Origin of the sequence: Flavobacterium palustre, from assembly GCF_014639535.1 — a bacterium.
GTDB lineage: Bacteria > Bacteroidota > Bacteroidia > Flavobacteriales > Flavobacteriaceae > Flavobacterium > Flavobacterium palustre.
Map to the genome: position 1 here is coordinate 115344 of NZ_BMGA01000005.1, position 57671 is coordinate 173014.

The following is a 57671-nucleotide window of genomic DNA, read 5'->3' on the forward strand; positions in this document are numbered from 1 at the left end:
CTTAGCAATTGAATCAAAAAACGGAATTCTTTCTCCTAACAAATCTAATATTACATTTGTATCTAAAAAAAGTCGTGTCATTTGTATTTTTGATCTAAATAATCAGCACGGTCTTTTTTATAATCATAATCGGCAGGAATTTCAACTCCAGAAGAAAGACTTTTTACAAAAGGAGAAATTTCCAAACCATCATGTGGCTTCTCTGAAGTCAAAGAATTAAGATAATTTTCTATCAATCTAGATAAACTTAATTTCTTTTCAGAAGCATATAACTTTGCTTTTTCAATTACATCTTGATTAAGCTTTAATGTGAGTTTAGTATCCATACCTAAAGTTTTATACGTACAAATATATTAATTTTAAACGTAACAAACATTTCTTTTAGTCATTTTTTACAATTTCGCATCACTATTCAACTTTCTCAATCAAATACTTTGTACCGTTAATTTCAAAAGTAAATCCCACGGAATTTCCCATTAATTTATTCCCTAATGGCGATTGTGGTGACAAAGCAATTACATTAATTCCGTCAATAGTAATTTTTGGCAAAGCCAAAGACAGATATAAATAAATCCCGTTCGCTTTTACCAAACTTCCTAAAGCGATTGTTTTCGCCACTATTGAAGCATCAATTTTGTCTAAAACTGCTTTTTGTTCCAAAACCTCTCGTAGTTTAGTATTGAATTTTTCCTGTTCCAGATCCATCATCGACAAAGCCGTTTCATGTTTATCGCCAGCCGAACCTTTAGCATCATTTTTAGAATCTTCGGTCAAAGCTGAAATCATATCGCGAAAAGCATCAATTCTGTCTTCAACTAATCGGCTGTAATATTGATGTATTTTTTGTTTGAAAGTCATTTGAAGTATTTAACCGCAAAGTAAGCAAAGTTTTTCGCAAGGGTTGCAATGCTATTTAAAAAGTTGAAACACTAATTCAATTCCCACATAATCTCAAACTATTTTATTGGTATTTGAAATTCTTAACCAATCGGGAAACAATTTTTATTTAACTTCGTAAAAGAATCATTACTAATCTTATCTTTTTAATCACTATGAAAAAATTAAAATTTATTTCTGCAATCGCTTTCGGTTTCTTATTACTATTAGCCACAGAAACACAGGCTCAAAAATTTCCGGGTCTGGACAAAAGTCCGTTAGATCAGGCTTTATTTCCTGCCGATAATAAAATTCCGGTAAAAACAGCCAAAATAATTTACAGCCGTCCACAGTTGAAAGGACGTTCGCTAAGCGAATTGGCTCCTGCCGGAAAAGTATGGAGAACCGGTGCTAATGAAGCTACCGAAATTACATTCTACAAGGATGTTATGCTTGGAAAAACCAAAATCAAATCGGGAACTTATTCCTTATATACTATTCCAGAACAAGACAACTACACTATTATCATCAACAAAAGTATTAATGTTTGGGGCGCTTACAACTACAAGGCTGAAAATGATGTTGCCCGATTAGTTGTTCCTGTAACTCAGGCAGAAGAATCTCTGGAAGCACTTTCAATGGTTTTTACTCCAGCCGAAAAAGGTATGGTTCTAAACATTGGATGGGACAAAATGCGTATCGCTATTCCGTTTACAGAATAAAGCTTTTTTAACCGCAAGGCCGTCAAGCCATATAAAAAAGGCGCAAGCATCACAGATTAAAATCTTTGTGAACCTTGCGCCTTCTTCGCGTCCTTTGCGGTTAAATGTTAAAAATCGAATTTGTAATTCGCCCCTACCATCACCTGAAAACCCTGTACAGGATAATTCAGCCATTTTTGATAAGAATTATTAGTCATGTTATTCAACTTAATAAATCCTGTTAGCTGGGCATTGTATTTATACCCCACATGAGAATTCAAATCAAAATAACTGCCTAATTTCACTGGCGACAAAACCACTGCTGCATCAGTATTACTTTGTAAATCTTTACGTTCTCCCACATAAAATACCTTAACTCCGGCATACCATTTTGGTGTAATATTAAAATCTATGGATGAATTAACTTCAACAGACGGCAAATTCCAAGCTTCTTGCTCATTACTATTTTTATAACTACTAAAAGTTCCTCCAATTCCAAAACTCACATTTTCGGAAAAATCAGCTTTCAAATCCCCTGAAAAGCGAAAGGTTCGCACATCGTCATAAACCACCTGAAATGAATTTCCAAAAGCATAATCTTCATTAGTTGTATTCTCAGTATAATCATTACTTCTAAACAAAGCCTTATTTCTTTCATTGGTATATGCACCACGAATATTATAACTTACACTTGAGGCTAATTTTCCTTTTAAACCGGCAAAAACATCGTATTGTCTATCGGTAGGCATAATGGCTAAAGTTGGCGACAAAAACGGATTTTCTTTCACAAAATCGGCATAAGAATTTTGCTCTAAACTTCCTTCGGCTCCGGCATAAAAAATCATCAAATCCTCAACAACCGGATAAGCAACGCTCACATTTGGGTATATTAAAAACTTATTATCATTTCCCATTTTATCGATACTGTAAAACAACGAAGCACCTAATTTTACATCCCAGCCATTTTCCTGAATATTCAAACTAGGAGAAATCCCCAAATTAGTAAAACCATATTTTAGTTTCTCTGTATTGGTATTGTCATAATTTTTTTCGAAAGTTCCCCCCACATAATCCACAGTAATATCCGTTGTAACAAATTGACCGCCCAGATCAAATTGTAACTTTGGTTTAGCGTAGAAACGGTTTTCAGCTGAGTCGAAACTATCTGCAAAATGATTGAATTTCACTGCCATTTCTTTAAAAAACCCTTCAGAAAAATCAAGTTTTCCTCCTAAAGAAATCCCGTTATAAACATGTTTTGAATCAATGCTTCCTATCAAATTATTTCTGTCGGCAGCAGACAATGTACTTCCAAAATCCATTGGCAAACCATACCAATTATACACTTGATTTTGGTATCCTAAATCAATATTCCAGGACATTTTATCATAATTAGCACCATAAGTCACATCCAATGCCGTATCATAAAACCAATCATCTAATTTTATATTATTAATCCCTCCCTGAGATGAAAAATGACGAAACATTCCTCCCACATAATCATTTTTTTCTAATTCCTGATTGACAAACAACTCTGCGTTAAGTGTTCCGTAATTTCCAATTGCCAAAGTAGCGTAATTGTTAAAAAACTTTTCTTTTGATTCCTTTTCCACACCTTCAGCCTTCCCTTTGGCAGGCGTAAAAGTCGAAGCCACCGGAAAAGAAAAAATGCTATATTTTATCGTTTCTTTTTTAGCATTACCGGCATCATCAAGAACAGGAGATTCCTGAATTTTAGAAGCATCTGATATTGTTGGTGTATATGATTTTACAATATTTACCTCTTCTGAACCAATGGCGTTGTCTTTCTTTTGGGCAAAAGAAAATTGAAACAGCATTAGAAAAAGTAACAGGCTTATTTTTTTTGAGAAATTAAACTTCATATTTCTTGTTTTTTATTTTGGTGAAAAGAAAAGAGAAAAAAGAATATAGAAAAGAGACTAAACGGTAAATTCAAGCTATGTTCTTTCTGTCCTTACTTCTATTCTCTTGTCTATATTCTTATTTCTATTCTCTAACTTCTAACTTTTATTTAACTGACGAATTGGTTTTAGCTTCTTCTGATTTAATAGCACTTAATTCAGTTTGTGCTTCAGCAACTACATCCGGGAAATCAGAGAAATTCTGAATTACGTTATCTAAAATGTAAGTTGCCTGAAAACTATCTTTTAAACCATAAAAGTTCTTAGCCATTAACACTAATCCTTTTGCTCCATAATAACGGTAAGAAGCGTAGGTTTTTGCTAATTTTTGAACAACAGCATTCGATGCTTCAAACTTATTTTCTTTGTTTTTAAAATAAGCATCATAATACAATGCTTCTGCTGCCAGTTCGCCTTTAGCAATCAAAAGAACTTTGGCGTAAGCCGCCTTAGCTTTAGATTCATCAGCAGTTTTCATTGCTGAACGGGCAATAATTATTTGCGCATCACTTTTTACACTATCATCGGTTTTTGGATTATTCAAAACTTTTTCGGCATACACCACCGCATTAGCATAATCCTTATTTTCATAATAACATTTCATCAAATTAGATTGTGCAAAAACTTTATTTTGAAACAAATCAGCTTCATTTTCTAAACGACTCAATACCGGAATAGCTTTGTCTTTCGCCCCACTTTCTAATAAAATTTGTCCTAATCTTGACAAAGACTGCTCGCTAAATTCGTTTCTTGGTTCGTTTACAACATATTGATAATTTGGAATTGCCTTGTCTTTTTGACCTTCGGCATAGTAGGCCTGCGCCAAATAAAAATTAGCTTTCAAAGCGTGAATCCCATTTGGAAAACTCGAAATATACGCTCTGAAACCGGAAATAGCCTGAGCATTGTTATTTTGCTCAAATTGTTTCACCGCCGATTCATAAGTATCATTATCCAAATCAGCATCAGTTACAGCTACAAAATCTAATGTACGAACCCAGGCAGCATACTCGCCTACTTTTCCGCTGTCCACATAAATCAATCTTGCTGTAGCAACGGCCTCCAGAGCTTCAGGAGTTTTAGGATATTCGGCAGCTACTTTTTTAAATTTCATCAAAGCATCCGAATTGCGGTCGGAGTTATAATATACTAATCCCTGACGCAAAATAGCTCTGGAAATATATGCACTGTTTTTATATTCGCTTATTAATCGGTCGTAAGCTTTTAAAGCCGAATCCTGTTTGTTAGTTGCCACATAGGTATTCGCTAATTCGAACATCGCATCATCACGATAAGCTGATTTTGGATAAGCCTGTATAAACGCATTTAATTCGTCTATTTTCTTGTCGTTTTTCCCAACAAAACCATACGAAATTGCTTTTTGATAATAGGCATAATCCGCATCCACACTTTTCAACTCAATCACCTTGTTGTAAGCATCCATTGCCGGCCAATATTTAGTTGTTACAAAACGACAATCGGCTAAACGCAAATAAGCATCCGTAATTCTGGTTTTATCATCTTTTACCTTATCAATAAATCTTTGAAAAGCATCTCCGGCAGCATCGTATTCTTTTAATTTAAAATAGGCATACGCTATATTGTAATTGCTGTTTTTATATTCGGGTGTTGCAATTGCAGCTGACATTCCTGCAAACTGTTTAAAACCTAACAACGACTTATTGTAATCTTCCAAAACATACTCTGTTTCTGCTTTCCAGAAAGTAGCTCTGGCTGTAAATTCGGCATCCACAGTATTAGCTAACGATTTCTGAAACATTTGCAAAGCCAAAGTATAATTTCTATCGGTATAAGATTCTAAACCGCTGTAGAAAGTTACTTTTTGGTAAGCCGATTTATTTTCCGGTGATTTATTTTTCTCCAATAAAACCAACGCTTCTTTGTAATTTTTAGAAGAAATATAAGAATCAATCAACAATTTTTCCACCACAGGACGGCTGGAATTATTTGGATATTTATTAATAAAACCCAGCAAAACAGCAGGTACACTTTGGTATGAATTTCCTAATTCATAACTTAATTTGGCATAATTCAAATGAGCATCTTCCTGAATTGCAGCATCAAAAGCCATTTCGGAAGCATTCTTAAAAGCATTCAAAGCCTGTTGTTTTTTATCTAGTTTTAAATAACTTTCTCCTAAATGATAATAGGCATTTTGAGCCACACCATCATTTCCTCCAATGATTTTATTGAATTGAGCAATGGCGTTTTCAAAATCATTTTTCTTGTAATAAGCATAACCCAACTGGTAATAATCGGTGTTATTCCACTTCCCTCTTTTGCCTTTGTAAGCCACCAAATACGGAATGGCTTCGTTGTATTTTTTTAAATTAAAATAGCTTTCGCCAATAATCTTATTCAATTCTGATTTTTCGGCTTCATTTGATTTGTCCATCGCTTTTTGACCTAAGGCAATTGCTTTTTCAAAATTCCCTGATTTGAAACTCATATCAGCCTGATAGTAGGAAAGTTTCTCAGCATATTTTTCATCCGTTGCTACCTGATCAAAATATTTATTGGCTTCCTGATAATTATTACCTTCATAAGCCATAAAACCCAGATAATATTTAGCCTGAGAACCATAAACTTCTGATTTTAAAACCTTATTAAAGTAGGTTGCAGCCTCTTTTTTATTGTTAGAGCTGAACAAACTGTAGCCTTTTTGGAAATTAAATCGGTCTTTATCCTTAGCACTCAACTGGCTTTCATCTACTTTTTCAAACTTGTTTAAAGCTTCTGAATATTTTTTTTGATTAAAATAAAAATGAGCTGATTCTACATAAGCCTGATTAGTTTTAGAGCTTGTTGGGTATTTTTCCAAAAAGGATTCCATCAACACATCAGCATTAGCATGACCCAATCGAACCGCACAACTCGCATCATAAAAAGTACAATCTGATTGAATTTCCTCGTTTTTTACTTCGGATTTAACTTTTTCAAAAAGAAACTGAGCCGAAGCATACTGATTGTCTTTGTACAAAGCAACAGCTTTATTATAATCCTTAAAATCATTAGTATAAACAGAGGTTTTTTGTGCTAAAAGCGTAGTGGTTTTAACAAAAACCAACAAAAAAAAGAGCCAGAAAAGTTTACGCATTTTTATCTTATTTTAGTACCCAAATATATTATATTCTACATTTGATAACGACTACTTAATTGGTTTTATTATGAACAAATATTTTAACAGGACTTAAAAAACTGGTATTTGATTATTGCTATTTCATAATTGATAATTACTTTTACACCATAAACAAATGCTAATTATGTCTCAAGCCGTACTATCCTTAAAAAATGCAACTATCTATCAAGAAGATAAAGTAATCTTATCGAATGTTAACCTGGAAGTAAACCGAGGAGAGTTTATATACATTATTGGAAAAACCGGTTCAGGAAAAAGTAGTTTAATGAAAACTCTTTATGCCGATTTACCATTAATTGAAGGTAATGGACACATTGTTGACTTTGATTTAGAAACCATGAAAGAAGATGATATTCCGTTTTTAAGACGTAAAATTGGAATTGTTTTTCAGGATTTCAAATTATTACCGGATCGTTCTATTCAGGATAATATGCTTTTTGTTCTTAAAGCAACTGGATGGACCGACCAAAACGAAATGAATCGAAAAATTGACGAAGTACTCGACAAAGTAGGCATGAAAAACTATGCTCAAAAAATGCCTCATCAAATTTCGGGTGGCGAGCAACAGCGTGTAGCCATTGCCAGAGCCTTATTGAACGACCCTGAACTAATCCTTGCCGACGAACCTACAGGAAACCTGGATCCACAAACCAGCGTAGAAGTTCTGGATGTTTTGAAAAAAATTAATGCCAACGGAAAAACCATCCTGATGGCAACTCACGACTATGCTTTATTAATGAAATTCCCTTCAAAAACATTAAAATGTGAGGATGCTAAAATTTTTGAAGTAGTCCAAAGAACCGTTTAATTTTTCCCAATACTAAAATTTAGAATCTCTTGAAACAAATTACATCCATTCAAAATCCATTCATAAAATCTTTAGTATTATTACAGGAAAAAGCAAAAAACAGAAGACAAACCGGAACATTTTTAATTGAAGGAGTACGCGAAATTTCATTAGCTGTAAAAGGTCATTATGAAATTGAAACGGTATTATTCTATCCTGAAATTTGCAGCGAAACCGAAGCTAGAAAATTAGCCAAATCAGCTGAATTAATCGAAATAAACAAAGAAGTATTTCAAAAACTAAGTTACAGGGATACTACCGAAGGAATTTTGGCTGTAGCCAAATCCAAATCTTTACAACTTGCTGATTTAAAATTATCCGCAACACCTTTAATTTTAGTAGCCGAAGCTCCCGAAAAACCCGGAAACATTGGTGCTCTTTTAAGAACCGCCGATGCAGCTAATCTTGATGCCGTAATTATCGCAAATCCAAAAAGTGATTTATATAATCCTAATATTGTTCGCTCCAGTGTGGGCTGCTTGTTTACGAACCAAATTGCAACAGCAAGCACCACAGAAATTATTTCTTTTCTAAAAGAAAAAAACATCAATTTCTACTGTGCTACCCTGCAAAACTCAACGAGCTACCACACTCAGGATTACACAAAACCAACCGCCTTGGTCGTTGGAACCGAAGCCACCGGACTCACTCAGGAATGGCGTGATGCTGCCACACAAAACATTATCATCCCCATGCAGGGAGAAATTGACAGCATGAACGTTTCGGTAGCCGCAGCCATATTAATATTCGAAGCCAAAAGACAAAGAGGATTTTAAATCGTAGAATGCAGATTTTAGATTTTAGATTGCAGATGTTTTCAAATCTAAAATCAAAAGTCAGAAATCTAAAATCAACAATCCCAACTCTTGCATATATGCAAACTTATCGCTATTTTTAGAAAATGAACCCTGCAATTATGACAGAAATAGATATTGAAAAAGAGAATAAAGCAATTGCTCAAGAATACAAAGAATTACTTCGCATTAGTTACCAAACATTAACTACTGACGACAAAAAGCTCATTCGTAAAGCATTTGACGTTGCTGTAGAAGCCCATAAAGACCAAAGACGAAAATCAGGGGAAGCTTATATCTTCCACCCTATTGCTGTAGCTAAAATTGTTGCTTCCGAAATAGGTCTTGGAGCTACTTCTATTGCAGCCGCATTATTGCACGATGTTGTTGAAGATACTCCAACAACAGTCAAAGATATTGAACGCATGTTCAACCCTAAAGTAGCGCAACTTGTTGAAGGTTTGACCAAAATATCCATCGTACAAAAAGACATGAATGTCTCTATGCAGGCCGAGAACTTCCGAAAGATGTTATTGACCTTGTATGATGACGTGCGCGTAATCCTGATAAAAATAGCCGACAGATTGCACAACATGCAAACTATGGAGTCCATGGACGATCACAAACAAGTCAAAATTGCCTCTGAAACCCTATACATCTATGCGCCGCTTGCCCATAGATTAGGATTATACAACATCAAAACAAAACTGGAAGATTTAGGTTTAAAATACACCGAACCTGCCATATACAATGACATTGTCAGCAAAATAAAAGAAACTAAAGAACAACAGGATGCTTACATCAAAGACATCTCAGACGTACTTAAAGCTTCTTTAGACGCTGAAGGCATCGATTACATCATAAAAGGACGCCCAAAATCCATCTACTCTATTCGTAGAAAGATGAAGGCTCAAAACGTAAGCTTTGACGAAGTCTATGATAAATTTGCCCTTCGAATTGTCTATAAATCAGATGCTCACGATGAAAAATTCATTGCCTGGAAAATTTACTCTATCGTTACAGATCATTACAGACCCAGCCCAAGCCGTTTAAGAGACTGGATTTCGTCACCTAAATCAACCGGTTATGAAGCCCTGCACATTACCGTAATGGGACCTAAAGGACGTTGGGTTGAAGTACAGGTGCGTAGTGAACGTATGGATGAAATTGCCGAAAAAGGTTATGCCGCCCATTACAAATACAAAAACGGAGCTACCGAAGAAGGTGGTTTGGACGTTTGGCTTAACTTACTTCGGGAAGCATTAGAAAACCCTGAAACCAATGCCATTGACTTTGTGGAAGATTTCAAAATGAATTTGTATTCAAAAGAAATCTACATTTTTACTCCTAAAGGCGATATTAAATCACTACCTAAAGGAGCCACATCACTTGATTTTGCCTTTAGCATCCACTCCGAGATTGGAATCAAAACCCGCGGAACCAGAGTCAACGGAAAATTAGTTCCTTTGAATTACGAATTAAAAAGTGGTGACCAGGTAGAGATTATTACTTCTCCAAATCAAAAACCTACCGCGAACTGGTTGGATTACGTAACCACTTCCAGAGCAAAAAACAAAATTAGAAACGTTCTTAACGAAAACACTAAGAAAATTGCCGAAGAAGGAAAAGAAGTGCTTACCCGTAAATTAAAACACCTTAAAGTTACTATGAACGAAGGGGTGATTAATGAATTAGTTAACTTTTTTCACCTTAAAACCAGTTTGGATTTATTTTACCGAGTGGGAATTGGCACCATTGACAACCAGCAATTAAAAGACTTTGCTGCGCAAAAAAGCAATACTTTAATCAATTTCTTCAAAAGCAAAATCAAGCGCACCGGCGGAAATACAGCCGATACCGATATCCACAGACCCGTACTCAACAGCAATTATGACATGTTGGTTTTTGGTAAAGAACAAGATAAATTAGACTACAAACTTTCTACTTGTTGTAACCCAATTCCGGGCGATCAGGTTTTTGGATTTGTTACTATCAACGAAGGAATAAAAGTGCATAAAAAAGACTGTCCTAACGCCATTTCTTTACAATCGAATTATGCTTATCGAATTATGCCAGCTAAATGGATTGATTCTTCTCAGCAGGAATTCAAGGCTATTTTGAATATCACAGGAATGGATACCATCGGTTTGACCAATGAATTAACAAAAGTAATTTCGAATAACATGAATGTGAATATTCAAAGTATTTCGTTGAGTGGAGACGCCGGACTTTTCAAAGGACAACTAACAGTAATTGTACAGAATATCACCATTTTGAAAAAACTAATTGATAATATCAAAAAGATTGACGGAATTGACCGCGTAACCCGTGTTTACAAAAATTAGTTTCTTTCATAACACATTCTGTTCTAAATACTTTTTCGGATAGCCCTAAAATTTTGTTTTCAAAAAAGAGCCTTAAGTCAGGGGTTAGTTTTATTAAAAAAAACAAAATTATTATCTTATAAGTACTTAAACTTGAAAACTATTAAAATAAAAATTTATCTTTGCCGAATATGACACTCATTTCCACAAATAACGACAAAAATCAAGAGATTGTAAAAAACGTTTTTACAATGTATCTTGAAAAAAACGGGCATAGAAAAACGCCTGAACGTTACTCTATACTTCAGGAAATCTATGAAAGCGAAGAGCATTTTGATATAGAAAACCTATATATCAAAATGAAAAACAAAAACTACCGTGTCAGCAGAGCTACGCTGTACAATACGATAGAATTACTCTTAGACTGTGCATTGGTGCGCAAACATCAGTTTGGGCAAAATCAGGCACATTATGAAAAATCCTATTTTGACAAACAACATGATCACCTTATTATGACTGATACTGGTGATGTAGTAGAATTTTGCGACCCAAGGATACAAACCATCAAAAAAACTATCGAGGAAATTTTTGATGTGGACATCACCAATCATTCCTTGTATTTTTATGGTACAAAGAGAAGTCCAAAAACAGAAGAAAATAAAGAAGAAACCAATAACGATAACATTTAGTTTAAAAAAAGTGGCTTTTTTTACTGTCACTACGAATTAACGATAAAATAAATAAATTAAAAATGACCGTAGATTTATTACTAGGATTACAATGGGGAGATGAAGGAAAGGGAAAAATTGTTGACGTTCTTACCTCAAATTACGATATTATTGCTCGTTTTCAAGGAGGCCCAAATGCAGGACACACATTAGAATTTGACGGAATTAAACACGTACTTAGAACCATTCCTTCCGGAATTTTCCATAAATCAGCGGTAAATGTTATTGGAAATGGTGTTGTAATTGATCCGGTTGTATTTCAAAAAGAAATCGAAGGATTGGAAAAATTCAACATCGATATCAAAAAGAAATTAATCATTTCAAGAAAAGCACACTTAATTTTACCTACACACCGTTTATTAGACGCTGCTTCTGAAGCTTCTAAAGGGAAAGCTAAAATTGGTTCTACTCTTAAAGGTATTGGTCCAACTTACATGGACAAAACAGGTAGAAACGGATTACGTGTAGGAGATATTGAATTAGAAGACTTCAAAGAAAGATACCGTTCTTTGGCTGACAAACACGAAGCAATGATTGCATTCTACGGAGTAGAATTACAATACAATTTAGAAGAATTAGAAACTGAATTTTTTGAAGCCATCGAAGAAATTAAAAAATTAGATTTCATCGACAGTGAAGAATACATGCACCAGGCTCAAAAAGCAGGAAAATCAATCTTATGCGAAGGAGCTCAGGGATCTTTATTAGATGTTGATTTTGGAACCTATCCATTTGTAACTTCATCTAACACTACTGCTGCCGGAGCTTGCACCGGTTTAGGAATTGCTCCTAACAAAATCAAAGAAGTGTACGGAATTTTCAAAGCTTACACAACACGTGTAGGTAGCGGTCCATTCCCAACAGAACTTTTTGACGAAGTAGGTGCTACTATGGCCAAAGTAGGAAACGAATTTGGTTCAGTTACAGGAAGAGCCAGACGTTGTGGATGGTTAGACTTAGTTGCTTTAAAATATGCTGTTCAGGTAAACGGAGTTACCCAATTGATGATGATGAAAGGCGACGTACTTTCTGGTTTCGATACTTTGAAAGTTTGTACTGAATACAACTATAAAGGACAAAACATTGCTCACTTCCCATACAATGTTGAGGAAGAAAATGTTGCTCCGGTATATAAAGAATTCAAAGGATGGAAACAGGATTTAACTGGAATGACAACTTATGATGAGCTTCCGGTTGAATTAAAAGAGTACATCGAATTCATTGAAAAAGAATTAGAAGTGCCTATTAAAATTGTTTCTGTAGGTCCGGATAGAAAACAAACAATCACAAAATAAAACAATTAACGCTCTGATTTTTCAGGGCGTTTTTTTTTATACATCAAAAACAAAAAACAAACCGTAAATTCTCAAATTATTTTTTGCTTCTGCATTTTTAATTTGCGAATTTGCAGTAAAAGAAAAACACATGAGCAATCCGGAAATAAAAATTAAAGAAACCAAATTACTTTCAGATAACTGGTACATCCTGAACAAAGTAACATTTGATTATCAAAAGGAAGATAAAAGCTGGATTACCCAACAAAGAGAAGTCTATGACCGCGGAAACGGAGCTGCTATTTTGCTTTACAACACCACATCTAAAAATATCATTCTAACGCGTCAGTTTCGTTTACCAACTTACCTAAACGGAAATAAAAACGGAATGATGGTAGAAGTTTGTGCCGGATTATTAGATCAGGACGAACCCGAACAATGCATCATCAGAGAAACCGAAGAAGAAACGGGCTACAGAATTTCTAAGGTCAAAAAAATCATGGAAACCTATATGTCACCGGGAGCCATAACTGAAATCCTTTATTTATTTATTGGCAAATATGATGCTTCTATGAAAGTAAGCGAAGGCGGCGGACTCGATCATGAACAGGAAAACATCCAGGTTTTAGAAATGCCTTTTGAACAGGCTTACAACATGATTGAAACCGGAGAATTAAAAGATGCCAAAACGATTATGTTGTTACAGTATGCCAAGATTAATTTAGGATTATAATTTAACAACTTCACAACACACAATACCAAATATTGTACATATATTTGTACACTAAAAAATACAGTTATGGTAATTACTAATATATCCGATTTTAGAAAAGATATTAAATCTTACTTTGATGCAGTAGCAAAGAATTTTGAAACTCTTATAATCAACAGAGGGAAAGATTCAGGGATTGTAGTGATATCTCTTGAAGAATATAATTCGTTAATGGCAACAAACTATGAATTATCATCCCGTTTAAATGAAAAACGTCTTGATGCTGCTATCGAAAAATTAAAAACAAATCGATCATTTTCTAAAGATTTAATCGAAGAATAAAATGAGATATGTCTTTGTAGATGAATCTTGGGAAGATTATTTGTATTGGCAAAAAATCGATAAGAAAAAAGTAAAAAAAATCAATGATTTACTCAAGGATATTGCCCGCACTCCATTTGAAGGAATAGGAAAACCCGAGCCACTTAAACATAAATATGCCGGTTTTTGGTCTCGCAGAATTGATGACGAACATCGGTTAATTTACAGATATCTGGAAGATGAAATACAAATTGTAAAATGCAGACATCATTATGATTAAGCTTTGCATATTTATCAATTATCTGAAAAAACAAAAAAAGTACAACAGGAAGAAAATCTTATTGTACTTTTTTTATTGGTGAAACCTAAAAAAATTATTTATTAGGCTGTGGTGTCATTCTTAAGTAATATTTAATGCGATTAAATCCTTTTGGGAATTTAGCAGGAATATCTTCGTCTGGTATTGATGGAGAAATAACCACATCCTGACCGTCTTTCCAGTTAGCCGGCGTTGCCACACTATAATTAGCTGTTAATTGCAAACTATCGATGACACGTAACAATTCATCAAAATTTCTTCCTGTTGAAGCCGGATAGGTCAATATCAATTTTACTTTTTTATCAGCACCAATGATAAATACGGAACGAACTGTGAAAGTATCATTGGCATTTGGATGAATCATATCATACAAATTAGCGACTTCTTTGTTCTCATCTGCGATAATTGGGTATTGCAAAGTAACATTTTGAGTTTCTTCGATATCTTTAATCCAGTTTAAGTGCGATTCTAATCCATCAACACTTAACGCAATAACCTTAGTATTTCTTTTTTGAAACTCAGGAAAATAATTAGCTACCGTTCCTAATTCGGTTGTACAAACCGGTGTAAAATCAGATGGATGTGAAAATAAAACACCCCAGGAATCACCTAGCCACTCGTGAAATTGTACTGTACCTTGTGTCGTTTCTGCTGTAAAATCCGGAGCGATATCTCCTAATCGTATTGTTGCCATAATTTCTAATTTTATATAAGTCCTATAAAATTAGTCAAAAAAAAGTAATCCCGAACGAATTCTTAGTACAAATAGACCAACTTAAAACAATAGATTTTCTAAAACACAGAAATTAAATCATTTGGAGTAAAAAATACCAAAAAGCCAGCGTAATAAAAGAAATAGGAATTCCAAAACCAATCATCATACTGCTCAGTCTTGGTTTTAATCCATGAGAAGAAGCTAAAATACTTGCCATAATCATAGGTGCCATAGCAGCTTCTATTAAAGCCACCTGAATCATCAGCGAATTTTGTTTCAGAATGACGACATACAGTACAAACAGAATGGCGGGGGTAATTAATAATTTGTAAGCCAAGCCCAACCAAAGAAATTTCCAATGCTGGCTTTTGCTGTCAAAATGCAGCTGTAAACCAACAGAAATCATGGCTAACGGTGTAAGCAGACTCCCCACTTTTTGTAAAGCCAACTGAAAATAATCATGAAATTCCAAATCCAATACATTAGCAAAAACGGCTATCAAAAAACAAATAAAAGGCGGAAACAGCATTACTTTTTTAATTATTTTACCGCCACTGGTCGCTTCTTTAGAATAAAGTGTAGCCACAACAACAGCAAGAGTTGAAAGCACAACAAAAGTCCCTGGCTGATCGACTAAAATGGCCATTTTTAAACCTTCGGAACCATATAATGCGTTCACTATGGGATAGCCCAAAAAGGACGTGTTTCCCAGACCTGCAGTGATAATTAAACAACCTACTAATTTTCTGGACCAACCATATTTTTTTCCTAAAAAACGAAAGAAAAAAAAGGAAAGTGTAAATCCTATCCAGGTAACTCCTATCAGGTACAACAGTTCATTATCCCAATTTACTTTAGGAATATAATACAATGCCAATGAAGGAAGACAGATATAAACTACAATCTTGTTTAACAGCTTGTAAGCATCAGAAGGAAACCATTTAATGCGTTGCAACGCAACTCCCAGCAATAAATAGACAAAAATCAGAATAATGTTAATCATAATACTGCAAAGATATTCACTAATACCGATTATATATTCAATATTGCCTAATAAAATTAGCCTATTTTATACTATACCGGCATTATAGCTAATTTTCTTTGGTATAATATTACAATATAAATGCAGCAGTTAAAAATTCACCGCAAATTACAGCGGTTAAAAAAGCAGACAACACCTTACTAAACCTGTAATTTGCAGTGATTTTTTGTTTATTTCAAATACTTTTTATCAGTCAGGGATTTCATAAAATCAACCAATTGTTTTTTCTCTAAATCGGTTAAATTAAGTTTATCTTCAGGCAAGGTCTGATTTTCAAGAGAAAACCCTAATCCTTTTCCGCCACCTTCGTTGTAGAAATCAACCACTTCTTCTAAAGTTTTAAAAACACCATTGTGCATATAAGGTGCTGTTAAAGTTATATTTCTAATGGTTGGCGTTTTGAAAGAATATTGGTGAATCAGGGCTTTTGTCAAATTGTACTTCCCTAAATCGGTATCTAATTTTCCATTAGCATCAGGAACTCCTAAAACCTCACTTTCTGATTTCATGAAATTTGGCGGTACTGTTCCATTGGTTAACGGAATAAAATGACAAGTAGCACATTTAGCTTTTCCGGCAAAAAGGTTAAATCCTGCTTTTTCATCAGCTGTAAAAGCAACTTCGTTTCGCATATACGCATCAAATTTAGAATCGAATTTGCTTAATGTTCGAATATAAGATGCCAAAGCATTTTTAATTTCAAAAGCAGTAATTCCTTTTTTAGGAAAGGCTTTTTCAAACTTTTGAATGTATTTCTCATCTTTTTTAATTTTCTGAGCCGCTTCTTCTAATGATCCGTGCATTTCATCCGCATTAGTAATCACAGCTACAGCCTGATCTTCTATATAATTCACTCTCGAATCGAAAAAGAAAACACGCTGGAAAGCAATATTGGTCAATGTTGGCGTATTTCTTTTCACAAAAGATTTACCGTCAAAAGAAAGTGCTTTTTCCATACCATCAGTAAAAGCCTTATCGGCATGATGGCAAGAAGCGCAGGAACGACTGTTATTTCCTGACAAAACAGGATCGTTGAAAAGTAATTTCCCTAAAGTGGCTTTTTCTTGGGTTGTTTCATAATCCGGAAAAGCCGAAAAAGCTTCTTCATCAAAAACTGCTGCGTCAAATAAGGTTTGAGCATTCGTTTTCAATCCTCGCATTTCATTGAAAAAAGGAATCTTCAAATCTTTTTGACTTTGATATAATTTTCGACTTAATGGATTGGCATAATTTTGAATAAAAGCAGCACGGTCAAAAGCATTAAAATTAGGATTGGCTTTTAAATAACTAATTGCCTGATTGATGATTTTCAAACCGGCATCCGATTCATTATCGGTATAGAGTTGATAATATTTTTGAATGCCTTCCAATGAAGCTACCACTTCTGGAATTGATTTTTGTGCTATTGGCGAATCAAAACCTGTAATTCCCATACTTATTATTCTAAAAACTTCCAATCGTAAAGCATCAAAAACATGAGCATCGGTCAATTCATTGGTTGCTGCAATTCGGTTCAAACGCTTTAAATTAGCCGAAAGAATCCCCATTTCTTTCAATAATTCCGATTTGGATTTCACATCATAAACAGGAAATAAAAACTCTTCAATTACCTGAAATCCCTGCGGTGGTAAAGTCATTTTATCATCTTCCTCAAACTCTGAAAGAGCAGGACCGTTGATTGCCTTAGAAACTTCCGGAAAATAATATTCGCTAAAAACTTCTATTTTTTTATAATTCGAATGCGCTGCCAAAAACTGTTGCTGCAGTTGCTTAGAATCCGAATTGGATTGTATCAAAGCTTCTAAATCATTTACTGATTGAATTAAAGTAGTTATATCGGCTTGAAATAATTGTTTTACTTGTGTAGTTTTAGGAGTTTCACTGCAGGAAACCACAAACAGTAACAGTAAAAAAAGGAAACATTTTTTCATAATAAACAGAAAAAGAATTGGAAAACAAAAGCCACGATTTCAAATTGAGAAACCGTGGACTTCTGAAAATATTTTTTTAAAAATTTTATTATCTGGCTAATCCTTTTATTAATACCACCTGACTCGCTTGTTTTTCATTCGGACGACCTGTTCCTCCATCTACACCTTTGTATTTATCACCATTCCAGGTGTGAGGCTGAACACATAATAAGAAAGTATCATCAATCCCTAATTCTTCCGATACATCAATTAAAGCTCCGTATTCCCAGCTACCAAATCTTGAACTTCCTCCTACATTGTATTTAGCAGCATCCGTTTCGGTACGACGGTGATCTAATTCAACAACTACTTTCATTGTTTTTTTAGCAATATCGTATTGATAAATGTAAGCATCATGCGTTTCGTCTCCGTAACCATTTGAGTCTTCCTGAACATAAACATAGTTTTTAGTCACACAAATGTTATCCGGATTTTGGAAAGTTTTAGCAATTCCGCTACGATCATCTCCATCTAAAATCACTTTTAAATTTCCTGATAACGGATTGTTTTGGTCTAAATCCAATTGGTAAACTCTACCATATTTTGTTCTTGAAGCATCAGCATTAGCTCCGGTTCTGTCTTGTCCGGTTACATTAAAATAGATTTCTCTATCAGCAGCTTTTTCTCCTTTTCTATAATCTAAATCCTCTACTCTACCAAACTTAAGTCCTTTTAAAGTATTTACAGTAGCATTAATTTGAGCACCTGTTAAAGTAGTATGATTGTCAATTTTCACAAATGAAACCGGATACGTTTTACCCACAACCATATCAGTTTCTCTTTGATTGTCGTTGTTTCTTTTCATCATGTACAAAGAACCGTTAGCCAAATCCCCAACAGTATTAGAAACATACATAAACACCTGTCCGCCATTAGTTCCTGAATCGTCATCACCAAGAATAACAACTGTCTTACCCGGAAATGCCGAAGCTTTTAATGGCAAAGCATTCTCTGCACTTAAACGACCTAAACCAGGTAATTCTTTTGAAACACTATTAGACTCCACATCTCCATAAGGATCCAAACCATGTGTACGGGATTCTTCTCCTGATTCTCCCGAAGTTAAATACAAAGGACCAAAACCATGAATTTCAGGAGTAGCCATTGATGCACTACACAATCTCCAAACTCCACCATTAGAATTCAATAAATATTCTCCGGCTACCGGTTTGAACGTTTTGTCTAATGTAACTCTTGAAACAGCAAAATTGTCTTCATGATTTACTAAAAAAGTAAAAGTTCCATCGGCATTTTTCAATAATCCACTTCCGTCCGCCGAACCTCCGAAAACAAAATTTGGAGTTTGAGACAACACATCATCAGACGTGATTAAAGAAAATAATTCCAAATTTTCAAAACCTTCCTTTTTCTTTACTAATACCGGTGTTTCAGACTGATCGGCTAAAACCACCTCTGACCCTGATTTGTCGTTCTCGCACGAGAAAAAAGCTGTACTTAAAAGTAGCCCTAAAATAATTTTTTTCATCTTGGTTTGTTTTTTTAATTTTTTTCGAAACAAAGAAAGTCCAGTAATTTTAAAACAGGATGAACTAAACATTACCAAACTTTAAAGAATTATTCTGTTTTTTGAATCAAAAAACCCGAAATACCCAATCTTAGTTTACCAAAACATTTTCCATAGATTACTCTAATATTAGCTACAACTATTCTTTTAAAAAGTAAAGCGATACTGCGGTTTCCTACTGTACTGAATATCAGTAACCAACTGCTTTTTGAAGTAAAAAAGCAACAACCACCACAACATTTGAATACAATTGCCGTTTTTTAGCACTAGAAAGTCTTTTTTTAATTCGAATCATATTAAAAAATAAATCATAAAAACCCTCAAATCATGAAAACAACAAAGAAAATTACCGCTGCCTTACTATTTGCACTGGCATTATTTAATTTTAATGAAACTAAGGCACAAGAAACTACAAATTATGACCAAGGTTTTAGACTTGGATTTGGTTTAAATGCCGGTTATGCTAACGAAGACCCATACAAACTTGCTCTGGGAGCCGATGCCAGATTGCAATATGACCTGACCAAAAGATATTCCATCACCTTAACAACAGGTTTCAACAACATCTTTGTTAGTGAAAATGATGGTGATGACTTGGGTTTTATTCCAGTAAAAGCGGGTCTGAAAGCCTTTGTATGGAATGACCAATTTTATTTAACAGGGGAAGCAGGTGCGGCTTTTGCAGTAACTAATAATTACAACGACACCTCTTTATTATTATCTCCGGGAATTGGATATGCTAACAAATACATTGACATTTCTGCGCGTTACGAACACTATTCTGATTTTCCAACTATCAATAATGATGGTACTCCGGGCAAAGGTTTTGGTCAATTTGCACTTAGACTGGCTTATGGCTTTAAACTGTAATTTGTAATAGCAATAAAAAAACTGACAGGTTTTTGAAACCTGTCAGTTTAAAAAGCGAACCATTAAAAGTCTTTATTCTTTAGTCAATTGCTCTTTATACATCGCAAAATTAGCTTTTACTTTTTCTTCTAAATCCGGAACCTGAATATCAGTCAGTTTTTGCATTTCTTCCCAAATAATTTTAGCCACAATATAGCGTGCCATTTCTTTATCATCGGCAGGAACAATATACCAAGGCGCCTTTTCAACAGCGGTTTTATTGATAGCTTCTTCGTAATATTGCATATACGTATCCCAATATTCGCGCTCTTTTAAGTCTCCTGGCGAAAATTTCCAGTGGTGTTCCATATTTTCTAATCGACGCAACAAACGTTTACGTTGCTCTTCCTTACTTAGATGAAAATAAAATTTTAAAACAATCGTTCCGTTTTGGGTAATATGTTTCTCAAAATTTCGAATTTGTTCGAAACGATTTTCCCAAAATTCAGCTGTAATATCTTCTAACTTTTCAATTCCGGGCAAATTCTCATTCAAAATATATTCGGGATGTACTCGGGTAACCAATACATTTTCATAATGTGTTCTGTTAAAAACGGCAAATTTTCCTTTTTCAGGCAAAGCCAAATAATGCCGCCACAAATAATCGTGCTCCAGCTCAGTAGAATTTGGTGTTTTAAAACTATGTACCACCACACCACGGGGATTAAATTCCTTAAAAACCTCCCGAATCAAACTGTCCTTTCCCGAAGTATCCATTCCTTGCAAACAAATAAGTACTCCATATCGATTATGGGCATACATTACATCCTGCAATACACTTAACTTCTCCTGAACTTTTTCAAGCTTTTCTTCCTTATCATCATCACTGGCTTTACTGTACAAATTCGTTGGTATTTCAGAAAGTCTAATAGGTTCGGTTACTTTAAAATCATCCGGATTAATCGATTTCATAGGGAATATTTTAACTTTATACTCTCAAATATAAGGAATAAATACTATAATTTTAGACTTTTAAATTTAGCTATCGGAAGATATTAGTCTAATCTAAAATAGCGGATTTCAAAACAATATCCATGGAAAAATTCACATTAGAATTATTATTTCAGATCATCGGAATTGGTTCTGCCTCAGGAATATGCTACAAAGACAATTCCTTATTCATAGTTGGCGACAACAGCTGTTTTTTATATGAATATCATATTGATTCACAGCATTTAAACCGTTATCCGTTAATTGAAAATCCATCCGAAAACATCATCAAAAAGGACAAACCCGATTTTGAAGCCCTGACTTGTTTTCAAGACAGCATGTATGCTTTTGGCTCAGGTTCAACCTCAAAAAGAAATAAAATGGTTGAATTTGATTGGACACAAAAAAAGAAAATTGCCTCTGACAATCTCGCCGATTTATACGCTGCGATGCAAAATTTTGCTTCCATCAAACCCGAAGATTTCAATATTGAAGGCGTAATTCACGATGGCGAAAACTGGTATTTCTTGAATCGGGGCAATGGTATTTCTAATAAAAACACACTTTTTAGTTTTCATGCCAAAAAACTGAATCAGGAATTCAACATGCGCTCTAATGATTATGAATTACCTAAAATAAACGGAATAGTAAGTAGTTTTACCGATGCAGTTTTAGTTGATGACAAAATCTATTTTTTGGCTACAGCCGAAGATACCCAATCCACTTATGACGATGGCGAAGTACTGGGAAGCATTATTGGACGCATTAATTTAGAAACCATGAAAATTGATTTCACTCAAAAAATCAGTGATAGCCATAAGTTTGAAGGATTAACCGTTTTAAAAAACGACAACAATAAAATAGAATTTTTACTATGCGAAGACAAGGATACCGAAATTCTTGAAACCGCCATTTATAAATTATCATTAAACCTAAAATAAATCATGACTGACTTAAAAAATAAAAATGCACTAATTACAGGTGCCGGAAAAGGAATAGGTAAAGCAGTTGCTATTGCTTTGGCTAAAGAAGGCGTAAATGTAATCCTGATTTCCCGAACCCAATCGGATATTGACAAAGTTGCTGATGAAATCCAGGCTTTTGGAGTAAAAACTTTAGCATTAACAGCCGATGTTTCTGATATAAATTCCGTAAATTCAACTGTAGAAAAAGCCTTAACTGAATTCAAAACCATTGATATTTTAATCAATAATGCCGGAATTGCTGCTTTTGGAAAATTTATGGAACTGGAACCAGCAGCATGGGAACGCATCATACAAGTTAACTTAATGGGAACTTATTATGTAACCCGCGCCGTTCTTCCTAATATGATTGAAAGACAAAGCGGGGATATTATCAATATTTCATCAACCGCAGGATTAGCAGGAAATGCTTTGACAAGTGCTTACAGTGCTTCTAAATTTGCGGTTTTAGGATTAACCGATTCATTGATGCAGGAAGTACGTAAACATAATATTAGAGTAACAGCTTTAACACCAAGCACAGTGGCTACTGACATGGCAAAAGAATTAAATCTAACCGATGGAAATCCTGAAAAAGTAATGCAATCGGAAGATATAGCTGAACTGATTATTGCCCAACTAAAATTAAACCGACGCGTGTTCATCAAAAACAGTAGTATTTGGTCAACTAATCCCTAAAAACATTAAATTCCAAGTATTAAATTCCAAATTCCAATTATTAGAGTTTCAAACAAAGTTGGAATTTGGGATTTGAGTATTGGAATTTCTTAAAAAACATAACAAATGGAAAACTATTTAAGACAACTGGTATCAATAGAATTTCTGGATAAAAAAGAAGTTTATACCGGATTTCTTATTGACTACTCCGATGATTGGATTTTATTAAAAAACAATCCCGTTGATTTTATCATTGATGGGTTTGTGATTCTGAAAAACAAAAATATCGAGCGCATTTACAGAGACAGCGACCATGAATTTACCGAAAAAGTAATTCGACTAAAAGGTTTAAAAACAAATGCCAAAGACATTATTCCCATCAGAGATTTAGCGTCAATTATAAGCTTTGTGGATAAAAAGTATGGTATTTTTCAAATTGCCAAAAAATCGGCTACATCGGCTTATTTGGGAAAATTGATTAAACTAAATGACGAAGAACTCATCATCGATTTTTTAGATACAAAAGGCCAATTTGGTGGTGAACTGAGTTTTAATCCTGAAAAAATAAGAGTAATTGAATTTGATACCGATTATATCAATTCGTTGAAACTCGTTGCTCAGGAAAATCAAAACAAGCATTAAAATCCACTAGAAAAACTTATATGGACTAAAGAATAAAAACCATTAAGAAATTAAGTTTATTAAGCCTTACAATTAATTTTTCTTAATCTCTTAATGGTTTAAAAAACTTATATGCCTTATATTGCAAAAAAACAAAATACTAATTTATTGATTTTCAGTGATTTTATTTTAAATTTCAAAAAAAAACAACTTCTCTCCCAACCTTTTTCTCTTTTTTATCCTCTTTAGTAGAAAGACAACAATTGTGATAAACGAAAATCTAATAATAGCCTGCAAAAAAATGCAACGGGATGCCCAGCGTGAGCTGTATTCGCTTATGGCACCAAAACTCTACGCCAGTTGCAAACGTTATTTGAAACAGGAAGAGGAAATTGAGGAAGTTTTGGCAGATGCATTTTATATCATTTTTACCAAATTAGACCAATTGAAAGAAATGGGAGCCTTTGAAGCCTGGGCCCGAAAAATAGCCGTCAATCAATGTTTGGCAACTATTAAAAAGAAAACCAACTTCAATATGTATCTCGATGATGTTAAAACATTGTCGCAACCATTTACTGATGAAATGACGAATCTTGAAGAAGAGGATTTACTGGATTTACTCAATCATATTCCTGTAGGATGCAAAACTATTTTTAACCTCTTTGTTATTGAAGGTTACAATCACAAAGAAATAGCCGGCATGCTTAACATTTCTGAAGGCACTTCAAAGTCACAATTGAATGCCGCTAAAACCAAATTGAAGGAATTAGTAAACAAGCTGTATTACCAAAAATCAAATTAGTCATGGATAATCAAGATAAAATAATTAACAAAATCAAAAGCGCAGCCCAAAAGGCAGAGCAACAAGACTTTCCGGGAATGGATAAGGTTTGGGCGCGTGTAGAAGACAAGCTCGAACAAAAAGCATTACAATCAAAATCACAACTTTGGAAAAAATTAGCCATTGCGGCTTCACTATTATTGTTTGTTTCTTTGGGTTACCAATTTCTTAAAACAGATTCAAAAATAGTTGCACCAACTGAAACTAATGAGACTAAAGTGGTTATTCAAAAAAGCGAAACCATTAGCAACAGCATTGTTCCTTCTGAAAATATAAAAACAGAAGCCACAACGATTTTAAAAAAACAATTAGAGAAACCAAATCCTGTTGCCATCGTTGAAAATCATTCAGAAACGATCCTTTCTGATACTAAAATAGTTTCAAAAGCAAAAGCAGAAGAAACTACATCTCAGTCAGATGCCTTAATGATTCAAGAACCAAGCAGTACTTTAGCGGTAGCGCCTATGGCTGCTGTAAAAGCAAAAAGTCTTGCTCCTATTGCCTATGAATATAAAGAAAAAGCAGAAATTGCTTCTATAGCTAACAGCACAGGAAAAACAATTACGGGTATTATTACAGACGAAAAAGACAACTTACCTATTCCGGGGGCAACAATTCAAATTAAAGGTAAAAATACTGGTGTTGTAACCGATTTTGACGGAAAATATACGATTGATGCCGAAAAAGGTGAGAAACTTGTTTTCAATATGATAGGATACAATAGTCACGAAGCTATAGTGGGTAACTCAAATAAAATCAATCCTAAACTTTCGCCTACCAGTGATGCATTAAACGAAGTAGTGGTCATAGGTTATGGAAAAGCCAGAAAAAATCAGGCAAAAAATGCCATCCCAATTGCTAAGTACGGAACTACAAAATTTTACAAGGCTGAAAAAGAAAAAACAGTTCCGCATATTAAAGATGCTTTGTATGTCATCAACGGAGAAGCATTCGACGAAGTTTCCTTATTTGGACCAAAACCGAGCAGTCCTTATGCGCCTTTAAGTGAACAAAAAATTGAAAGTCTTCAGGTTTTATCGAAAAAAGAAGCTATTTCAAAATATGGCGAAAAAGGCAAAAATAAAGTCATCATCATCACCACTGAAAACGGAATTCCACTGAAGCGTTAATACGCAAAAAATACTGTCAAACATTTTAAATCTTATTATCATGAAAAGTCTAAAACTTATTTCATTAGCCCTTGCTATGCTCTTTTCCATCCTAACTTTTGGACAGGAAATCACCGTTTCCGGAACCGTAACTGATGAAACAAAAACACCTATTCCGGGTGTATCAGTAACTATTAAAGGAACTCAAAAATCTACCACTACTGATTTCAACGGACATTATTCCATCCAAGCTCAAAAAGGAAAAATTCTGGTTTTTAGTTTTATTGGTTACAACACATATGAAAAAATTGTCAAAGAAAACGCCAAAATAATCAATGTTAGTTTAAGTCCTAATACCTCATCACTGCAAGAGATTGTCGTTGTAGGATATGGAAACACTCGTAAAGTAAAGCTTCGCTCTGCTGATGCTGTACTTTATAAAGAAAACAAATCAAACAACACTGTTCGAATGGCTGCAATGGCAATGCCGGCTAAAGCAAAAACTGAATCAATTGCTGAACCTTCAAAAATATATGGAAATACCAACACTGTAAACATCAATCCTCCTTTACCAAGTACTCCCAATCAGGAAGATTACGAAGCCTTTGTAGAAAACCAATTTGAAACACCTAAAAATGCGCCACTTTCAACCTTTTCCATCGATGTGGACAATGCCTCTTATACTAACATTCGCCGTTTTATCAATAATGGACAAGCTGTTCCTAAAGATGCCGTTCGTATAGAAGAAATGATGAACTTTTTTAAATACAATTATCCACAACCTAAGGACAACAATCCATTTTCCATCAATACCGAATACAGTGATTGCCCTTGGAACAGTAAGCACCAATTGCTAAAAATTGGTTTACAAGGAAAAAACATTCCAACCGAAAATCTACCGGCATCTAATTTGGTTTTCCTAATTGATGTTTCGGGTTCGATGAGTGATCCCAACAAATTGCCTTTGCTCAAACAATCCATGAAAATTTTAGTAAACGAATTAAGAAAAGAAGACAAAGTCGCTATGGTAGTTTATGCCGGAGCAGCTGGTTTGGTATTGCCTCCAACTTCCGGAGATCAAAAACAAACCATTATTGATGCTTTAGACAATCTAAATGCAGGAGGTAGCACGGCAGGAGGAGCCGGAATTGAATTGGCTTACAAAACTGCTATTGCCAACTTTATCAAAGGAGGAAACAACCGTGTGATTCTGGCTACTGACGGCGATTTTAATGTAGGTACTTCGTCAAACAAAGACATGGAAACTTTGATTGAAGAAAAACGAAAATCCGGTGTTTTCCTGACTTGTCTGGGTTACGGAATGGGAAATTACAAAGACAGCAAAATGGAAATCCTTGCCAATAAAGGAAATGGAAATTATGCTTATATCGATAACATTCAGGAAGCCAATCGCTTTTTAGGGAAAGAATTCAAAGGTTCTATGTTTGCCATTGCCAAAGATGTCAAAATCCAAATTGAATTCAATCCAAAACATGTTCAGGCTTACCGATTAATTGGTTACGAAAACCGAAAATTGCGTCCCGAAGATTTTAAAAATGATGCTATTGACGCCGGAGAATTAGGTAGCGGACATACTGTTACCGCCTTATACGAAATTATTCCAACCGGCATTGAAAGTGATTACAGCGTTCCTGATTTAAAATATACCAAAGCCACTAATACGGCTAATTACAGTAACGAATTAGCCACTATCAAATTCCGTTACAAAAAACCGGATGGCGAAAAAAGTATTGAGATGATTCAGACCATTGAAGACAAAACCAAAAACTTAGTTACAGCTTCTGAAGATTTCAAATTTAGCGCTGCTGTAGCCTGGTTTGGATTGAAATTAAGAGATTCTAAACTCGTAACCGACAAAGAATCCAAATCAATTTTAAAACTATCCAAACAAGCCCTTTCCAAAGATCCTGAAGGATACAAAGCCGAATTTGTGAGATTGGTGGAAACCGTTCAATAACTGAAATATTTAAAACCATTAAGAAAATTAAGTTTCATAAGCTCTTATACTTAAATTCCTTAATTTTCTTAATGGTTTAAAACTTTTATATTAAACTAAAGCTGAAGCAAATTCCATTCTCACGCTTCCGTCTTCATCAATTTTAGTCAGATTGATTTGGTGTAAAGTATTGACTAATTCCGGATTCCAAGGCGTTTTTACTTTAACATAGTTTTCGGTAAAACCATGAATGTAACCTTCTTTATTTTCTCCTTCAAAAAGTACAGTTCTTTGAGTTCCCAACTGGCTTTCATAAAAAGCACGACGTTTTTTTACCGATAAACTTCGTAACATCTTACTTCTTTTGGCACGCACATTCGAAGGAACAACTCCTTCCATTTCGGCAGCTTCTGTATTATCACGCTCTGAATACGTAAAAACGTGTAAATACGAAATATCCAAATCATTCAGGAAATGATACGTCTCCAAGAAATGCTCATCGGTTTCTCCCGGAAAGCCAACAATCACATCCACACCAATGCAGGCATGTGGCATCACTTCTCGAATTTTAGTTACTCTCTCCGTATAGACTTCACGCAGGTAACGACGTTTCATTAATTTCAAAATGTCATTACTCCCCGATTGTAACGGAATATGGAAATGCGGCACAAAAGTTCTGCTTTTCGAAACAAATTCAATCGTTTCATTTTTCAACAAATTCGGTTCAATAGACGAAATTCGCAAACGCTCAATTCCTTCTACCTCATCTAAAGCCTGAACCAATTCCAGGAATGTATGTTCGTGTTTTTTATTTCCGAACTCTCCTTTTCCGTAATCACCAATGTTGACTCCTGTAAGCACAATTTCTTTGATATTTTGCGCTGAGATTTCTTTAGCATTTTTCAATACATTCTGCAATTCGTCACTACGCGAAATACCACGGGCTAACGGAATGGTACAATAAGTACATTTATAATCGCAACCATCCTGCACTTTCAGGAAAGCACGGGTACGGTCGCCAATGGAATAACTGCCTACATAAAAATCAGCTTCAGCAATCTCGCAGGAATGCACTTCGCCCATATCATTTTTAGACAAATCATTGATATAATCATTCAGTTTGAATTTTTCGGTAGCTCCCAAAACCAAATCCACTCCATCCACACTCGCCAGTTCTTCGGGTTTTAATTGCGCATAACAACCCACGGCAGCAACAAAAGCTTTGTCGTTTAATTTCATCGCTTTGCGAACGACTTGTTTGAATTGTTTATCGGCATTTTCGGTAACGGAGCAGGTGTTAATCACATACATATCTGCCACTTCCTCAAAATCCACACGGTCAAAACCTTCGTCCTGTAAGTTACGGGCAATTGTCGAAGTTTCTGAAAAGTTCAGTTTACAGCCTAAGGTATAGAAGGCCACTTTTTTTCTGTTTTCCATAAGTAAGCGCTATCTAATGAAATCGTTGTCAAAAAAATAGCGTGCGCAAATTTACAAACAAATACGGAAATTGTACAACCAATTTTTATATTATTCCGAGAGATAATTTTGTAGTTATTTATTGATATATTTGATTAAAAGATTTTAATTACAATATTTCTAAAATACAATTAATCATTGTTTATGAAACACATCAAAAAGAAATTTCTATTTCATGAATTTTTACAGAATAAAGATGATGAAAAAATATTTAAAAATGATTTTGAAGAAATTCCATTACCACAGAATATAGACTCTCAAAAAATTTTAAAAGCCGCGAAAGGGCATGTTGGTATTATAAAACGTAACAATGAAGAAAATATATTTAGTATGGTTTATAATGATAATGGAACATACTGTATGATTCCTGTTCCAGATTTTTCATTAATGAATTTTAACCAAGCATACAAATATAATATTGATAGAAAAGAACTTCGAAAAGAGTTAATGAAGCACTTTAAAGATTTAAATAGCGAAGAATACAAAAATTTTGCATTTGCCTATGAATTCCAAGGTTGTGCAAGTGCATGTATAATAATGTTATTCACATCGATAGAATGTTTTGTAAACGATATAATCCCAGCCGACTTTCAATATATTATTTCTGACACAAAACGTACAGAAATATACAACAAAGAGCAAATTCAAGAATTTATTCCATTCATGGATAAATTAAAAAAAGTTTTACCACAAGCTCTTGGAAAAGATTTTTTTTCGAAACCAACTCCTTCCACTTCACATATATATAATCTTAAAGAGTTACGAAATGATATTGTCCATACAAAATCTGACTTAACTGGACAAAATCATGCTGACATCTTAAAAAAATTATTAAACTTCAAATATGATGAAACATTCAAAGCAATATCTTTATATTTTAATTTCTACAAAGAAGGCTTTGTTGAAGATTGTCCTTGCGATGAGATGTGGTAAAACAGCATTATTTCTTTGATATATCATTACCCACATAACTAAAAAAACCATTAAGAAATCAAGATTAAGAACTACTCTTAAATACCTTAATTTCTTAATGGTTCAAAAAAATGATAAAAACCGTTTAAGCCAAAATAAATCGCTGGATAACCTCAGCCACACCGTGATTGTTATTTGAAGCTACAACCACATTGCCTTTGTCTCTTAAATGCGCATCCACATTATCAACCCAAACGCCTAATCCGGCATATTCAATCATCGATAAATCGTTACCTGCATTCCCCACCGCAATTACTTCTTCTTGTAAAATGTTTAATTTATCGGCTAAGAATTTCACGCTGGCGCCTTTATCAATTCCGGTTTGAGCCGCTTCCAGGAAAAAAGGTTTCGACATACACACACTCAAATGCGGCATCGTTGCTTTTAAATCTTCTTCTACTTCTTTCAAATAGCTCGGTTCTTCCAGCAAAATACATTTAATCGCCGCCGATTGTACTCGTTCTTTAAAATTAGGAACAACCTCGTGTTCTAAACCGGTAATATTTACCTCAACATCAATATATTCTGAGTGAGTTTCACTGATTACTTTTCCGTCTAGATACGTAATAATATGCGTATTTTTTTCTTTGCTGTAATCATACAAAGTATGAATTTGCTCCTGCGTCAGACTTTGTTCAAAAATGACTTCGTTTGTTTTCAAATCAGTGATTACTGCTCCGTTAAACGAAATCATATAGGAATCCATCAATCCCAAATCCTTAGCATATTCAATCATCGCCGGCGTTGGACGTCCGGAAGCAAGAATTACCTGTATGCCTTTTTCTTTGGCTTTTTCTAACATCGTTCTATTCTCAACTGAGATTTCATGGTCATCATTCAACAGGGTATCATCCATGTCAAGAACTAACATTTTGTATTTCATCTTTATTCTTTATAATTAAACACATCGCGATTTCGCTCGATGGGTCATTCCAATTACTATTTTATTTTTTAAATTGATCTTGTCTCGTATCAAAAATTTGAAGGATTCTAATCTCCGTTTCCGAATGGATTTTATAAATAATTTTATAATCCCTGACAATCATTCTTCTAAAAGGTTCTCCTAAAAATTCATCCTCCTGATATTGCTCCACAAAGTGAATATTTTTACTTTGAGCAACAATATCGTTAATAACATTTTTAGCTCCTTGTGGTGATTGTATTCGGATAAATTCGAAGATGAGTTTTAAATCTGCCTTAGCCTGATTATCCCAAAGTATCGTAATTGGTTTTTGCATTTTACCAATTTTCTATTTCCTTTTCTAAATCTTCAATTGTAGTATAGTTGCCAGAAGTAATTCGTCCATCGGCTTCTTTAACCATGTTAATATATTCTTCTTTATCTACCGGATAGCCACTAATAGTATGGGCAACGGCTTCTTTATCTAAAACTGTTTTTAGCGCCATTACTTTTTTAAGTTTACTTTCATCGTTAATATGAAGTAACCAATCCATCAATTCTATTTTTTTTGCAGCTAAATCCATTGTAGCATTATTAGAATAACAAATATACAAATTTTAAATATTCAATCTAAACTCCTCAATAACAGGATTAGCCTTAGCAAAATCAGTTTCCTGAATAAACAATTCTACTGCCGAACCTGAACTGCCAAAACCCGCTAATCTGGCCGATTGAATATTATCTTTTATTATTGTATCAACACCTGCCGCTTCTATTTTTTCTTTTAAAGCCAAAGCCAATACTTCACTTCCCGAAAACACTTTCATTAATCCCATGCTACTTTTTTTATATGTTTTATTCTTCCTCTGTGTCGTTTTCTTCTTCGTCTAAGTCTTCTTCTTCGAAATCGTATTCATCTTCATTGTATTCAAAATCAAAAACTTCAGGATCTTCCATCATTTTGTAAGCCAAAGTTTCTATTCTTTCTGTTAACTGATCTCCAAAAATAATACGTTGCGTTTTGGCAATACTATTCGAAATACGCATGATTTTAGTTTCATGTCGCAATTTCAAAATCGGATTTGCATCATCAAGAATAAACATTTTCAAGCGGTTTACGTTATAACCGGCAGTAGAAAACATATCGCTCAATTTGTTTGGTGTACCAATTAAAACATCGATTCCGGTAGAAACATAATTTTTATCATAATCCATATCACCTTTGTCATGAACGCCATAAACCTCAAGATTGCTGTATTTGCCGTACTTTTCAAACAGCACTTCCATTTCCAGAACCTTGGCTTTATCCTCCACAATAATCAAAGCTCTTGGCGATTCTTCAGTTGCTCCAATCAATCGCTGAATCACATTCAACACAATTGTAGTGGTTTTTCCATCTCCATCAGGAGCAATTACAATACAGTCTACACCACTTTTTATGGTCGAAAAAGTCTCTTGTTGCAAATCATTGGCTTCTGTTAAGCCGTTTTCAATTAATGCCTGCTGTAACTTTTCGTTTATTTTTTTTAGTTTCATCATTTATGATTGAAAGATTAAAAAATTGAAAAATTGAAAAATTACAACCAAGGCAGAATCTTTAAATCTTTAAATTTTTAAATCATTAAATTTATTTTCAATTATTTAGAAGCAAACAGCTTCACATCGTTTTCTGATATTTGGCTTCCGCCAAGGATAATCAAACGCTCCACCACATTGCGCAATTCACGGATATTTCCTGTCCAGTCGTATTCTTGTAATAATTTGATTGCGTCATCCGAAAATTTCTTAACGGCATTTCCTTGTTCCGAAGCGATTTTTTCGGCAAAATGAGTCACTAATAATGGAATATCTTCGCGTCTATCATTCAGCGAAGGTACTTTAATTAAAATTACCGCCAATCGATGGTACAAATCCTCACGGAAACGTCCCTCTTCGATTTCTTTTTTCAAATCTTTATTAGTCGCCGCCACTACTCGTACATCCACTTTAATGTCCTTATCAGCACCTACTCTGGTAATGATATTTTCCTGCAAAGCCCGTAATACTTTGGCCTGAGCCGAAAGACTCATATCACCAATTTCATCCAGAAAAATAGTTCCTTTATCGGCTGCTTCAAATTTTCCGGCACGATCTTTTACCGCAGAAGTAAAAGCACCTTTAACATGACCGAACAATTCACTTTCAATTAATTCAGAAGGAATCGCGGCACAGTTCACTTCGATTAAAGGGAAAGCAGCACGTTCACTTTTTTCATGCAATTGATGGGCTACTAATTCTTTTCCGGTTCCGTTAGGTCCGGTAATAAGTACCCGCGCCTCGGTTTGAGCTACTTTATCAATCATCACTTTGATATGATTAATAGCTTCGCTTTCGCCAATCATCTCATAGTTTTTACTAACTTTTTTCTTCAGAATTTTATTCTCAACTACCAGTTGTTTTCTGTCTAAAGCATTGCGAACCGTATTCAGTAAACGATTCAAATCCGGCGGTTTCGATATATAATCAAAAGCGCCTAAACGCATCGCCTGAATAGCCGTTTCCATATCGCCATGACCGGAAATCATCACCATCGGAATTTCTGGCTTTATCTTTTTGACTTCTTCCAATAATTCGACACCATCCATTTTAGGCATTTTGATATCGCATAAAACCAAATCAAAATCGTTATTTTTTATTTTTTCGTAGCCCGAAACACCGTCTTCTGCTTCTTCTACCTGATAACTGTCATTCTCTTCCGAAAGGATTTTAGTAAGCACTCTTCTGATAGCAGCTTCGTCTTCGATAATTAATATTTTGCTCATATTTTTTTAAATTCTGAGGTTCTAAGTTACTAAGATTCTGAGTCCTTTTTTAAAAACAGCTAAAAAAATTAGCATCTTCTAATTAATATTTTAACCAACGGTATAATTCTTTCCAACTTGGTTTTTTCCCGTACATCAATATTCCTACTCGGTATATTTTAGCAGCAAACCAAACTACTAACAAGAATGTTCCAAACAATAATGCAATTGAAATGGCCAACTGCCACCACGGCACTCCAAAAGGAATGCGCATTAACATTACGATTGGCGAAGTGAGCGGAATCATCGAAAAAGCAACTGCAATTGTACTATTAGGATCATTAACTACGCTGAAAAAACCAACATAAACACTCAACATTAAAGGTATTATTACAGGTAAAAGAAACTGTTGCGAATCGGTTTGATTATCTACAGCGGCACCAATAGCTGCATAAAAAGAACTATATAAAAAATAGCCTCCAATGAAATAAACCACAAAACCAATCAAAATGCTGGCAATAGGTAAATTCCATAATTCTTTGATAAACAACTGAGCGGTTCCGGTAAATTCGGTCTGTGAATGTTCCATCAACGCAGGCGATAAATTAGCCGACGGACCTACATTTACTCCAAAAAATGCCGAAGCAGCAAACAACAACGATAATCCTATAATTACCCAAATAGTAAATTGTAAAATCCCTGCTAATGATGTACCAATAATTTTACCAATCATCAATTGGAAAGGCTTTACCGAAGAAATGATAATCTCTATGATTCGGTTTGTTTTTTCCTCAATCACTGATCGCATGACCATATTTCCATAAATAATAATAAACATCATGATTAGGTAACCAAAAGCACCTCCAATGGCTATTTTAGCTTCGTTCAATCCTTTTAACCCTTGTTCACCGGATGTTTTTGCAATATTGACATTGACATGAGCCTGCGCTTTTTTTATAGCCAAAGTATCCAAATGCGCATTTTCCAGATTGATTTTGGTTAGTTTTTTAGCAATAATACCCTGAATATTTTCAATAAACGAAATACTCGGACTCCCATTAGAAATAAATTCGATTTTGTTTTCTAAATCAGTTACAGCAGCCGTTTTGGGAATAAGTAATAATCCTTCGTAACCATTATTAGCAATACTGTCTTTCAGGAACTGACTGTCAATTTGCGATAAATCCAGATATTTATATTGGTCGTCTTCTTTATTCTGAGCAATAAATTCCTTTGCAAACAAACCGGTTTCGTCATGAATAGCTACTCGCTTCACATCGGCTTTCATAGAACTCAAATAGCCTATAAATACAGCCACTGCCACAAATAACAGTGGACTTAAAAAGGTCATTACAATAAAGGATTTATTGCGCACCTTGGCAAAAAATTCTCTTTTTATAATCAGTGATATTATACTCATAATTTAAAATATTCAATTCTCAAATTCCAAATTCCAATTACACTTCGACAAGTTCAGTGTGAGAATTGGAATTTGGAATTTTAAATATTGGTTATTGCTTTTCGGTTACTGATTGGATAAAAATATCATGCACACTCGGAATTTTTTCAACGAAATGAGTGACTTGTCCGCGTTGGGTTATTAGATTTAATAATTCGTTAGGAAGCGCGTTACCAATTTGAATTTCGAGTTTTAACTCTTTATTCAACGATTTAAAATTAGCCGGACTAACAGTGAATTTTTGAGTAATATCATACATCAAACCTTCCACATTATCGGTTAAAACACCTACTTCAAAACTATTTGTTTTATGTTGTCTTTTAACATCATCTAATTTGCCTTCGATTAATTTATTCGATTTATGAATCAAAGCAATGTGATCGCATAATTCTTCTACACTTTCCATACGATGAGTCGAAAATATTATCGTAGCACCTTCTTCTTTCAACGCCAATATTTCGTCTTTAATCACATTGGCATTTACCGGGTCAAAACCGGAAAAAGGTTCGTCAAAAATCAACAACTTAGGCTTATGCAACACACAAACTACAAACTGAATTTTTTGCGCCATACCTTTAGAAAGCTCCTGAATTTTCTTGTTCCACCAGCCCTGAATTCCCAATCGGTCAAACCAGTATTCCAATTGTTTTTTGGCTTCAGCCTTTGATAAGCCTTTCATTTGTGCCAAATACAAACATTGTTCCCCCACTTTCATACTTTGGTACAAGCCTCTTTCTTCGGGAAGATAACCAATATATTGCACGTGTTTGGGTTGCAATTTTTCGCCATCCAAAATAACCTGACCGCTATCAGGCAGCGTAATTTGATTGATGATTCGAATAAGGGAAGTTTTTCCGGCACCATTAGGACCTAAAAGCCCATAAATACTGCCTTTAGGAACAGACAAAGATACTTCGTTAAGCGCTACGTAATCTCCATATTGCTTCACTACTTTATTGACTTCTAATAAGGTACTCATGCTGATTTTTTGAATTTGCTTCTTCAATTAGGCCTTTTCGACCTTGCGGCTGTAAAAGTAAATAATTACTACCTAAATCGATTACAATTGTTTCATAAAAAAACCCATTCGCCTCAGCGAATGGGTTTATAGTATAATTTTAGTTTATCTAAAAAGCTTAAGAAAACATATCTTTTACTTTCTCAAAAAACGATTTATCTGATTTTTCAGGATTTGGTGAAAAATTATCGTCTTCTAAGTTTTTCTCGAAGAATTGTTTTTGCTCTTTGTTCAATGTTTTAGGAGTCCAAACATTAACATGAACCAACAAATCTCCGCTTCCGTATCCATTGATACTTGGAATACCTTTACCTTTTAATCGAAGGATTTTTCCGGATTGGATTCCTTCTTCTAATTTAATTCTTACTTTACCATTGATCGCTTCAATATCTTTAGAAACTCCAAGAACAGCTTCAGGGAAACTTACATACAAATCGTAATGCAAATTCTCTCCTTCACGCTTCAGGAATTCGTGCTCTAACTCTTCGATAGCCACAATTAAATCTCCCGGAATACTGTTTCCAGGCGCATCGTTTCCTTTGTTAGAAACTTTCAATTGCATACCATCAACCACACCGGCAGGAATTTTAATAGAAACGGTTTCGTCTTCTACGATCATTCCCTGAGCATCAGCGTTAGATGGTTTTTTATCTAAAATTTGACCGGAACCTCCACAGGCAGGACAAGTTGTCGCTGACTGCATTCTCCCTAAAATAGTATTCGTCACTCGCATTACCTGCCCCTGACCGTTACAGGTAGAACAAGTTTTGTAAGTAACTCCGGGAGCCTGAACTTTACGCTTTACTTTTACTTTTTTCTCAACTCCATTAGCAATTTCTTCCAAAGTCAATTTTACTTTGATACGTAAATTGCTTCCTTTAGCACGACGAACCCCGCCTCGGCTACCGCCTCCGCCAAATCCACCGAAACCGCCACCAAAAATATCACCAAACTGACTGAAAATATCATCCATATTCATGTGATGACCTCCGCCAAATCCTCCGGAACCATCAAAAGCCTGATGTCCAAACTGGTCGTACTTTGCTTTTTTGTCAGGATCTCCTAAAACTTCATAAGCTTCTGCCGCCTCTTTGAACTTCTCTTCTGCCGATTTGTCTCCGGGATTTTTGTCAGGGTGAAACTCAATCGCTTTTTTTCTGTAGGCTTTCTTTATCGCCGCAGCATCCGCATTTTTAGAAACACCTAATATGTCGTAAAAATCTTTTTTCATTTGTATTTATTTTTTAAAAAATACACTTCAGTGCATTTCTACTCCAGAATTTATTGCCCGATAACTACTTTTGGGTAACGAATAATTTTATCTCCCAGCTTGTATCCTTTCTCAAGAACATCTACTATTTTCCCTTTTAATTTAGGAGACGGAGCAGGAATTTGTGTAATTGCTTCTGCAAAATCTGCATCAAAAGCATCTCCAACTTTTACATCAACCAACTCTAATCCCTTAGAAGACAAGGTACTTTTTAATTTCTCATGAATCAACTCAACTCCTTTTGTCAAAGTCTCATCTCCTGATTTTGCAATTTCAACTAAAGCTCTGTCAAAATCGTCTAAAACCGGTAACATTGCTAATAAAACTTCCTGATTGGCAGTTTTAAACAATTCAACACGTTCTTTTGAAGTTCTTCTTTTATAGTTTTCAAATTCAGCAAATAATCGTAAATGTTTGTCTTTTTCATCTGCTAAGTCTTTTGTCAATTGCTCTTCAACGCTTAACTCCTCAGTAGCTGCCTGCTCTTGACCTGCCGTATTTTCTACTGTTGCCTCATCCATTTCTTTATCGATCTCTGTATTCTCAGTACTCATATTTCCCTTATTTTTAAATATATTTTTAAACTTCTTCATTTTTACACTTTCCTTTGGATAGCAAAAGTACTGCCAAACCAAACTAAATGCCAAATTGTCACAGTTTTCCCTAATAACTATTTTTACAGCCTGTTTTTTCTTAATCTGCTTTTTTTTAATGTTAAAATTAAAATTTTAATAAATTTTTAAGACATATTTCAAATAGATTCTATATGTTTGTTATTAGGTTCAAATCAATCTCTGATTTTTAACTCATAAACCAGTTTAAAAATTACAGTTGATTTCAAAACAATTATTAATTCGCGATTACTTATACTAAAAAAAGCTTTGTCAAACCGACAAAGCTTTTTTTGTTTTTTATTTTTTTCAACAAACAGATTGTCCCGATGGGACTAAACCAGCTCCGTTAGGAGCGAAATGTTTATAGTAATTATTAGTTCTATGAAGCTCCAGCGGAGCAACCTAATTCTTATTTATGAGATTTAATCAAGAATTCTACAGAATTAAATCAAAGCATTTTTTAATCCTTCAAAATCTACTGTTGTTTGTTCTCCCGAAACTAAATTCTTAAGCGAATAGGTATCCGAATTCATTTCTTCTCCTCCAACAATTACCGCAAAAGGAATATTTCTTTTATCAGCATACTGAAACTGCTTCCCTACCTTAGCTTTGTCAGGATACAATTCTACTTTTACACCTGAAGCTCTCAATTTTTTAATGGCTTGCAAAGCGTAAAAAGCTTCAGCATCTCCATAATTCACAAACAAAGCCTTTGAACTTTCTGTTACCGTTTCCGGAAACAATCCTAATTCTTCTATAACCAAATAAATTCGATCCAATCCAAAAGAAATACCAACACCACTCATGTTTTTCAAACCAAAAATCCCTGTTAAATCATCGTATCTACCACCACCTCCAATAGAACCCATAGCGACTCCTTTTGGCGCAGCCACTTCAAAAATAGCTCCTGTATAATAATTTAAACCACGTGCCAAGGTAACATCCAAATCTAAAATAGCCGTTGCTAATGCTAAATTAGTCACGTTCTCACAAATAAAACGCAATTCTTCTACTCCTTTCATTCCTTCTTCTGAAGCAGCTAAAAGTTGAGATAATTTTTCGATTTTCTCAGCAATTGTTCCCGTAAAATTAAACAACGGCTGTACTTTTACGATGGCTTCTTCCGAAATTCCTTTTTCGATCATTTCTTTCTTTACACCATCCTCGCCTATTTTGTCCAGTTTATCCAAAGCCACCGTAAAATCAATCAACTTATCCGAAGCTCCAATTACCTCAGCAATTCCTGATAATATTTTTCGGTTATTGATTTTAACCGTTACTCCGTTTAAACCTAAAGTACTAAAAACGGTGTCGTATAATTGCACCAATTCCACTTCCTGCCACAAGGATTTTGAACCTACTACATCGGCATCACATTGAAAAAACTCTCTAAAACGTCCTTTCTGCGGCCTGTCAGCACGCCAAACCGGTTGAATTTGGTATCTTTTAAACGGAAATTCAATTTCGTTTTGGTGTTGCACCACATATCTCGCAAAAGGCACTGTTAAATCATAACGCAAAGCTTTTTCGGAAATACTTGATGTTAATTTCGTACTATCCTTAGCATCTAAATGAGTAGCATTGGCTTTCGCCAAATAATCTCCGGAATTTAAAATCTTAAAGATCAATCGATCTCCTTCTTCTCCGTATTTACCCATCAGGGTTTCTGAATTTTCAAACGAAGGTGTCTCTATCGGTTGGAAACCAAATTTCTCAAAATTGCTTTTTATAGTTTGGATAATATATTGACGTTTAGCCACCTCAGCAGGTGAAAAATCTCTTGTTCCTTTAGGAATGCTTGGTTTTGATGCCATTTTTGTTTAATTGCAGATTTTAGATTGCAGATTTTAGATTTATAATTCCAAAATCATTTTAATTCAGGAAATCTAAAATCTAATTTCTTAAATCTTAAATTTCGACTGCAAATATCTTATTTTTAAAATAAATAACCTGCGTTGAAAACAAACTTCTCTCAAAAATTGTATTTTCGTAACAAACTACAATTAATGAACAGTTTATTAAAAGAAAATATAAAAATTGCTTTGGGCTCTATCAAAACCCAAATCCTTCGCACCACCCTGACCATACTAATTATCGCTATTGGTATCACGGCATTGGTGGGAATCCTCACTGTTGTTTCGGCTTTAGAAAACACCATTTCTTCCGATTTTGCTTCGATGGGAGCCAATACATTTAACATTAACCGATACGAAAACACCATAAAAAGACATGGCGGTGAAGAACGGGAAATCATTAACCCAATTATTTCTTACCCCGAAGCTGTGGCTTTTAAAAACAAATACAATTTTCCGCTTGCGCAAACATCCCTTTCTTTCAAAGCTACTTCCACAGCCGAAGTCAAATTTGAATCCGAAAAAACCGATCCTGAAATTTCCATTATGGGTGTTGACGAATATTTTATTCCTAACTCAGGATTAGAAACCAGTTCTGGACGTAATTTCAACAATTTTGACATTAGCAACAACAATCATGTTTGTGTAGTAGGATCTGATTTTGAAAAAGGACTATTAAAAGACGTCAATCCTATTAACAAAATCATCTCAATTCGTGGTGCAAAATTCAAAGTTATTGGCGTTTTAAAAGAAAAAGGCTCCACTTTTGGCAACAGTCAGGATTTAAGAATCTTGATTCCTATCCAGATTGCTCGTTCCTTTTTTACAGCCCCCAATATCAATTACAGCATAAGTGTAATGGTCAACAACAAAGAATTTCTCGATCAGGCTTCGGATAACGCCATTAGCACCATGCGTAGCATCAGAAAACTAAGTCCTGTGAAAGACAATAATTTTGGTGTAGTTCGAAGCGACGATTTAATCAATCGAATTTTAAGCATCACGCAATATCTGGGATGGGCATCCTGGGTTATTGGCATCATTACCATTATGGGTTCTTCGATTGCGTTGATGAATATTATGATTGTTTCGGTTACCGAACGCACCCGCGAAATTGGTGTTCGAAAAGCATTAGGAGCTAAACGTTCTACTGTCGCTATTCAGTTTTTCATTGAGACTTTACTAATTGGACAATTAGGCGGCATAGCCGGAATTATTTTCGGAATCCTAATTGGCTACGGAATTGCCACTGCTTTAAGTTTTGCTTTTGTCATCCCCTGGCAAGCCATTATGGCTGCATTCTTAACCAGTTTTGTTGTAGCTATCGTTTCCGGTTCCTACCCTGCTATCAAAGCAGCTATGTTAGACCCTATTGAGGCGTTACGTTATGAATAGTTTTCAGACCGCAGATTTTAGAAAGCAGAAGGCAGAGTTGTCAGGCTGCAGAAATTAGATTTTAGTTTTAACTAAAAAAATAAAAGATGAGATCTCAAGATTTATTAGCTTATAAAAAATCATTTGAATTATCAATGTTGATTTTCAAAATGACAAAATCTTTTCCAATTGAAGAAAAATACTCATTAACAGACCAAATTAGACGTTCTTGAAGAAGTGTTTCAGCTAATTTAGCAGAGGCTTCAAGAAAAATAAAGTACGAAAAACACTTTATTTCAAAACTCACTGATTGTGATGCAGAAAACGCAGAAACTCAATCTTGGTTGGAATACTCATTAGCTTGTGAATATATTTCAGAAGAATTATTCACGGAATTAACTACCAAAAGTTTAGAAGTTGGAAAACTAATCAATTACATGATTAACAATCCGGATAAATTCTCTTAAAAATCTGCTTTCTGTATTTAATTTCTGCTTTCCAAAAACTGCATTCTGCATTCTGAAATCTTATTTCTCACCAAAAATCTTCCTGTCATTCCCATAAATATCTTTACGCAATTCGATATTCCTGAAATTCAAATTTTCAAGCAACTCAACCATCTCTTTTCCTAAATACTGATTGATTTCAAAGTATAATTGTCCGTTGGGACTTAGATTCTTTTGAGCTAATTCGGCTATTTTTCTATAAAAAATCAAAGCATTATCATCTTCGACAAAAAGTGCCAGATACGGTTCGTTATCCAAAACATTCTTCTTAATTTCCTGTTTTTCTAAATTTCGAACATAAGGCGGATTAGAAACAATAATATCGAATTGAGTTGGAAGTTGGAAGTTAGAAGTTGGGAGTTTTTCTAAATCATTAGTTTTTAAAATATCGGTTTTTATAAAATTGACCTCAACCTGATTCCTTACAGCATTTTTTTGGGCTGTAGCCAAAGCTTTTTCCGAAACATCAATAGCATAAACCTGTGCATTCGAAAGATTTTTAGCTAACGAAATTGCAATACAACCGCTTCCTGTTCCTATATCTAAAATCCTAAGTGGATTTGTTGATTTGATTATTTGGTTATTTGAAATAATCCAGTCAACTAACTCCTCTGTTTCCGGTCTTGGAATCAAAACATTTTCGTTTACCTCAAATTCCAACCCGTAAAAATGGGTTTTCCCTAATAAATATTGAACCGGAATCTCTAATTTCAATTGTTCTAAAATCGAATTCCAAAGCTGCAAATCAGCTTCTGAGAAACTCAAATCAGGCTGTAAAGCCAAGTCAATTCGTTTCAATTGATTTTTTTCTTCCAATATCAAATAAAAAAAACTTTCAGCCTCCGCTTCATCATAAATAGATGAAAGTTCCTGAATAAATTGAGATCTGTAGGTCTTTATTTTCATTGGTATTATTTAAGTTTAGAACTTGTTCTTTATTAGTATTTTTAATGCAAATCTTTCAACATCCAGACTGGACAAGAATCATGACCTGTACATCCCATTGGAGCATTAATATAGTCAAAGCCAAATTTCTTATACAGTTTTTGGGCATCATACATAAAAGGCATTGTTTCAAGGTAACATTTTTCGAAACCAAAATCTTTAGCCGCTTGCAAACAAATTTCCATCATTTTACTTCCAACTCCCAAACCGCGAGCTTCCGGAAGGAAAAAAAACTTTTGCAATTCACAGATAATTTCGGCTTCGTTTTTAAGCGGAGCTAATCCGGCTCCTCCAATAATTTTACCATTATTTTCAACTACAAAATAAGCTGATTTTGGTTTGGTATATTCCTCAAACATCAAATCTAAATACGGATCAGCATAAGCAGTTCCCTCTTTTGGAATATCCAACTCATCGAAAACAGACCGTATTAATTGAGCAATCGATTGATTATCTTTCTTTTCTATTCTTCTGAGAACCCAATTTTCCATTTTCTTGAAATATTGATTTATATTACAAAAATAGAAATAGTTTATTGTTATTTTTAGCCTTTCCAAAACTAAATCATAAACTCAAAAAAACTACTTTTGCCCCGTGAAGAAAGATGAAAAATACTTGGCGCGCTGCATTCAACTGGCTCAAAACGGTTTAGGAACCACTTATCCTAATCCGATGGTAGGCAGCGTTATTGTTTATGAAGACCAAATTATTGGCGAAGGCTGGCACAAAAAAGCCGGAGAGCCTCATGCCGAAGTGAATGCGGTAAATTCGGTTAAAGATAAATCTTTATTGCAAAAAGCGACAATTTATGTGAGTTTAGAACCTTGCAGTCATTTTGGAAAAACACCGCCTTGTTGCGATTTGATTATTCGAAATCAAATTCCTAATGTCGTTATTGGAACTGTAGATCCTAATGAACAAGTAGCAGGAAGAGGAATCAAAAAACTAATTGAAGCAGGAATCAATGTCACTGTGGGGGTTCTCGAAAACGAATGCAACGCACTGAACAAACGTTTTTTTACTTTTCACCAAAAAAAACGTCCTTATATTATCCTTAAGTGGGCACAAAGTCAGGACGGTTTTATTGCTCCAAGCGAAAGAGACGAGCAAAAACCGGTTTGGATTACTAATCAATATTCGAGACAATTAGTTCATAAATGGCGTAGTGAAGAGCAGGCTATTCTCGTTGGAACCCAAACTGCAATTGACGACAATCCAAAACTGGATGTTCGTGACTGGATAGGAAAAAATCCGGTAAGAATAGTTTTAGACAAAAACAATCGTATTTCAAAAGACAATAATTTATTTGACAATCAAGTAAAAACAATAGTTTTTTACCAAGTAAACACTCATGCAAACCAAGAAAACCTTATCTTTGAAAGAATTGATTTTGAGCAAAATATAGCGTTTCAAATACTAGAAATTCTATACAAACACCAAATTCAATCAATTATCATTGAGGGTGGACGTCAAACATTACAAACTTTTATTGATGCCAATCTTTGGGACGAAGCACGAATTTTTAAAGGGAAAACTATCTTTAAAAACGGAACAAAAGCACCAACTATAACACTAAAAACAAACCAAAAACAGTTCGTTTTAGAAGATGAACTTATAATTTTCAAGAACCATGATTAATACTATTATTTTTGATTTTGGAGATATCTTTATCAATCTGGATAAAAAAGCAACCATGGACGGCTTCAAAAATTTAGGTCTTAAGGAATGGAATGCCGATTTAGACCAATTGAATTTCCAATTCGAAAAAGGAAACATTTCTAAAGATGAATTTCTTGCCGGATTTCAAAAACAAATGCCCAATGCCGGTATTGAAGAAATTCTGGAAGCCTGGAACGCCATTTTAGCCGATTTCCCTCTGTATCGATTGGAATTTTTACAAATGCTTTCCAAAAAATACCGTTTGTTCCTGTTGAGCAATACCGATTCGATTCATATTGACACTTTCGAACAAAGAGTAGGCGCTTCATTTTACAGCGATTTTTACCAATGTTTTGAAAAAGTATATTTTTCTTTCGAAATGGGAATGCGAAAACCTGATGCCGAAATTTACCTGACCCTTTTAAACAATCATCAGCTACAAGCTAAAAACACTTTATTTGTTGATGATAAAAAAGAAAACGCCGATGCGGCAGCAGCCTTAGGCATTCATGTTTGGAATCTTCAGGTAGGCAAAGAAGATGTAGTGGATTTATTTGACAAAAAAATAGTCTAAAATAGCAATATCAAAAAATCAATAGCAATGGCAATGAATAATGACAAACTTATTTTGACATTGAAATTTGTCATTGCTATTGTTATTTAAAATGAAGGATACTTATAATACTATCGCCTTTGCGTCAGAAGAAATTTTATTTAAGGAAAAAGGAAGCAAATTCTTTGGTTACGCCTTCCCTATTGCTTCTGAAGAGGAAGTCAAACCAATACTAGAAGTCTTAAGAAAACAACACCCTACCGCCTGTCATTATTGTTATGCTTACCAAATTGGCTCCGAAAAAACAAGTTACAGAGCCAACGATGACGGCGAACCCAGCAATAGCGCCGGAATGCCGATTTACGGACAAATTCAGTCTTTTTCAGTAACTAATACCCTTGTTGTTGTCGTTCGCATTTTTGGCGGAACTAAATTAGGCGTAGGCGGATTAATCACCGCTTATAAAACTGCCGCACAAATTACTCTTGAAAATTGTTCCATCATCGAAAAAACCATCGATGTCCATTATTTAATTTCCTTTGATTACAAAAACATGAACAAGGTGATGCGAATCATCAAAGAGAAAAATTTAGACATTGTTCATCAAAAAATGGAAATGAGCTGCGAAATCGAAATCAAAACCCGAAAAAAAAATACCGAACAAGTGTTCGATATTTTCAATTCTCTATTTGAAATCGACATAAAAATTAAAGAATAATCAATATCTTTTTTATAGATTTTTATATTCGTAAAAGCTGCGTTTTCACATAGTCCGGAGCAGCCATTGGACGCCCCGTTTTCATGTTCACAAACACCAAAATTGAGTTCCCAATTGTTAATAACTCATTTTGTTCATTGTAGATCTCATAATCAAATTCAATCTTAGCCGAAGTCTGACTTTTAAAAATAGTTTTTACCCGTAACAAATCGTCATAACGGGCCGGTTTTTTGTAATTAATATTCAAAGAAACCACCGGAAGCATCACACCGTTTTCTTCCATCCACTTGTATGAAATCCCAATGTTTCTAAGCCATTCCACGCGTCCCATCTCAAAATACTGCGCATAATTTCCATGATAAACCACTCCCATCTGATCGGTTTCTGAATATCTTACCCGCACATTAAATTCGTATATTTTCATTTTAAACTGTAATTATTTTATCTTCTAATTTGAAATATTTTTCTCCTTACTTACAATAATATTTCTTCAAAATCAACCCCTATTTATTTTTTTTTAACGAAAATTGTTCACATATTTGTTACCCCAAGAAATAACATCTTTTTCGATATTATTTACTTCAGAAAACAGAATAAAAAATATAATAATTTAACAGAATTTATGAACAAAACTGCTCAATCAGTATGGGATAACTGTTTGTCTTTTATAAAAGACAATATTCAAGACCAAGCATACAAAACTTGGTTTGAGCCAATCAAGTCAGTTGAACTTACCGATAACGCATTGTATATTCAGGTTCCTAGTAAATTTTTCTACGAATGGTTAGAAGAACACTATGTTAAACTATTAAAGGTTGCCCTTACTAAAGAACTTGGAAAAAACGCAAAGTTACTTTATAAAATTAAAATGGAGAACACTTATGGCAACAAACAACCCTTTACGGAACAATTGCCAAGTGCCAACCGTTCTCCTGTAAAACCGCAAAATGTAGATGCTCCGTTAAAAAATCTGGATCCGGAATTAAAAAATCCTTTTGTGATTCCCGGAATCAGAAATTTGAAGATTGAATCGCAACTAAACGCTAATTACAGTTTTGACAACTTCCTTGAAGGTGATTCTAACCGTTTAGCCCGTTCGGCTGGTATGGCTGTAGCCAATAAACCGGGAGGAACTTCATTTAATCCATTATTGATTTTTGGTGGTGTTGGATTAGGAAAAACACACCTTGCCCACGCTATTGGCGTTGAAATTAAAGACAAATATCCTGAGAAAACCGTTTTATATATTTCTGCCGAAATTTTCACACAACAATATATCGACTCGGTAAAGAAAAATAACAGAAATGATTTTATCCATTTCTACCAATTAATCGATGTATTAATCATTGATGACGTACAATTCCTATCTGGAAAATCAGGAACGCAAGATGTATTTTTTCACATCTTTAACTATTTACACCAAAACGGCAAACAAGTTATCCTGACTTCCGATAAAGCACCTGTTGACATGCAGGATATTGAGCAACGCTTACTATCCCGTTTCAAATGGGGATTATCAGCTGAATTGCACCAACCGGATTACGAGACCAGAATTTCGATTCTAAAAAACATATTGTATCGCGATGGTGTAGAAATGCCGGAAGAAATTATCGAATACGTGGCCCGCAACATCAAATCAAATGTTCGTGAGTTAGAAGGCGCTATCATTTCTTTGATTGCTCAATCTTCTTTCAACAAAAAAGAAGTTACTATTGAACTGGCAAAGAGCGTTGTTGAAAAATTTGTTAAGAATGTAAAACGCGAAATCTCTATCGATTATATTCAAAAAATCGTTTCCGATTATTTCCAATTGGATGTAGAAACTTTGCAATCAAAAACAAGAAAAAGACACGTGGTTCAGGCGAGACAGTTAGCAATGTTTTTTGCTAAAAAATTCACTAAGTCTTCTTTGGCAAATATTGGTTCTCAAATAGGTGATCGCGACCACGCAACAGTATTACACGCTTGTAAAACTGTAGACAATCTGGTAGCTACCGACAAACAATTCAAAAAATTTGTCGAAGACATCCACAAGAAACTAACGCTATAAAAGCCTTATGCCTGTAAAGATTTTAATGGTATGTTTGGGCAATATTTGCCGGTCTCCTTTGGCCGAAGGAATTTTGGCTTCCAAACTACCTAAAGACAAATTCTTTGTTGATTCTGCCGGCACAGGCTCCTGGCATGTGGGACATCAGCCCGACTCACGTTCTATTGCCGTTGCCAAAAAATACCAGCTGGATATTTCTTCTCAAAGAGCAAGACAATTTAAACCCGAAGATTTTGACACTTTTGACTACATCTATGTGATGGACAAATCCAATTACAGAGATGTTATTCATTTAGCAAAAAATGAAAATCATAAAACGAAAGTTCAAATCATCCTGAACGAATTATACCCTAACGAAAACGTAGATGTTCCGGATCCTTATTACGGCATTGCCAATGGATTTGAAATAGTGTACCAAATGCTTGACGAAGCCTGCAACAATATCGCTGCCAAACTAAAAGCCACTCACCATTAATCTGCTTAATTGTATTTAAAACACAATCCGATGAAATCAAATCTTTTTGGAAAACTCTATTTAATCCCAACTACAATGGGAGATTGCGACCCGATGGATGTTTTACCGCAAACCGTAAAAAGAACGATTGATTTCATTGATTACTATATTGTAGAAAACGAAAAAACCGCCCGAAAATCGATTAAAGCGGTGCATCCTGAAAAAAAACAATCCGATTTAGTACTTTTTGCATTAAACAAACATACAGAAACCAAAGAACATTTGGATTTCATAAAACCTTTATTGGAAGGAAAAAATGTTGGTTTAATGAGCGAAGCCGGTTGTCCCGGTGTTGCCGATCCAGGTTCTGTAATCGTAAAACTGGCACATGAAAGAGGAATTCAGGTTATTCCACTGGTTGGTCCTTCTTCTATTTTATTAGCGATGATGGCATCAGGAATGAACGGACAAAGTTTTACTTTTCACGGATATTTACCAATTGAAAAAGACGAAAAAAAAGCTGCTCTAAAAAGCTTAGAGCGTATTTCATTTGAAAAAAATCAATCGCAAATTTTTATTGAAACTCCGTATCGCAACAATAAATTACTGGAAGATTTAGTTCAGACTTTACATCCTGAAACTCATTTGTGCATTGCAACTGACATTACTTTACCAACAGAATACATTAAAACAAAGAAAATTGCAGCTTGGAAAAAAGAAACAGTCGATTTACACAAGCGTCCTACTATTTTCATTATTCATAAAATGTGATTTTTTCTAAATCATATAAGTCATGTAAGTTCATCTAAGCTTTCTAAATAGTAAATTTTCAGACCATATAAGCTAATCTTTTTCTACTATGAGCTTAGAAAAATCATTTAAGACATAAGAATATAACTTAATCTAAAAGCTTATATGACTTATATGGTAAAAAAAATACTCATCTTTTTTCTTTCTTCTTGCCTCTATTTTCTTTTCTCTGTTTTCTTTTTCCAAAAATCAGAACCTTTCCTTACTTTTAGACTTTCAAAAATAAAAGATGTCTAAACTTCCCAATATCAGCACCAGCATTTTCACTGTCATGTCAAAAATGGCGACAGAGTACAATGCCATTAATTTATCACAAGGATTTCCGAACTTTCCGGTTGATGAAAAACTGACTGATATTGTAGCCGAACTAGCTAAGGAAGACGTACATCAATACACGCCAATGGCAGGATATCCGCCTTTGTTAACCAAAATTGCTGCACTTGTTAATGACTCCTATCAAAGAACTGCACAAACAGAAACCGAAATTCTGGTAACAACCGGAGCCACTCAGGGAATTTTCACCAGCATTCAGGCATTGGTAGAAAATGAAGATGAAGTAATCATTTTAGACCCCTGTTATGATTCTTACGAAGCGCCTGTTTTATTGTGCAATGCAAAGCCGGTTCGGGTTTCTTTAAACGACGACTATACTCCCAATTGGAAAACTATTGAAGCGGCTTGTACTTCGAAAACCAAAATGATTATCATTAATAATCCGCACAATCCAACGGGGAAAATTTTAACCAAAACGGATTTTGAAGCCTTAGAAAAAATACTTGAAAAATTCCCTAAAATCATCCTGCTTTCAGATGAAGTCTATGAATACATCACTTTTGAACAAAAACACATTTCTGTTCACACCCGAAAATTGCTTCGCAATCGCGCTATTGTGGTTTCTTCCTTTGGAAAAACATTTCACATTACAGGTTGGAAAGTAGGCTATTTAGTGGCTCCCGAACATTTGATGAAAGAAATCAAAAAAGTCCATCAATTTCTGGTTTTCAGCGTCAACAGCGTGGCTCAGGCTGCGATTAGCAATTATTTAGATATCGTTTCTGTTGATGAAATTGGCGATTTCTATCAGGAAAAAAGAGATTATTTCAGACAATTGCTTTCAAAAAGCAGATTCAAATTATTGCCTTGCGAAGGCACTTACTTTCAAGTCGTTTCCTATGCAGCCATTTCAAATGAAAACGATGTGGATTTTTGCAAACGCCTCATCACCGAACATGGCGTGGCTGCCATTCCGATTTCTAATTTTTATGAAAATGGCAAAGATTTACACTTGATTCGGTTTTGCTTTGCGAAGGATAATGCAACCTTAGAAGAAGCTGCCAGAAGATTATGTAAAATTTAATTATTGGTTTCTTTTTTAAAAATATTTCCAATATCCTTTCCCAGTTTCTGTATGGTTTCAATCCCTTTATTTAAAGGTTGCGATGAAATATCTTCATATCCCTGCGGAAAATAATTTTTATCAAATTGTTGCGGATAGATTATCAGCTTACTATTGGCTGCAAAATGTTTCCCTAATTTTGAAGGCAATCTTTCGAGCAAATTCATATAAGAAGCCGAACCTTTTCTTGCAGAAACAAGAACAAATAAATCATCTTCATTTATTTTTCGCGACAACACCAGAAAATCTTCCCAATCATCAAAAAGGTTTATTGTAATTTTAACAGGCAGTTTCATTTCACTTAAAAATTTCTCAACTGCCTTTTTAGTTGCCTGATTACAATCTAAAAACAACGGAATACTCAATTCCTGAGCCAATTTAGAAATCTTAATAATCCATAAATCAAAACCATTTTCATGCTCGGCAAGCGGTGGTGCAATTACCTGAATTCGTTTATGAAGGATTAATGGTTTAACCAAATCACAAATAAAAACGGTTTTATCGGTATTCCCTATAATACTTTCTGTTTTTTCATCAATACCAATAATCTTATCCAGTAAACCGGTACGCACGGGCCAGCCTAAAATAATAATATTCGCCATAATTTCTCTTGAAACACGGGTGACACCACTGGTAACATTGTGATCTATGGTTGTAATTGCATTAACTTTAGTCTCCGTCGCCGAACCTTGTTTAACAAATTCTTCCAGCTTATTTCTGGTTTTAATAATATTCGATTCTGCTTCTTCATCATTCGAAACAACAGAAAGAATCGAAACCGGATTAGGTGATTTTTTATCTTTAATCAAAACCGAAAACTCAAGTAACTTCGCAATCTTTTTAACATTGGCAATAGGAAGCAGAATGTGTTCTTCGTTCATCCTGTTAGCAACAACTGAATCGGTTTTTTCATCTTCGCTTTCAATTACAATACGTTTTGCCGCTTTTTCAGTTACAAAAGAAGCGATAACACAGGTAATTAAAATCAAAATAATGGTACCATTCAGAATATTTTCATCAAGAATATTTGCTTTATAACCTACCAATATCACTGCTAAAGTTGCTGCGGCATGAGCACTACTCAAACCAAAAATCAGCTGTCTTTGTACAGTAGAATACTTAAAAATATATTGGGTAATTAACGCTGCAACCCATTTACCCGCCAGGGCAACAACCGAAAGTGTTCCCGCCACTATCAATGCTGTAGGTCCTTTTAAAATAACACTGGTATCCACTAACATCCCAACACTTATCAGGAAAAAAGGTATAAACAACGAGTTCCCAATAAACTCAATTCGGTTCATCAATGCCGAAGAATGTGGTATTAATTTATTTAAAGCCAAACCGGCAACGAAAGCTCCAATAATAGGTTCAACACCGGCTACTTCGGCTAAAAAGGCAGCAAAAAACACCACTGATAAAACAAAAATATAGTGAGAATGCTTTTCGCTTTCTAACTTTCTGAAAAACCACTTGGCAATTTTAGGAATAACCAAAAACATAATTGCCGAGAAAATAGCCAACGAAATTCCTAATCGCAACCAAAATTCCTGATTTAGATTACCATTGGTATTTCCCATAATTACTGCCAGAATAATCAGCACGGCGGTATCTGTAAGTATGGTTCCGCCAATAGTAATAGCTACAGCCTGATTTTTAACAATACCCAGTTTACTCACAATAGGATAAGCTACCAAAGTATGAGTGGCAAACATACTGGCGGTTAAAAAACTGGCATTAAAATCATAATCTAAAAAATAAAAACACACCGGAAAACCTATAGTCAAAGGAAAAATAAACGTAAAAAAGCCAAACAACAGACTTTTATTTCTATTAGCCTTAAACTCATTCATATCCAGTTCCAAACCCGCAATAAACATGATATACAACAACCCAATAGTCGAAAATAAATCAATAGCGGAGTTTTTCTCCAGAATATTCAAACCATGAGGACCAATAACAACCCCTGAAATAATTAAACCAATAATCCCCGGAATATTCAATCTTTTTAGAAGAATGGGAGATAATAATATAATAAATAAGATTAGCGAAAAAACCAATACAGGGTTTCCTAATGGCAAGTCAAATTCGTTTATTAAATGCTTTAAAAAGTCCGTCATATTCTGATTTATTTTTAGTCTGTAAATTAACAAGTTAGAGATAACTGAAGCTTTTCAAAAAATAAACGGGAAACAAAAGTATGCTGTCTGTTTCTCTACGATTGTAAAAACAACATTCAAAATCCCTTGCTGCAAATGAATTATCTCATTTTAACAAATATAAAAACATAAATAGAAAACGCACTACTAATCATTTATTTTATGACAGATTTAATATTAAAAAAACATCAGTTTAAGGTTATTTTCGACACAAACTACTCCAATTTTACTTTTATAACAAAACAGCCGAAAAACAAATCGCAACTTTTAAAATGATAATGACGAATTTTAATTTACCTATTTGCACTTCTTTTTTCCTGACAAACTCACCTCAGAGAATCCTATTATTTTTTCAATCCATAAAGTTGAATTTGTATATTTACCTAAAACAAAAATCAAATGAACTTTAGCAACAAAATGTTACGTGACGATGCCTTAAAAGGGAAAGTAATTGTAGTAACCGGTGGCGGCAGCGGACTGGGAAAAGCCATGACGAAATATTTCCTGGAGCTGGGCGCAAAAGTTGCCATTACTTCCCGCGATTTAGATAAACTTAAAAATACCGCTATCGAACTGGAATCGGAAACAGGCGGAATTTGTTTGCCTGTACAATGTGACGTGCGTCATTATGAAGAAGTGGAAAACATGTTGCAGCAAGTCCTTAAAAGCTTTGGTAAAGTGGATGTTTTACTCAACAACGCAGCCGGAAACTTCATCTCTCCTACCGAACGCTTATCGTCTAATGCTTTTGACACCGTTATTGATATTGTTCTAAAGGGAACTAAAAACTGTACGCTGGCTTTTGGTAAACACTGGATTGACAGTAAACAAACTTCGGCTACGGTTTTAAATATTGTCACCACTTATGCCTGGACAGGTTCGGCTTATGTAGTGCCCAGCGCTACTGCAAAAGCTGGTGTACTCGCCATGACCCGAAGTCTGGCTGTGGAATGGGCTAAATACGGAATTCGTACCAATGCGATTGCTCCGGGACCATTTCCTACCAAAGGTGCCTGGGACAGATTACTTCCGGGAGATTTAGCTCAGAAATTTGACATGGCTAAAAAAGTACCTCTGCAACGTGTGGGCGACCATCAGGAACTGGCCAATTTAGCTGCTTATTTAGTTTCTGATTTTTCAGCTTATATCAATGGAGAAGTCGTAGTGATTGATGGAGGAGAATGGCTTAAAGGCGCGGGACAATTTAATATTCTGGAAGCCATTCCCGAGGAACTATGGGATCAACTGGAAATGATGATTAAAGCGAAGAAGAATAAGTGATTCTTTGAATGTTATTTTTTTATATTCAAATTCGCAAATTAAAAATAGCTTTCCGATTTTATGCAAAACAATACTCTGCAATTCACCACTAAAACAAAGAATATTCAGGATAAATCAAAACAAAATACAAACATTTTTTTTAGATTTTAAAACAGACTAGTATGAAAGAAATTGTCGAAAAGTATATAAATAGTCTTCCAAAAATTAGAAATTTCACTTGTACACTTTTTAAAAATCTAGATTCTTACAAACAACATGGAACTGGTGTTTTTATTAAAATTGGAGATAAGTATTTTCTATTTTCTGCTGCTCATGTTTTTGATGATTTTGAAAAACTATTCATACCAGTCGAAGAAGGTAAAACATTAATAAAACCTGGTGGAAATATTATTAAAAACAATCCAAAAAAAGATAGAAATTCTGATGAATTAGATGTTGCTATTTTGATTTTAGACAATCAATCCGTAAAAGATTTGAGCATTGATTATTCCTTTCTTGATAGTTCAAATTTAGAGATTAATCATTCTTCTGTTGATTTTATGAGTTACATAGTTTTTGGATATCCAAGTAGTTGGTTAAAAAAGAAATATTCAACAAATTCTTTCCACTCCAGTCCATATATTGGTATAACAAAATGTGTGAATTTGAATGAGTACAAAAAATTAAAAAGAAATGAATATTTAAATCTTATTGTAGAATATGACAGACAAAACACACCCAATACAAAATCTAAATCAATAAGTTATGGCCCTGATTTATTCGGAATTAGCGGATGCGGTCTATGGTATATCAATCATTTTGATTTGAAAAGCGAACCAAAATTAATTGGAATCATGAATGAATGGTCGATATCAAATAGAGATAGGTTAATCGCAACGAGAATTGATGCTTATACAGAAATACTACGTAAAAAAGGAATAATCGATTTTCAAGAAACAGAACTATTCGGTTATAAGTAAAAAACACTGCTGATCACAGCTACAAAAACATTATTCTTCTACAATCACTCTAGATCCTGTTGAAAACCCTTCAACATTTCACCCCAAAACCAAAACCTACTCCCAATTAAATTCCTATTTTTGTTGTACTAATAAAACAAAACCATTTTATGCTCATTATAGGAATTGCAGGCGGAACAGGAAGTGGAAAAACAACGGTGGTACACCAAATCATGAATCAGTTACCGGATGCCGAAGTGGGCGTTATTTCTCAGGATTCCTATTACAAAAAAAATGATCATCTGAATTATGACGAACGGGTACTGATTAACTTTGATCATCCCAGAGCCATTGATTTTGACTTATTAGTAGCTCATTTACAAGAACTCAAAGCTGGTAAAACCATTCAGCAACCCGTATATTCTTTTGTAACCCATAACCGAACCGAGGATACCATAAGCACTCATCCCCGAAAAGTTATGATTGTAGAAGGAATTTTAATTTTAGCACATGCCGAATTAAGGGATTTATTTGATATTAAGATTTTTGTTCATGCCGATGCCGATGAACGCCTGATTCGCCGTCTTAAAAGGGACATCGCCGAGCGCGGACGGGATATGGAAGAAGTTTTAAATCGCTATCAGCAAACCTTAAAACCCATGCACGAACAGTTTATAGAACCTACTAAAGCATTTGCCGATATTATTATCCCCAACAACAAATACAATACGGTGGCCATAGATATGCTTCGCACGGTAATCAATCAAAAAATACTATAATTTTATTGTAAATTTATAAATACATATCTGCAATATTAAAAACGTCAATTCGAGTGTTTTTTGTGTAGTAAAACGGAACAAAAAATGTATCGAAAATAGTTTTTAATTGAAACTGACATAAAAAAACAACGAATGAAAAATCCCTATAAAGACAAAGCCTGGTTCCAGTTTTTAAGCAACAAATACATTTGGTCCTTATTATTTTTTATAATCTGGATGCTATTTTTAGACAATTACTCCTACTTTGACCATAGTGTTTTAAATGACCAAATTGAAGAATTAGAAGACAACAAAACCTATTATCAGGAAGAAATCAAAAAAGACGAAGCCCAGATAAAACAGCTCAAAAATCCGGAGCAGGTAGAAAAATATGCCCGTGAAAAATACTATATGAAAAAAGACAGTGAGGACATTTATATTGTCGAATTTGAAGGCGACACGATTGAGAAAAAATAAATAGCACACCCCTAACCCCTCTCAAGAGGGGAATTAAAACCAAACTAAAATGGCTACTCCTCTATTCGAAAATTTCGACCCGGTTTCATCCAAACAATGGAAACAAAAAATCCAGTTTGAATTGGATGGAGCTGACTATAACGAAAGCTTAGTATGGAATTCGCCGGAAGACATCAAAGTAAAACCTTTTTACCATCGGGATGATTTTAGCAAAACCACTACTGCTCCCTCCCATGCTGCAAACTTTAAAATCTGCCAGAATATTTTTGTTTTTGATATTGAAAAATCAGTAGAAAGAGCTTTAGATTCATTGCAAAGAGGAGCCGAAAGTTTACGATTCACCATCGATAACGAATTGGTTGACATCGATAAATTACTAGAAAAATTGCCACTGGAAAACACCGCAATTTATTTTGACCTAAAATTTTTATCGGTTGATTTTATTTCAAAAATAAATTCCATTATAGAACAAAAAAAAGCAAAAGTATTTTTCAATCTGGATCCCATTGGGCAATTAGCCAAAGAAGGCAATTGGTTTTCAACTAAAGAAAAAGACAATTTTGAAACGCTGCGTTTACTTTCTAAAACAAGCAGAGAAAGTTCGTTGATTAGTATCAATGCTGCATTATATCAAAATGCAGGAGCCAACATGGTACAGCAAATTGCTTACAGTCTGGCTCACGCCAATGAATATTTAAACCAAATCCCAACCATACATCAGGCGATTGTTTTTGAAGTTGCCGTAGGAAGCAATTACTTTTTTGAAATTGCCAAATTACGTGCGCTGCGATTACTGTTTCGATTAATCGCTAAAGAATATTACCACGACAAGGATTGTCATCTTTTAGTAACGCCCACAAAACGCAACAAAACTTTATATGATTACAATATGAATATGCTGCGTACCACGACCGAATGTATGTCAGCCATTTTGGGAGGTGCTGATACGATTGCTAATTTGCCTTATGATGCCATTTATCATAAAAACAATGAATTTGGCGATCGAATAGCCCGAAATCAATTACTGATTCTGAAAAACGAAAGCTATTTTGACAAGGTAAACAATCCGGCTGATGGCAGTTATTATATTGAAACGTTAACCCAGCAATTAGCCGAAAAAGCCCTGACTTTATTCAAAGAAATCGAAGCCAATGGCGGTTTTCTCAAACAATTAAACGACGGAATAATTAAAAGAAAAATTCAGGAAAGCGCCGATAAAGAACAACAACTTTTTGATTCGGGCAAAGAAATTCTTATTGGAACCAATAAATATTCGAACCCAAAAGATAAAATGAAAGAGCAAATCGAATTGTATCCTTTTGTAAAAATAAAACCCCGAAAAACGCTAATTACGCCTATAATTGAAAAACGTCTGGCTGAAAAATCAGAACAGGAACGTCTCGCTTCCGAATAATCAAAACGAATTCAATTATCTAAAATAAATTTGCAAAAAATACCCAAATGATTCGAAAAGACCTCCGACATATTCAACTAAAATCTGAAAACTCAGGAACTGATAGCAGCTTCGAATTTACTTTTGCAAAAGAAAATTCGGCAATTGAAAACTTTGTTACGGCCGAAGGAATCGAACTGAAACAAAACTATTCAGAACAGGATATCGAACATTTAGACCATTTGGATTTTGCAGCCGGATTTCCGCCCTATTTACGTGGTCCACACACAACCATGTATGTTCAAAAACCCTGGACTATCCGTCAGTATTCCGGTTTTTCCACCGCGGAGGAAAGCAATGCTTTTTACAAAAAAAACCTCAAAGCCGGACAGGAAGGCCTTTCCATTGCTTTTGATTTGGCCACACACCGCGGTTTCGATTCGGATCATGAAAGAGTGCAAGGAGATGTTGGAAAAGCAGGTGTTGCCATTGATACGGTAGAAGATTTCAAAATATTATTTGACCAGATTCCGCTTGATAAAATGTCAGTTTCCATGACTATGAATGGAGCGGTTTTACCCATAATGGCTTTTTATATTGTGGCAGCTGAGGAACAG

The 57671-nt window shown here is 34.6% G+C and carries 57 protein-coding genes and 1 pseudogene (2 of these 58 cut by a window edge); 32 read left to right on the top strand and 26 right to left on the bottom strand.

The genetic code is table 11. The features are described 5' to 3' along the window. The 3 genes from IEV84_RS10950 to IEV84_RS10960 all read right to left on the bottom strand — a co-directional run. Positions 1–81, bottom strand: partial view of a PIN domain-containing protein gene (locus IEV84_RS10950; RefSeq protein ID WP_188494329.1) — the 5' end (the start) only. The gene continues 333 nt to the left of window position 1, outside the view; 81 of the gene's 414 nt are visible here — the first part of the coding sequence; its start codon is at positions 79–81; its stop codon lies off the left edge, out of view. Then, positions 78–326 (bottom strand): DUF6364 family protein, encoded by a 249-nt coding sequence (locus tag IEV84_RS10955; RefSeq protein WP_188494330.1) that lies wholly within the window; start codon positions 324–326, stop codon positions 78–80. Before IEV84_RS10955 ends, IEV84_RS10950 begins: the two co-directional genes overlap by 4 nt. Before the next feature lie 82 nt (positions 327–408). Beyond that, on the bottom strand, positions 409–858 hold the full coding sequence (locus IEV84_RS10960) for a hypothetical protein (RefSeq protein WP_188494331.1): 450 nt from the start codon (positions 856–858) through the stop codon (positions 409–411). Between the two features lie 194 nt (positions 859–1052). Here IEV84_RS10960 and IEV84_RS10965 point away from each other — a divergent pair, with 194 nt between their 5' ends. Continuing rightward, a complete protein-coding gene (locus tag IEV84_RS10965) occupies positions 1053–1598 on the top strand; it encodes a DUF2911 domain-containing protein (protein WP_188494332.1) in 546 nt (181 codons plus the stop codon). Positions 1599–1705: 107 nt separating this feature from the next. Here the strand turns inward: IEV84_RS10965 and IEV84_RS10970 are convergent, their stop codons facing one another. After that, positions 1706–3460, bottom strand: coding sequence for a TonB-dependent receptor (locus tag IEV84_RS10970; RefSeq protein WP_188494333.1), 1755 nt, complete (start codon positions 3458–3460; stop codon positions 1706–1708). Between the two features lie 145 nt (positions 3461–3605). Further along, positions 3606–6617 (bottom strand): tetratricopeptide repeat protein, encoded by a 3012-nt coding sequence (locus IEV84_RS10975; RefSeq protein WP_188494334.1) that lies wholly within the window; start codon positions 6615–6617, stop codon positions 3606–3608. Positions 6618–6783: 166 nt separating this feature from the next. Between IEV84_RS10975 and IEV84_RS10980 the strand changes: the two genes are divergently transcribed. From IEV84_RS10980 to IEV84_RS11015, 8 genes are all read left to right on the top strand, one after another. Next, complete coding sequence (locus IEV84_RS10980) at positions 6784–7467, top strand: cell division ATP-binding protein FtsE (RefSeq protein ID WP_188494335.1); 684 nt, start codon at positions 6784–6786, stop codon at positions 7465–7467. A 29-nt stretch (positions 7468–7496) separates the two neighbouring features. Further along, a complete protein-coding gene (locus tag IEV84_RS10985; protein WP_188494336.1) occupies positions 7497–8282 on the top strand; it encodes a TrmH family RNA methyltransferase in 786 nt (261 codons plus the stop codon). 140 nt (positions 8283–8422) lie between these two features. Then, entirely contained in the window at positions 8423–10645 is a 2223-nt protein-coding gene (locus tag IEV84_RS10990; protein WP_188494464.1) for a RelA/SpoT family protein, read from the top strand. Positions 10646–10815: 170 nt separating this feature from the next. Beyond that, entirely contained in the window at positions 10816–11313 is a 498-nt protein-coding gene (locus IEV84_RS10995; RefSeq protein WP_188494337.1) for a Fur family transcriptional regulator, read from the top strand. Positions 11314–11375: 62 nt separating this feature from the next. Continuing rightward, entirely contained in the window at positions 11376–12647 is a 1272-nt protein-coding gene (locus IEV84_RS11000) for an adenylosuccinate synthase (protein WP_188494338.1), read from the top strand. Between the two features lie 130 nt (positions 12648–12777). Next, on the top strand, positions 12778–13359 hold the full coding sequence (gene nudK / locus IEV84_RS11005; protein WP_188494339.1) for a GDP-mannose pyrophosphatase NudK: 582 nt from the start codon (positions 12778–12780) through the stop codon (positions 13357–13359). Positions 13360–13425: 66 nt separating this feature from the next. Beyond that, positions 13426–13680 carry a type II toxin-antitoxin system Phd/YefM family antitoxin gene (locus tag IEV84_RS11010; protein ID WP_188494340.1) on the top strand — a complete coding sequence of 85 codons (255 nt, stop codon included), beginning with the start codon at positions 13426–13428 and terminating at the stop codon, positions 13678–13680. A 1-nt stretch (position 13681) separates the two neighbouring features. Next, on the top strand, positions 13682–13939 hold the full coding sequence (locus IEV84_RS11015) for a Txe/YoeB family addiction module toxin (protein WP_188494341.1): 258 nt from the start codon (positions 13682–13684) through the stop codon (positions 13937–13939). A 94-nt stretch (positions 13940–14033) separates the two neighbouring features. Here the strand turns inward: IEV84_RS11015 and IEV84_RS11020 are convergent, their stop codons facing one another. The 4 genes from IEV84_RS11020 to IEV84_RS11035 all read right to left on the bottom strand — a co-directional run bounded on the left by IEV84_RS11020 (position 14034) and on the right by IEV84_RS11035 (position 19191). Further along, entirely contained in the window at positions 14034–14672 is a 639-nt protein-coding gene (locus IEV84_RS11020) for a peroxiredoxin (protein ID WP_188494342.1), read from the bottom strand. A 112-nt stretch (positions 14673–14784) separates the two neighbouring features. Then, positions 14785–15696 (bottom strand): AEC family transporter, encoded by a 912-nt coding sequence (locus IEV84_RS11025; RefSeq protein WP_188494343.1) that lies wholly within the window; start codon positions 15694–15696, stop codon positions 14785–14787. Positions 15697–15905: 209 nt separating this feature from the next. After that, positions 15906–17666 (bottom strand): cytochrome c peroxidase, encoded by a 1761-nt coding sequence (locus IEV84_RS11030; protein ID WP_188494344.1) that lies wholly within the window; start codon positions 17664–17666, stop codon positions 15906–15908. An 88-nt stretch (positions 17667–17754) separates the two neighbouring features. Beyond that, positions 17755–19191, bottom strand: coding sequence for a PhoX family protein (locus IEV84_RS11035; protein WP_188494345.1), 1437 nt, complete (start codon positions 19189–19191; stop codon positions 17755–17757). 366 nt (positions 19192–19557) lie between these two features. On the opposite strand from IEV84_RS11035, the gene IEV84_RS11040 reads away from it, so the two are divergent. Beyond that, positions 19558–20100: a hypothetical protein gene (locus IEV84_RS11040; protein WP_188494346.1), complete on the top strand. Its 543-nt coding sequence runs from the start codon at positions 19558–19560 to the stop codon at positions 20098–20100. A 72-nt stretch (positions 20101–20172) separates the two neighbouring features. Here IEV84_RS11040 and IEV84_RS11045 read toward each other — a convergent pair whose 3' ends face one another. After that, a complete protein-coding gene (locus IEV84_RS11045; protein ID WP_188494347.1) occupies positions 20173–21051 on the bottom strand; it encodes a PPK2 family polyphosphate kinase in 879 nt (292 codons plus the stop codon). A 122-nt stretch (positions 21052–21173) separates the two neighbouring features. Between IEV84_RS11045 and IEV84_RS11050 the strand changes: the two genes are divergently transcribed. The 6 genes from IEV84_RS11050 to IEV84_RS11075 all read left to right on the top strand — a co-directional run bounded on the left by IEV84_RS11050 (position 21174) and on the right by IEV84_RS11075 (position 27258). Beyond that, the gene (locus IEV84_RS11050; protein ID WP_188494348.1) at positions 21174–22010 is read left to right on the top strand and encodes a DUF6929 family protein; all 837 of its coding nucleotides are present in this window, start codon (positions 21174–21176) and stop codon (positions 22008–22010) included. 3 nt (positions 22011–22013) lie between these two features. Continuing rightward, positions 22014–22730: a 3-ketoacyl-ACP reductase gene (locus IEV84_RS11055; protein ID WP_188494349.1), complete on the top strand. Its 717-nt coding sequence runs from the start codon at positions 22014–22016 to the stop codon at positions 22728–22730. A 105-nt stretch (positions 22731–22835) separates the two neighbouring features. Next, positions 22836–23351, top strand: coding sequence for a hypothetical protein (locus IEV84_RS11060; protein ID WP_188494350.1), 516 nt, complete (start codon positions 22836–22838; stop codon positions 23349–23351). Between the two features lie 280 nt (positions 23352–23631). After that, on the top strand, positions 23632–24132 hold the full coding sequence (locus tag IEV84_RS11065) for an RNA polymerase sigma factor (RefSeq protein ID WP_188494351.1): 501 nt from the start codon (positions 23632–23634) through the stop codon (positions 24130–24132). A 2-nt stretch (positions 24133–24134) separates the two neighbouring features. Further along, entirely contained in the window at positions 24135–25301 is a 1167-nt protein-coding gene (locus tag IEV84_RS11070; protein ID WP_188494352.1) for a carboxypeptidase-like regulatory domain-containing protein, read from the top strand. A gap of 40 nt (positions 25302–25341) precedes the next feature. Beyond that, positions 25342–27258, top strand: coding sequence for a vWA domain-containing protein (locus tag IEV84_RS11075; protein ID WP_188494353.1), 1917 nt, complete (start codon positions 25342–25344; stop codon positions 27256–27258). 90 nt (positions 27259–27348) lie between these two features. Here IEV84_RS11075 and mtaB read toward each other — a convergent pair whose 3' ends face one another. After that, positions 27349–28677, bottom strand: coding sequence for a tRNA (N(6)-L-threonylcarbamoyladenosine(37)-C(2))-methylthiotransferase MtaB (gene mtaB, locus IEV84_RS11080; RefSeq protein WP_188494354.1), 1329 nt, complete (start codon positions 28675–28677; stop codon positions 27349–27351). Positions 28678–28860: 183 nt separating this feature from the next. Here mtaB and IEV84_RS11085 point away from each other — a divergent pair, with 183 nt between their 5' ends. Then, a complete protein-coding gene (locus tag IEV84_RS11085; protein WP_188494355.1) occupies positions 28861–29649 on the top strand; it encodes a hypothetical protein in 789 nt (262 codons plus the stop codon). 124 nt (positions 29650–29773) lie between these two features. Here the strand turns inward: IEV84_RS11085 and IEV84_RS11090 are convergent, their stop codons facing one another. The 11 genes from IEV84_RS11090 to hisS all read right to left on the bottom strand — a co-directional run bounded on the left by IEV84_RS11090 (position 29774) and on the right by hisS (position 39544). Further along, complete coding sequence (locus IEV84_RS11090) at positions 29774–30571, bottom strand: Cof-type HAD-IIB family hydrolase (protein WP_188494356.1); 798 nt, start codon at positions 30569–30571, stop codon at positions 29774–29776. Between the two features lie 61 nt (positions 30572–30632). Continuing rightward, positions 30633–30926 carry a type II toxin-antitoxin system RelE/ParE family toxin gene (locus IEV84_RS11095; RefSeq protein WP_188494357.1) on the bottom strand — a complete coding sequence of 98 codons (294 nt, stop codon included), beginning with the start codon at positions 30924–30926 and terminating at the stop codon, positions 30633–30635. A 1-nt stretch (position 30927) separates the two neighbouring features. Further along, a complete protein-coding gene (locus IEV84_RS11100) occupies positions 30928–31173 on the bottom strand; it encodes a hypothetical protein (protein WP_188494358.1) in 246 nt (81 codons plus the stop codon). A gap of 33 nt (positions 31174–31206) precedes the next feature. Continuing rightward, a complete protein-coding gene (locus IEV84_RS11105) occupies positions 31207–31425 on the bottom strand; it encodes a putative signal transducing protein (RefSeq protein ID WP_188494359.1) in 219 nt (72 codons plus the stop codon). Between the two features lie 19 nt (positions 31426–31444). Beyond that, positions 31445–32125, bottom strand: coding sequence for a DEAD/DEAH box helicase (locus tag IEV84_RS11110; RefSeq protein ID WP_188494465.1), 681 nt, complete (start codon positions 32123–32125; stop codon positions 31445–31447). Positions 32126–32226: 101 nt separating this feature from the next. Continuing rightward, entirely contained in the window at positions 32227–33390 is a 1164-nt protein-coding gene (locus IEV84_RS11115; RefSeq protein ID WP_188494360.1) for a sigma-54-dependent transcriptional regulator, read from the bottom strand. Positions 33391–33472: 82 nt separating this feature from the next. Further along, complete coding sequence (locus IEV84_RS11120) at positions 33473–34789, bottom strand: ABC transporter permease (RefSeq protein ID WP_188494361.1); 1317 nt, start codon at positions 34787–34789, stop codon at positions 33473–33475. A gap of 91 nt (positions 34790–34880) precedes the next feature. Continuing rightward, positions 34881–35807, bottom strand: a complete 927-nt coding sequence (locus tag IEV84_RS11125; protein ID WP_188494362.1) for an ABC transporter ATP-binding protein — start codon at positions 35805–35807, stop codon at positions 34881–34883. A 157-nt stretch (positions 35808–35964) separates the two neighbouring features. After that, positions 35965–37077, bottom strand: a complete 1113-nt coding sequence (dnaJ, locus tag IEV84_RS11130) for a molecular chaperone DnaJ (RefSeq protein WP_188494363.1) — start codon at positions 37075–37077, stop codon at positions 35965–35967. A gap of 50 nt (positions 37078–37127) precedes the next feature. After that, positions 37128–37670 (bottom strand): nucleotide exchange factor GrpE, encoded by a 543-nt coding sequence (locus tag IEV84_RS11135; RefSeq protein ID WP_188494364.1) that lies wholly within the window; start codon positions 37668–37670, stop codon positions 37128–37130. 503 nt (positions 37671–38173) lie between these two features. After that, positions 38174–39544 carry a histidine--tRNA ligase gene (gene hisS, locus IEV84_RS11140; protein ID WP_188494365.1) on the bottom strand — a complete coding sequence of 457 codons (1371 nt, stop codon included), beginning with the start codon at positions 39542–39544 and terminating at the stop codon, positions 38174–38176. Between the two features lie 192 nt (positions 39545–39736). On the opposite strand from hisS, the gene IEV84_RS11145 reads away from it, so the two are divergent. Together IEV84_RS11145 and IEV84_RS11150 are read left to right on the top strand one after the other, a co-directional pair. Beyond that, positions 39737–40978, top strand: coding sequence for an ABC transporter permease (locus IEV84_RS11145; protein ID WP_188494366.1), 1242 nt, complete (start codon positions 39737–39739; stop codon positions 40976–40978). Positions 40979–41064: 86 nt separating this feature from the next. Continuing rightward, positions 41065–41424 (top strand): annotated as a pseudogene (locus IEV84_RS11150) (four helix bundle protein). Between the two features lie 60 nt (positions 41425–41484). Here IEV84_RS11150 and prmC read toward each other — a convergent pair. Both prmC and IEV84_RS11160 read right to left on the bottom strand, forming a co-directional pair. Then, positions 41485–42369, bottom strand: coding sequence for a peptide chain release factor N(5)-glutamine methyltransferase (gene prmC / locus IEV84_RS11155; protein WP_188494367.1), 885 nt, complete (start codon positions 42367–42369; stop codon positions 41485–41487). 41 nt (positions 42370–42410) lie between these two features. Continuing rightward, positions 42411–42899 carry a GNAT family N-acetyltransferase gene (locus IEV84_RS11160; RefSeq protein WP_188494368.1) on the bottom strand — a complete coding sequence of 163 codons (489 nt, stop codon included), beginning with the start codon at positions 42897–42899 and terminating at the stop codon, positions 42411–42413. Positions 42900–43002: 103 nt separating this feature from the next. Here IEV84_RS11160 and ribD point away from each other — a divergent pair, with 103 nt between their 5' ends. From ribD to IEV84_RS11175, 3 genes are all read left to right on the top strand, one after another. Further along, the gene (gene ribD / locus IEV84_RS11165; protein WP_188494369.1) at positions 43003–44046 is read left to right on the top strand and encodes a bifunctional diaminohydroxyphosphoribosylaminopyrimidine deaminase/5-amino-6-(5-phosphoribosylamino)uracil reductase RibD; all 1044 of its coding nucleotides are present in this window, start codon (positions 43003–43005) and stop codon (positions 44044–44046) included. Continuing rightward, positions 44039–44641, top strand: a complete 603-nt coding sequence (locus IEV84_RS11170) for an HAD family hydrolase (protein WP_188494370.1) — start codon at positions 44039–44041, stop codon at positions 44639–44641. Before ribD ends, IEV84_RS11170 begins: the two co-directional genes overlap by 8 nt. 91 nt (positions 44642–44732) lie before the next feature. Continuing rightward, positions 44733–45338: an IMPACT family protein gene (locus IEV84_RS11175; RefSeq protein WP_188494371.1), complete on the top strand. Its 606-nt coding sequence runs from the start codon at positions 44733–44735 to the stop codon at positions 45336–45338. Positions 45339–45360: 22 nt separating this feature from the next. Here IEV84_RS11175 and IEV84_RS11180 read toward each other — a convergent pair whose 3' ends face one another. Further along, on the bottom strand, positions 45361–45762 hold the full coding sequence (locus IEV84_RS11180; protein ID WP_188494372.1) for an acyl-CoA thioesterase: 402 nt from the start codon (positions 45760–45762) through the stop codon (positions 45361–45363). A 198-nt stretch (positions 45763–45960) separates the two neighbouring features. Here IEV84_RS11180 and dnaA point away from each other — a divergent pair, with 198 nt between their 5' ends. The 4 genes from dnaA to IEV84_RS11200 all read left to right on the top strand — a co-directional run bounded on the left by dnaA (position 45961) and on the right by IEV84_RS11200 (position 50009). Next, on the top strand, positions 45961–47388 hold the full coding sequence (dnaA, locus tag IEV84_RS11185; RefSeq protein ID WP_188494373.1) for a chromosomal replication initiator protein DnaA: 1428 nt from the start codon (positions 45961–45963) through the stop codon (positions 47386–47388). Positions 47389–47395: 7 nt separating this feature from the next. Continuing rightward, positions 47396–47863 carry a low molecular weight protein-tyrosine-phosphatase gene (locus IEV84_RS11190; protein ID WP_188494374.1) on the top strand — a complete coding sequence of 156 codons (468 nt, stop codon included), beginning with the start codon at positions 47396–47398 and terminating at the stop codon, positions 47861–47863. A gap of 30 nt (positions 47864–47893) precedes the next feature. Beyond that, positions 47894–48613, top strand: coding sequence for an SAM-dependent methyltransferase (locus tag IEV84_RS11195; protein ID WP_188494375.1), 720 nt, complete (start codon positions 47894–47896; stop codon positions 48611–48613). Between the two features lie 268 nt (positions 48614–48881). After that, positions 48882–50009, top strand: a complete 1128-nt coding sequence (locus IEV84_RS11200; RefSeq protein WP_188494376.1) for a methionine aminotransferase — start codon at positions 48882–48884, stop codon at positions 50007–50009. On the opposite strand, the gene IEV84_RS11205 is transcribed toward IEV84_RS11200, so the two are convergent. Next, positions 50006–52168 carry a cation:proton antiporter gene (locus IEV84_RS11205; RefSeq protein WP_188494377.1) on the bottom strand — a complete coding sequence of 721 codons (2163 nt, stop codon included), beginning with the start codon at positions 52166–52168 and terminating at the stop codon, positions 50006–50008. The genes IEV84_RS11200 and IEV84_RS11205 overlap by 4 nt on opposite strands. Before the next feature lie 438 nt (positions 52169–52606). Here IEV84_RS11205 and IEV84_RS11210 point away from each other — a divergent pair, with 438 nt between their 5' ends. From IEV84_RS11210 to scpA, 6 genes are all read left to right on the top strand, one after another. Then, positions 52607–53488 carry an SDR family oxidoreductase gene (locus tag IEV84_RS11210; RefSeq protein ID WP_188494378.1) on the top strand — a complete coding sequence of 294 codons (882 nt, stop codon included), beginning with the start codon at positions 52607–52609 and terminating at the stop codon, positions 53486–53488. 161 nt (positions 53489–53649) lie between these two features. Continuing rightward, entirely contained in the window at positions 53650–54447 is a 798-nt protein-coding gene (locus IEV84_RS11215) for a hypothetical protein (RefSeq protein WP_188494379.1), read from the top strand. 149 nt (positions 54448–54596) lie between these two features. Continuing rightward, on the top strand, positions 54597–55205 hold the full coding sequence (gene udk, locus IEV84_RS11220) for a uridine kinase (RefSeq protein ID WP_188494380.1): 609 nt from the start codon (positions 54597–54599) through the stop codon (positions 55203–55205). A gap of 132 nt (positions 55206–55337) precedes the next feature. Beyond that, positions 55338–55661, top strand: coding sequence for an FtsB family cell division protein (locus tag IEV84_RS11225; protein ID WP_188494381.1), 324 nt, complete (start codon positions 55338–55340; stop codon positions 55659–55661). Positions 55662–55710: 49 nt separating this feature from the next. Then, positions 55711–57075 carry a methylmalonyl-CoA mutase subunit beta gene (locus IEV84_RS11230; RefSeq protein WP_188494382.1) on the top strand — a complete coding sequence of 455 codons (1365 nt, stop codon included), beginning with the start codon at positions 55711–55713 and terminating at the stop codon, positions 57073–57075. A gap of 47 nt (positions 57076–57122) precedes the next feature. Continuing rightward, positions 57123–57671, top strand: partial view of a methylmalonyl-CoA mutase gene (scpA, locus tag IEV84_RS11235; protein WP_188494383.1) — the beginning only. The gene runs 1620 nt beyond the window's last position; the window shows 549 of its 2169 coding nt (coding positions 1–549); the start codon lies at positions 57123–57125; its stop codon lies beyond the right edge, outside the window.

Excerpts from the sequence above, each read along its gene's own strand:
- IEV84_RS10955 (WP_188494330.1), bottom strand. The coding sequence starts at position 326 with ATGGATACTAAACTCACATTAAAGCTTAATCAAGATGTAATTGAAAAA.
- IEV84_RS10960 (WP_188494331.1), bottom strand. The coding sequence starts at position 858 with ATGACTTTCAAACAAAAAATACATCAATATTACAGCCGATTAGTTGAA.
- IEV84_RS10965 (WP_188494332.1), top strand. The coding sequence starts at position 1,053 with ATGAAAAAATTAAAATTTATTTCTGCAATCGCTTTCGGTTTCTTATTA.
- IEV84_RS10970 (WP_188494333.1), bottom strand. The coding sequence starts at position 3,460 with ATGAAGTTTAATTTCTCAAAAAAAATAAGCCTGTTACTTTTTCTAATG.
- IEV84_RS10975 (WP_188494334.1), bottom strand. The coding sequence starts at position 6,617 with ATGCGTAAACTTTTCTGGCTCTTTTTTTTGTTGGTTTTTGTTAAAACC.
- IEV84_RS10980 (WP_188494335.1), top strand. The coding sequence starts at position 6,784 with ATGTCTCAAGCCGTACTATCCTTAAAAAATGCAACTATCTATCAAGAA.
- IEV84_RS10990 (WP_188494464.1), top strand. The coding sequence starts at position 8,423 with ATGACAGAAATAGATATTGAAAAAGAGAATAAAGCAATTGCTCAAGAA.
- IEV84_RS10995 (WP_188494337.1), top strand. The coding sequence starts at position 10,816 with ATGACACTCATTTCCACAAATAACGACAAAAATCAAGAGATTGTAAAA.
- IEV84_RS11000 (WP_188494338.1), top strand. The coding sequence starts at position 11,376 with ATGACCGTAGATTTATTACTAGGATTACAATGGGGAGATGAAGGAAAG.
- nudK (WP_188494339.1), top strand. The coding sequence starts at position 12,778 with ATGAGCAATCCGGAAATAAAAATTAAAGAAACCAAATTACTTTCAGAT.
- IEV84_RS11010 (WP_188494340.1), top strand. The coding sequence starts at position 13,426 with ATGGTAATTACTAATATATCCGATTTTAGAAAAGATATTAAATCTTAC.
- IEV84_RS11015 (WP_188494341.1), top strand. The coding sequence starts at position 13,682 with ATGAGATATGTCTTTGTAGATGAATCTTGGGAAGATTATTTGTATTGG.
- IEV84_RS11020 (WP_188494342.1), bottom strand. The coding sequence starts at position 14,672 with ATGGCAACAATACGATTAGGAGATATCGCTCCGGATTTTACAGCAGAA.
- IEV84_RS11025 (WP_188494343.1), bottom strand. The coding sequence starts at position 15,696 with ATGATTAACATTATTCTGATTTTTGTCTATTTATTGCTGGGAGTTGCG.
- IEV84_RS11030 (WP_188494344.1), bottom strand. The coding sequence starts at position 17,666 with ATGAAAAAATGTTTCCTTTTTTTACTGTTACTGTTTGTGGTTTCCTGC.
- IEV84_RS11035 (WP_188494345.1), bottom strand. The coding sequence starts at position 19,191 with ATGAAAAAAATTATTTTAGGGCTACTTTTAAGTACAGCTTTTTTCTCG.
- IEV84_RS11040 (WP_188494346.1), top strand. The coding sequence starts at position 19,558 with ATGAAAACAACAAAGAAAATTACCGCTGCCTTACTATTTGCACTGGCA.
- IEV84_RS11045 (WP_188494347.1), bottom strand. The coding sequence starts at position 21,051 with ATGAAATCGATTAATCCGGATGATTTTAAAGTAACCGAACCTATTAGA.
- IEV84_RS11050 (WP_188494348.1), top strand. The coding sequence starts at position 21,174 with ATGGAAAAATTCACATTAGAATTATTATTTCAGATCATCGGAATTGGT.
- IEV84_RS11055 (WP_188494349.1), top strand. The coding sequence starts at position 22,014 with ATGACTGACTTAAAAAATAAAAATGCACTAATTACAGGTGCCGGAAAA.
- IEV84_RS11060 (WP_188494350.1), top strand. The coding sequence starts at position 22,836 with ATGGAAAACTATTTAAGACAACTGGTATCAATAGAATTTCTGGATAAA.
- IEV84_RS11065 (WP_188494351.1), top strand. The coding sequence starts at position 23,632 with ATGCAACGGGATGCCCAGCGTGAGCTGTATTCGCTTATGGCACCAAAA.
- IEV84_RS11070 (WP_188494352.1), top strand. The coding sequence starts at position 24,135 with ATGGATAATCAAGATAAAATAATTAACAAAATCAAAAGCGCAGCCCAA.
- IEV84_RS11075 (WP_188494353.1), top strand. The coding sequence starts at position 25,342 with ATGAAAAGTCTAAAACTTATTTCATTAGCCCTTGCTATGCTCTTTTCC.
- mtaB (WP_188494354.1), bottom strand. The coding sequence starts at position 28,677 with ATGGAAAACAGAAAAAAAGTGGCCTTCTATACCTTAGGCTGTAAACTG.
- IEV84_RS11085 (WP_188494355.1), top strand. The coding sequence starts at position 28,861 with ATGAAACACATCAAAAAGAAATTTCTATTTCATGAATTTTTACAGAAT.
- IEV84_RS11090 (WP_188494356.1), bottom strand. The coding sequence starts at position 30,571 with ATGAAATACAAAATGTTAGTTCTTGACATGGATGATACCCTGTTGAAT.
- IEV84_RS11095 (WP_188494357.1), bottom strand. The coding sequence starts at position 30,926 with ATGCAAAAACCAATTACGATACTTTGGGATAATCAGGCTAAGGCAGAT.
- IEV84_RS11100 (WP_188494358.1), bottom strand. The coding sequence starts at position 31,173 with ATGGATTTAGCTGCAAAAAAAATAGAATTGATGGATTGGTTACTTCAT.
- IEV84_RS11105 (WP_188494359.1), bottom strand. The coding sequence starts at position 31,425 with ATGGGATTAATGAAAGTGTTTTCGGGAAGTGAAGTATTGGCTTTGGCT.
- IEV84_RS11110 (WP_188494465.1), bottom strand. The coding sequence starts at position 32,125 with ATGAAACTAAAAAAAATAAACGAAAAGTTACAGCAGGCATTAATTGAA.
- IEV84_RS11115 (WP_188494360.1), bottom strand. The coding sequence starts at position 33,390 with ATGAGCAAAATATTAATTATCGAAGACGAAGCTGCTATCAGAAGAGTG.
- IEV84_RS11120 (WP_188494361.1), bottom strand. The coding sequence starts at position 34,789 with ATGAGTATAATATCACTGATTATAAAAAGAGAATTTTTTGCCAAGGTG.
- IEV84_RS11125 (WP_188494362.1), bottom strand. The coding sequence starts at position 35,807 with ATGAGTACCTTATTAGAAGTCAATAAAGTAGTGAAGCAATATGGAGAT.
- dnaJ (WP_188494363.1), bottom strand. The coding sequence starts at position 37,077 with ATGAAAAAAGATTTTTACGACATATTAGGTGTTTCTAAAAATGCGGAT.
- IEV84_RS11135 (WP_188494364.1), bottom strand. The coding sequence starts at position 37,670 with ATGAGTACTGAGAATACAGAGATCGATAAAGAAATGGATGAGGCAACA.
- hisS (WP_188494365.1), bottom strand. The coding sequence starts at position 39,544 with ATGGCATCAAAACCAAGCATTCCTAAAGGAACAAGAGATTTTTCACCT.
- IEV84_RS11145 (WP_188494366.1), top strand. The coding sequence starts at position 39,737 with ATGAACAGTTTATTAAAAGAAAATATAAAAATTGCTTTGGGCTCTATC.
- prmC (WP_188494367.1), bottom strand. The coding sequence starts at position 42,369 with ATGAAAATAAAGACCTACAGATCTCAATTTATTCAGGAACTTTCATCT.
- IEV84_RS11160 (WP_188494368.1), bottom strand. The coding sequence starts at position 42,899 with ATGGAAAATTGGGTTCTCAGAAGAATAGAAAAGAAAGATAATCAATCG.
- IEV84_RS11170 (WP_188494370.1), top strand. The coding sequence starts at position 44,039 with ATGATTAATACTATTATTTTTGATTTTGGAGATATCTTTATCAATCTG.
- IEV84_RS11175 (WP_188494371.1), top strand. The coding sequence starts at position 44,733 with ATGAAGGATACTTATAATACTATCGCCTTTGCGTCAGAAGAAATTTTA.
- IEV84_RS11180 (WP_188494372.1), bottom strand. The coding sequence starts at position 45,762 with ATGAAAATATACGAATTTAATGTGCGGGTAAGATATTCAGAAACCGAT.
- dnaA (WP_188494373.1), top strand. The coding sequence starts at position 45,961 with ATGAACAAAACTGCTCAATCAGTATGGGATAACTGTTTGTCTTTTATA.
- IEV84_RS11190 (WP_188494374.1), top strand. The coding sequence starts at position 47,396 with ATGCCTGTAAAGATTTTAATGGTATGTTTGGGCAATATTTGCCGGTCT.
- IEV84_RS11195 (WP_188494375.1), top strand. The coding sequence starts at position 47,894 with ATGAAATCAAATCTTTTTGGAAAACTCTATTTAATCCCAACTACAATG.
- IEV84_RS11200 (WP_188494376.1), top strand. The coding sequence starts at position 48,882 with ATGTCTAAACTTCCCAATATCAGCACCAGCATTTTCACTGTCATGTCA.
- IEV84_RS11205 (WP_188494377.1), bottom strand. The coding sequence starts at position 52,168 with ATGACGGACTTTTTAAAGCATTTAATAAACGAATTTGACTTGCCATTA.
- IEV84_RS11210 (WP_188494378.1), top strand. The coding sequence starts at position 52,607 with ATGAACTTTAGCAACAAAATGTTACGTGACGATGCCTTAAAAGGGAAA.
- IEV84_RS11215 (WP_188494379.1), top strand. The coding sequence starts at position 53,650 with ATGAAAGAAATTGTCGAAAAGTATATAAATAGTCTTCCAAAAATTAGA.
- udk (WP_188494380.1), top strand. The coding sequence starts at position 54,597 with ATGCTCATTATAGGAATTGCAGGCGGAACAGGAAGTGGAAAAACAACG.
- IEV84_RS11225 (WP_188494381.1), top strand. The coding sequence starts at position 55,338 with ATGAAAAATCCCTATAAAGACAAAGCCTGGTTCCAGTTTTTAAGCAAC.
- IEV84_RS11230 (WP_188494382.1), top strand. The coding sequence starts at position 55,711 with ATGGCTACTCCTCTATTCGAAAATTTCGACCCGGTTTCATCCAAACAA.